This window comes from Mesorhizobium sp. B2-2-3 (genome assembly GCF_006442405.1).
Classification (GTDB): domain Bacteria; phylum Pseudomonadota; class Alphaproteobacteria; order Rhizobiales; family Rhizobiaceae; genus Mesorhizobium.
The window spans coordinates 1-55144 of the sequence record NZ_VFWC01000020.1 but is presented as its reverse complement, the minus strand read 5'-3'; the positions used below and the strand labels follow the sequence as shown (position 1 = coordinate 55144).

55 protein-coding genes (1 of these 55 cut by a window edge) are annotated in these 55144 nt (G+C 64.4%); 20 read left to right on the top strand and 35 right to left on the bottom strand.

Annotated features, from left to right (window positions below; all coding sequences use genetic code 11):
• A protein-coding gene (locus FJ951_RS26795) for a hypothetical protein (RefSeq protein WP_140518099.1) crosses the window boundary here: on the top strand, positions 1 to 152 show its end. The gene continues 211 nt to the left of window position 1, outside the view; the window shows 152 of its 363 coding nt (coding positions 212–363); the start codon falls outside the window, past its left edge; the stop codon is at positions 150 to 152.
• Here the strand turns inward: FJ951_RS26795 and FJ951_RS26790 are convergent.
• Both FJ951_RS26790 and FJ951_RS26785 read right to left on the bottom strand, forming a co-directional pair.
• Complete coding sequence (locus FJ951_RS26790) at positions 136 to 1338, bottom strand: GGDEF domain-containing protein (RefSeq protein WP_140518098.1); 1203 nt, start codon at positions 1336 to 1338, stop codon at positions 136 to 138. The two genes, FJ951_RS26795 and FJ951_RS26790, sit on opposite strands and share 17 nt — an antisense overlap.
• Before the next feature lie 187 nt (positions 1339 to 1525).
• Positions 1526 to 2722 carry a GGDEF domain-containing protein gene (locus FJ951_RS26785; RefSeq protein ID WP_140518097.1) on the bottom strand — a complete coding sequence of 399 codons (1197 nt, stop codon included), beginning with the start codon at positions 2720 to 2722 and terminating at the stop codon, positions 1526 to 1528.
• Between the two features lie 160 nt (positions 2723 to 2882).
• Here FJ951_RS26785 and FJ951_RS26780 point away from each other — a divergent pair, with 160 nt between their 5' ends.
• A complete protein-coding gene (locus FJ951_RS26780) occupies positions 2883 to 3197 on the top strand; it encodes a hypothetical protein (protein WP_140492726.1) in 315 nt (104 codons plus the stop codon).
• Positions 3198 to 3284: 87 nt separating this feature from the next.
• On the opposite strand, the gene leuC is transcribed toward FJ951_RS26780, so the two are convergent.
• The 7 genes from leuC to rplS form a co-directional block, all read right to left on the bottom strand.
• Positions 3285 to 4694, bottom strand: a complete 1410-nt coding sequence (leuC, locus tag FJ951_RS26775; protein ID WP_140518096.1) for a 3-isopropylmalate dehydratase large subunit — start codon at positions 4692 to 4694, stop codon at positions 3285 to 3287.
• Between the two features lie 314 nt (positions 4695 to 5008).
• Positions 5009 to 5644: a class I SAM-dependent methyltransferase gene (locus FJ951_RS26765; RefSeq protein WP_140518095.1), complete on the bottom strand. Its 636-nt coding sequence runs from the start codon at positions 5642 to 5644 to the stop codon at positions 5009 to 5011.
• A 56-nt stretch (positions 5645 to 5700) separates the two neighbouring features.
• Entirely contained in the window at positions 5701 to 6513 is an 813-nt protein-coding gene (locus tag FJ951_RS26760; RefSeq protein WP_140518094.1) for an amino acid ABC transporter permease, read from the bottom strand.
• 260 nt (positions 6514 to 6773) lie between these two features.
• On the bottom strand, positions 6774 to 7571 hold the full coding sequence (locus FJ951_RS26750; RefSeq protein WP_140518093.1) for a transporter substrate-binding domain-containing protein: 798 nt from the start codon (positions 7569 to 7571) through the stop codon (positions 6774 to 6776).
• Between the two features lie 177 nt (positions 7572 to 7748).
• Positions 7749 to 8258, bottom strand: a complete 510-nt coding sequence (locus FJ951_RS26745; RefSeq protein ID WP_140518092.1) for a MarR family transcriptional regulator — start codon at positions 8256 to 8258, stop codon at positions 7749 to 7751.
• Positions 8255 to 8674 carry an organic hydroperoxide resistance protein gene (locus tag FJ951_RS26740; RefSeq protein WP_140518091.1) on the bottom strand — a complete coding sequence of 140 codons (420 nt, stop codon included), beginning with the start codon at positions 8672 to 8674 and terminating at the stop codon, positions 8255 to 8257. Before FJ951_RS26740 ends, FJ951_RS26745 begins: the two co-directional genes overlap by 4 nt.
• Positions 8675 to 8829: 155 nt before the next feature.
• Entirely contained in the window at positions 8830 to 9369 is a 540-nt protein-coding gene (rplS, locus tag FJ951_RS26735) for a 50S ribosomal protein L19 (RefSeq protein WP_140518090.1), read from the bottom strand.
• A gap of 305 nt (positions 9370 to 9674) precedes the next feature.
• Here rplS and FJ951_RS26730 point away from each other — a divergent pair, with 305 nt between their 5' ends.
• On the top strand, positions 9675 to 10427 hold the full coding sequence (locus FJ951_RS26730; RefSeq protein WP_140518089.1) for a sulfite exporter TauE/SafE family protein: 753 nt from the start codon (positions 9675 to 9677) through the stop codon (positions 10425 to 10427).
• Here FJ951_RS26730 and trmD read toward each other — a convergent pair.
• Positions 10409 to 11110, bottom strand: coding sequence for a tRNA (guanosine(37)-N1)-methyltransferase TrmD (gene trmD, locus FJ951_RS26725; protein ID WP_140492755.1), 702 nt, complete (start codon positions 11108 to 11110; stop codon positions 10409 to 10411). The genes FJ951_RS26730 and trmD overlap by 19 nt on opposite strands.
• Positions 11107 to 11706 (bottom strand): ribosome maturation factor RimM, encoded by a 600-nt coding sequence (rimM, locus tag FJ951_RS26720; RefSeq protein ID WP_140518088.1) that lies wholly within the window; start codon positions 11704 to 11706, stop codon positions 11107 to 11109. The genes trmD and rimM overlap by 4 nt, the downstream gene beginning before the upstream one ends.
• A 284-nt stretch (positions 11707 to 11990) precedes the next feature.
• On the opposite strand from rimM, the gene FJ951_RS26715 reads away from it, so the two are divergent.
• The gene (locus tag FJ951_RS26715; RefSeq protein WP_140518087.1) at positions 11991 to 12929 is read left to right on the top strand and encodes a tyrosine recombinase XerC; all 939 of its coding nucleotides are present in this window, start codon (positions 11991 to 11993) and stop codon (positions 12927 to 12929) included.
• A 180-nt stretch (positions 12930 to 13109) separates the two neighbouring features.
• Positions 13110 to 14177, top strand: coding sequence for a TraB/GumN family protein (locus tag FJ951_RS26710; RefSeq protein WP_140518086.1), 1068 nt, complete (start codon positions 13110 to 13112; stop codon positions 14175 to 14177).
• A 556-nt stretch (positions 14178 to 14733) separates the two neighbouring features.
• Here FJ951_RS26710 and lpdA read toward each other — a convergent pair.
• The 12 genes from lpdA to mdh form a co-directional block, all read right to left on the bottom strand.
• Positions 14734 to 16137, bottom strand: a complete 1404-nt coding sequence (lpdA, locus tag FJ951_RS26700) for a dihydrolipoyl dehydrogenase (protein WP_140518085.1) — start codon at positions 16135 to 16137, stop codon at positions 14734 to 14736.
• Positions 16138 to 16163: 26 nt separating this feature from the next.
• A complete protein-coding gene (locus FJ951_RS26695) occupies positions 16164 to 16919 on the bottom strand; it encodes an SDR family oxidoreductase (RefSeq protein WP_140518084.1) in 756 nt (251 codons plus the stop codon).
• Complete coding sequence (locus FJ951_RS26690) at positions 16916 to 17374, bottom strand: hypothetical protein (protein WP_181172289.1); 459 nt, start codon at positions 17372 to 17374, stop codon at positions 16916 to 16918. The genes FJ951_RS26695 and FJ951_RS26690 overlap by 4 nt, the downstream gene beginning before the upstream one ends.
• Positions 17375 to 17460: 86 nt before the next feature.
• Positions 17461 to 18747, bottom strand: coding sequence for a 2-oxoglutarate dehydrogenase complex dihydrolipoyllysine-residue succinyltransferase (gene odhB, locus FJ951_RS26685; RefSeq protein WP_140518082.1), 1287 nt, complete (start codon positions 18745 to 18747; stop codon positions 17461 to 17463).
• A 47-nt stretch (positions 18748 to 18794) separates the two neighbouring features.
• On the bottom strand, positions 18795 to 21779 hold the full coding sequence (locus tag FJ951_RS26680) for a 2-oxoglutarate dehydrogenase E1 component (RefSeq protein WP_140518081.1): 2985 nt from the start codon (positions 21777 to 21779) through the stop codon (positions 18795 to 18797).
• 137 nt (positions 21780 to 21916) lie between these two features.
• Positions 21917 to 22819: a succinate--CoA ligase subunit alpha gene (gene sucD / locus FJ951_RS26675; RefSeq protein WP_140518080.1), complete on the bottom strand. Its 903-nt coding sequence runs from the start codon at positions 22817 to 22819 to the stop codon at positions 21917 to 21919.
• Positions 22820 to 22845: 26 nt separating this feature from the next.
• Positions 22846 to 23262, bottom strand: a complete 417-nt coding sequence (locus FJ951_RS26670; protein ID WP_033838548.1) for a PIN domain-containing protein — start codon at positions 23260 to 23262, stop codon at positions 22846 to 22848.
• Complete coding sequence (locus FJ951_RS26665; RefSeq protein ID WP_140492797.1) at positions 23189 to 23494, bottom strand: hypothetical protein; 306 nt, start codon at positions 23492 to 23494, stop codon at positions 23189 to 23191. The genes FJ951_RS26670 and FJ951_RS26665 overlap by 74 nt, the downstream gene beginning before the upstream one ends.
• Positions 23495 to 23577: 83 nt before the next feature.
• On the bottom strand, positions 23578 to 24075 hold the full coding sequence (locus FJ951_RS26660; protein WP_140518079.1) for a DUF1579 family protein: 498 nt from the start codon (positions 24073 to 24075) through the stop codon (positions 23578 to 23580).
• Positions 24076 to 24079: 4 nt separating this feature from the next.
• Positions 24080 to 24451: a cupin domain-containing protein gene (locus FJ951_RS26655; RefSeq protein ID WP_140518078.1), complete on the bottom strand. Its 372-nt coding sequence runs from the start codon at positions 24449 to 24451 to the stop codon at positions 24080 to 24082.
• A gap of 4 nt (positions 24452 to 24455) precedes the next feature.
• Positions 24456 to 25649 (bottom strand): ADP-forming succinate--CoA ligase subunit beta, encoded by a 1194-nt coding sequence (sucC, locus tag FJ951_RS26650; protein WP_140492804.1) that lies wholly within the window; start codon positions 25647 to 25649, stop codon positions 24456 to 24458.
• 30 nt (positions 25650 to 25679) lie between these two features.
• Complete coding sequence (gene mdh / locus FJ951_RS26645) at positions 25680 to 26648, bottom strand: malate dehydrogenase (RefSeq protein ID WP_140492808.1); 969 nt, start codon at positions 26646 to 26648, stop codon at positions 25680 to 25682.
• Between the two features lie 236 nt (positions 26649 to 26884).
• On the opposite strand from mdh, the gene FJ951_RS26640 reads away from it, so the two are divergent.
• Positions 26885 to 27322 carry a GNAT family N-acetyltransferase gene (locus tag FJ951_RS26640; protein ID WP_246671790.1) on the top strand — a complete coding sequence of 146 codons (438 nt, stop codon included), beginning with the start codon at positions 26885 to 26887 and terminating at the stop codon, positions 27320 to 27322.
• A 45-nt stretch (positions 27323 to 27367) separates the two neighbouring features.
• On the opposite strand, the gene zapE is transcribed toward FJ951_RS26640, so the two are convergent.
• From zapE to FJ951_RS26625, 3 genes are all read right to left on the bottom strand, one after another.
• Positions 27368 to 28567: a cell division protein ZapE gene (gene zapE / locus FJ951_RS26635; protein ID WP_140518077.1), complete on the bottom strand. Its 1200-nt coding sequence runs from the start codon at positions 28565 to 28567 to the stop codon at positions 27368 to 27370.
• A 26-nt stretch (positions 28568 to 28593) separates the two neighbouring features.
• Positions 28594 to 29133 carry a protease inhibitor Inh/omp19 family protein gene (locus tag FJ951_RS26630; protein WP_140492818.1) on the bottom strand — a complete coding sequence of 180 codons (540 nt, stop codon included), beginning with the start codon at positions 29131 to 29133 and terminating at the stop codon, positions 28594 to 28596.
• Between the two features lie 136 nt (positions 29134 to 29269).
• The gene (locus FJ951_RS26625; protein ID WP_140518076.1) at positions 29270 to 29713 is read right to left on the bottom strand and encodes a hypothetical protein; all 444 of its coding nucleotides are present in this window, start codon (positions 29711 to 29713) and stop codon (positions 29270 to 29272) included.
• Positions 29714 to 29842: 129 nt separating this feature from the next.
• On the opposite strand from FJ951_RS26625, the gene FJ951_RS26620 reads away from it, so the two are divergent.
• The 8 genes from FJ951_RS26620 (at position 29843) to FJ951_RS26585 (ending at position 37177) form a co-directional block, all read left to right on the top strand.
• The gene (locus FJ951_RS26620) at positions 29843 to 30862 is read left to right on the top strand and encodes an MBL fold metallo-hydrolase (RefSeq protein WP_140518075.1); all 1020 of its coding nucleotides are present in this window, start codon (positions 29843 to 29845) and stop codon (positions 30860 to 30862) included.
• Between the two features lie 89 nt (positions 30863 to 30951).
• Positions 30952 to 31113: a DUF1328 family protein gene (locus FJ951_RS26615; RefSeq protein ID WP_140518074.1), complete on the top strand. Its 162-nt coding sequence runs from the start codon at positions 30952 to 30954 to the stop codon at positions 31111 to 31113.
• 72 nt (positions 31114 to 31185) lie between these two features.
• Complete coding sequence (dapF, locus tag FJ951_RS26610; RefSeq protein WP_140518073.1) at positions 31186 to 32070, top strand: diaminopimelate epimerase; 885 nt, start codon at positions 31186 to 31188, stop codon at positions 32068 to 32070.
• Entirely contained in the window at positions 32070 to 33395 is a 1326-nt protein-coding gene (gene mtaB / locus FJ951_RS26605; RefSeq protein ID WP_140518072.1) for a tRNA (N(6)-L-threonylcarbamoyladenosine(37)-C(2))-methylthiotransferase MtaB, read from the top strand. Before dapF ends, mtaB begins: the two co-directional genes overlap by 1 nt.
• A gap of 12 nt (positions 33396 to 33407) precedes the next feature.
• Positions 33408 to 35243: a signal recognition particle-docking protein FtsY gene (gene ftsY, locus FJ951_RS26600; protein ID WP_140518071.1), complete on the top strand. Its 1836-nt coding sequence runs from the start codon at positions 33408 to 33410 to the stop codon at positions 35241 to 35243.
• A gap of 53 nt (positions 35244 to 35296) precedes the next feature.
• A complete protein-coding gene (locus FJ951_RS26595; RefSeq protein WP_140492839.1) occupies positions 35297 to 35971 on the top strand; it encodes a septation protein A in 675 nt (224 codons plus the stop codon).
• A gap of 24 nt (positions 35972 to 35995) precedes the next feature.
• Positions 35996 to 36616, top strand: coding sequence for a pyridoxamine 5'-phosphate oxidase family protein (locus tag FJ951_RS26590; RefSeq protein ID WP_140518070.1), 621 nt, complete (start codon positions 35996 to 35998; stop codon positions 36614 to 36616).
• Positions 36617 to 36646: 30 nt separating this feature from the next.
• On the top strand, positions 36647 to 37177 hold the full coding sequence (locus FJ951_RS26585; protein ID WP_140518069.1) for an NADPH-dependent FMN reductase: 531 nt from the start codon (positions 36647 to 36649) through the stop codon (positions 37175 to 37177).
• A gap of 3 nt (positions 37178 to 37180) precedes the next feature.
• Here the strand turns inward: FJ951_RS26585 and FJ951_RS26580 are convergent, their stop codons facing one another.
• Entirely contained in the window at positions 37181 to 37387 is a 207-nt protein-coding gene (locus FJ951_RS26580) for a 4-oxalocrotonate tautomerase family protein (protein WP_013892236.1), read from the bottom strand.
• 23 nt (positions 37388 to 37410) lie between these two features.
• Complete coding sequence (locus FJ951_RS26575; RefSeq protein WP_140518068.1) at positions 37411 to 38328, bottom strand: SMP-30/gluconolactonase/LRE family protein; 918 nt, start codon at positions 38326 to 38328, stop codon at positions 37411 to 37413.
• A 308-nt stretch (positions 38329 to 38636) separates the two neighbouring features.
• Between FJ951_RS26575 and FJ951_RS26570 the strand changes: the two genes are divergently transcribed.
• A complete protein-coding gene (locus tag FJ951_RS26570) occupies positions 38637 to 38804 on the top strand; it encodes a hypothetical protein (RefSeq protein WP_140492852.1) in 168 nt (55 codons plus the stop codon).
• Positions 38805 to 38919: 115 nt separating this feature from the next.
• Here the strand turns inward: FJ951_RS26570 and FJ951_RS26565 are convergent, their stop codons facing one another.
• Positions 38920 to 39513, bottom strand: a complete 594-nt coding sequence (locus FJ951_RS26565) for a hypothetical protein (protein ID WP_140492855.1) — start codon at positions 39511 to 39513, stop codon at positions 38920 to 38922.
• 44 nt (positions 39514 to 39557) lie between these two features.
• Positions 39558 to 40175 carry a TetR/AcrR family transcriptional regulator gene (locus FJ951_RS26560; RefSeq protein ID WP_140492858.1) on the bottom strand — a complete coding sequence of 206 codons (618 nt, stop codon included), beginning with the start codon at positions 40173 to 40175 and terminating at the stop codon, positions 39558 to 39560.
• Between the two features lie 74 nt (positions 40176 to 40249).
• Here FJ951_RS26560 and FJ951_RS26555 point away from each other — a divergent pair, with 74 nt between their 5' ends.
• On the top strand, positions 40250 to 41533 hold the full coding sequence (locus FJ951_RS26555; protein WP_140880322.1) for an MFS transporter: 1284 nt from the start codon (positions 40250 to 40252) through the stop codon (positions 41531 to 41533).
• An 88-nt stretch (positions 41534 to 41621) separates the two neighbouring features.
• Here the strand turns inward: FJ951_RS26555 and FJ951_RS26550 are convergent, their stop codons facing one another.
• Entirely contained in the window at positions 41622 to 41849 is a 228-nt protein-coding gene (locus tag FJ951_RS26550; protein ID WP_246671789.1) for a hypothetical protein, read from the bottom strand.
• A 253-nt stretch (positions 41850 to 42102) separates the two neighbouring features.
• On the opposite strand from FJ951_RS26550, the gene typA reads away from it, so the two are divergent.
• Positions 42103 to 43932, top strand: coding sequence for a translational GTPase TypA (gene typA / locus FJ951_RS26545; RefSeq protein ID WP_140518066.1), 1830 nt, complete (start codon positions 42103 to 42105; stop codon positions 43930 to 43932).
• Between the two features lie 60 nt (positions 43933 to 43992).
• Here typA and FJ951_RS26540 read toward each other — a convergent pair whose 3' ends face one another.
• A complete protein-coding gene (locus FJ951_RS26540) occupies positions 43993 to 44619 on the bottom strand; it encodes a DUF1062 domain-containing protein (RefSeq protein ID WP_140518065.1) in 627 nt (208 codons plus the stop codon).
• Between the two features lie 399 nt (positions 44620 to 45018).
• Here FJ951_RS26540 and FJ951_RS26535 point away from each other — a divergent pair, with 399 nt between their 5' ends.
• Positions 45019 to 45633, top strand: coding sequence for a LysE family translocator (locus FJ951_RS26535; protein WP_140518106.1), 615 nt, complete (start codon positions 45019 to 45021; stop codon positions 45631 to 45633).
• Between the two features lie 3 nt (positions 45634 to 45636).
• Here the strand turns inward: FJ951_RS26535 and FJ951_RS26530 are convergent, their stop codons facing one another.
• The gene (locus FJ951_RS26530; RefSeq protein ID WP_140518064.1) at positions 45637 to 45960 is read right to left on the bottom strand and encodes a YciI family protein; all 324 of its coding nucleotides are present in this window, start codon (positions 45958 to 45960) and stop codon (positions 45637 to 45639) included.
• A 126-nt stretch (positions 45961 to 46086) separates the two neighbouring features.
• Positions 46087 to 46650: a peroxidase-related enzyme gene (locus FJ951_RS26525; protein WP_140518063.1), complete on the bottom strand. Its 564-nt coding sequence runs from the start codon at positions 46648 to 46650 to the stop codon at positions 46087 to 46089.
• A 135-nt stretch (positions 46651 to 46785) separates the two neighbouring features.
• Between FJ951_RS26525 and FJ951_RS26520 the strand changes: the two genes are divergently transcribed.
• Together FJ951_RS26520 and FJ951_RS26515 are read left to right on the top strand one after the other, a co-directional pair.
• A complete protein-coding gene (locus FJ951_RS26520; protein ID WP_140518062.1) occupies positions 46786 to 51618 on the top strand; it encodes an NAD-glutamate dehydrogenase in 4833 nt (1610 codons plus the stop codon).
• Positions 51619 to 51849: 231 nt separating this feature from the next.
• Positions 51850 to 53226, top strand: coding sequence for an MFS transporter (locus FJ951_RS26515; RefSeq protein ID WP_140518061.1), 1377 nt, complete (start codon positions 51850 to 51852; stop codon positions 53224 to 53226).
• Between the two features lie 139 nt (positions 53227 to 53365).
• Here the strand turns inward: FJ951_RS26515 and purH are convergent, their stop codons facing one another.
• Positions 53366 to 54982: a bifunctional phosphoribosylaminoimidazolecarboxamide formyltransferase/IMP cyclohydrolase gene (gene purH / locus FJ951_RS26510; protein WP_140518060.1), complete on the bottom strand. Its 1617-nt coding sequence runs from the start codon at positions 54980 to 54982 to the stop codon at positions 53366 to 53368.
• Positions 54983 to 55144: the final 162 nt, after the last annotated feature.

The window sequence follows — 55144 nt, the reverse complement described above, 5'->3', positions numbered from 1 at the left end:
GCGCCGGCCAGCCCAAGGTGATCTACGAGAACGGGGCTGACGAGATGTCGGGCTATGGCGACTGCTATCGGCCGCCGGTGTTCGTGAAGGGGCGCAGTTATATGTATGGCCTCTCCGACGGCGAAATGCCCGAGCTCAGCCCCTGCCGCTGAACAGCGCCACGGCCTCTGGCCTGGCTGGCCCGGCGGAAACGCGCACGCAGTCGCGCCCGGCATCCTTGGCCTGATAGAGCGCTTCATCGGCACGCCGCATCAGATCGGAAAAATGCTCGCCGGCATGAAGCTCGGCGACGCCGAAGCTTGCCGTGCAGCGATTGTCGGCGGGGAGCCCGTCGATGGGCAGCGTCCCGAAGGCGCTGCGCGCGCCTTCGGCGAACAGCCGCGCGGCGGCAAGGTTGGTGCCTGGCAGGATGATGGCGAACTCCTCGCCGCCTATACGACCGGCGACATGGTGGTCGGCCGCGGCCTCGCGCAGGAAGCGGGCAAAGGCCTCGATGACCCGGTCGCCCGAGGCATGGCCGTAATTGTCGTTGATGGACTTGAAGTGGTCGAGATCGGCGATGACCAGCGCGACTGGGACGCCCCGGCGCGCCGCTTCCCCCAGCGCCCTCTCGGCGTGATGCTCGAAGCCGCCGCGGTTGAGGAGCCGCGACAGCGTGTCCGTTTCCGATTTCGACGTCGCCTCGGCGAGCACGTCGCGCACCAGTATGGCCAGCGCCAGCAAGGCCAGCGCCACGCCGAACACGGTGCCGAGCGATTGCGATACCAGGGCATAGCTGGTCTGCAGATAGGATTGTGGGGCGGCGCCGCGGCCGCCAAGCGCATCGGCGATGAATGGCTTGCTGGCGAACTGCATGGCGCTGGCCGCCAGCACCGCCATCAGCATCCGATCGAGCCGGCCACGCCTTTGCCTGGACGACCAGACAATGCCGAACCCGGTAAGCTGCATGACGGCGTAGGGCAGTTGGTAGGCCATCTTGCTGACTAGGGACTGGCGCGGCAGATCCTGGGCGAAATAGACCGCGACAGACGCAACGGCCAGGATCAGGAGCATCGCCGACCAGGGCGGCGTCACGCCGTATCTATGCGCAAGCCCGCCGTTGAAGGCGATGGTGGCGCCAAGGAAAACGGCAAAGGCTGCGACGACCACCAGCCGCGCATTGTCGAAGGCGGGAATGCTGAACTCAACGACGAAATAGGCCATGCCCAGCACATAGCCGAACGCCAGCCAGCGTGCCGAGACGCGTCCGATGTCATAGACGGCGATCGCCATGAAGGCCGCCGCCAGCAGCCCGGCAACGAACAGATTGATGACAAGGATGAAGTCCGCGCCGCCCATGATTTCCCAAGCCCCTGACGGCAGCAAACCATCGACGGGCGAAAAAGAAGTTAACGTGAGGTCATATCGAGGCTCGCGCACGCCTCGGACATTGGCCGAACGATGTTTGCCATCGCCTTTCAGGGAAGCAAGGAACGAAGCGGTGCGGCGCGGGTCCTGGATGATGAAGGCGTCAGGCCGATCGCCTTCAGCCGGCTTTGAGCGGCTCCGGCACGAACAGCGTTTCCGGCCGCTCATAGGACAGGCGCACGCTGTCACGGCCGTTTTTCTTGGCCTTGTAGAGGGCCTCGTCGGCGCGGCGCATCAACGGCTCCAGCGCTTCGTCGCCGCTGCGCGCCGCCACGCCGAAACTGGCGGTGACCTTGGTGCCGGGCGGAAGTCCGTCGACGCCGCCGGCCGAGTAGGCCACGCGCACGGCCTCTGCGAACAGCCGCGCGGCGGCAAGATCGGTCAAGGGCAGGAGCACCGCGAATTCCTCGCCGCCGATACGTCCAGCCTCACCGCGCGCACCGGCGGCCGCGCGAAGCCTGGCGGCGAAGTCAGCGATCACCCGGTCGCCCGCGGCATGCCCATGCAGGTCGTTGAGCGCCTTGAAGTGGTCGAGATCGGCCAGCACAAGGGCCACCGGCAATTTCGCCGCCGCGCAGCGTTGCAAGAGCAGGGCCGCCCGTTGCTCGAAGCCGCGCCGGTTGAGCAGGCGAGACAGCGGATCGGTGTAGGTTTCGACCTTCAACGCCTTCATCACGTCGAGCGCGGCGGCGGAGAACAGGCAAAGCGCGATCAGCAGCGACAGCAGCGCATGCGACAGCAACGCCGTCGTCCAATAGGATGATGTATAGAGCTCGTCATAAGTCGCGAAAGGCCCGTGCGCGACGATGACGGCAAGCGTGCGCACGAAGAAATTCAGCCCCGCGAGCAACGCCAGGACGAACAGGATCTTTTCCGTCGGGCCATTGCCACGCACCTTGCGCAATTCGGCGGCCGCCACCAGGCTGATGCCGCCGAGCGCGAAATTGATGACGAGGACCCGCCATGTCAGGTCCGGCTGGACGAACAGGAACCAGCAAAAGGCGGCCATGCCGCCGCTCGCCAAGACGCAAAGCCCGGCATAGGGCACTCGCTGGCCATGCCGCGCCACGATCGCGCCGGCCAGGCAGGATCCGGCAACGCAGAAGCATAGGTTGGAGAGCAGCTTCGACGGTGCCAGGCCAACGGGCAGCGTGAAATGCTGGAACAGGAACCCGGCCGCCGCAAGCGAATAGCTTACCGCCAGCACGGCCAGATAGGGACGGTGGCGCTGATAGAACCAAAGCACGAGGAACGCCGCGCCGAGGGCCAGCGCGATCGTCGGGTTTAGCAACGCTATCAGCAGGCCGGTGTCCAAAGGACCGTGACTTCCCCTCGCTTGACGTCGGGAAAGACCTTAGGCTGCAAGCCCAAACAAGCGGTTAAGCGAAAGCGAATATGCGTCACGCTGGTGCGGAGCGTGACGTGGAACCGGCGCGCCGGACCTGCGTTTGTCCAGCGCAGAAGAGGAACCGATAATGGCCGATACAATCACCCTGACCGATCACGAGGCAATCCGTTCATGGGCCGCTTCACGCGCCGGCTTTCCGGCCATTGTCGACGTGTCGCCCGAGGCCGGCACGCAGGCGATGCTGCGGCTGGTGTTCGGCCAGCACGCCTATGAGGACGAAGACCAGCCGGAGCGCCCGATCAATGCCGGAGGTTATGAGTTGGTCGAGTGGGACGAATGGTTCAAACTCTTCGATGAACGCGGGCTGGCCCTGGTGGTTGCCGCCGAAGAACCAGGGCGCCGCGAGCAGTTCCACGAGATCATCCGCCGCGACGACCGGTGAAGCTCCAACATGCTCTGGACGCTCAAGCAGAAGGCCCGGATCGCATCGCGGTCCGGGCCCTTGCGTTTCGATCGAACCAGCCGCGATTTACTTCCAGTCGCGAATATCGACGAAGTGGCCGGCGATCGCCGCCGCCGCAGCCATGGCCGGCGACACCAGATGGGTGCGCCCCTTGAAGCCTTGCCGGCCCTCGAAATTGCGGTTCGAGGTCGAGGCGCAGCGCTCATGCGGCTTCAGCCGGTCGTCGTTCATGGCAAGGCACATCGAGCAACCCGGCTCGCGCCAGTCGAAGCCGGCGGCGAGGAAGATCTTGTCCAGCCCTTCGGCCTCGGCCTGTTCCTTGACCAGGCCGGAGCCCGGCACGATCATGGCGTTGACGCGCGGATTGACTTTTCTGCCCTCGACCACCTTGGCGGCGGCGCGCAGATCCTCGATGCGGCCGTTGGTGCAGGAGCCGATGAAGACACGGTCGAGGGCGATGTCGGTGATCTTCGTTCCCGGCGTCAGGCCCATATAGTCGAGCGCGCGCTGCTTTGAGGTGCGCTTGTTTTCGTCGGTGATGTCTTCCGGGTTCGGCACAATCCCTTGCACCGAGACAACATCCTCCGGGGAAGAGCCCCAGGAGACGATCGGCGGCAGTTTGGCCGCATCGAGCACGATCACCTTGTCGAAATGCGCGCCTTCGTCGGATTGCAGCGTCTTCCAGTAGGCGAGCGCGGCGTCCCAGGCGGCGCCCTTGGGCGCGCGCGGCTTGTCCTTGACATAGGCGAAGGTCGTCTCGTCGGGTGCGATCAGGCCGGCGCGCGCGCCGCCCTCGATCGACATGTTGCAGATCGTCATGCGGCCTTCCATCGACAGCGAGCGGATCGCCTCGCCGGCATATTCGATGACATAGCCGGTGCCTCCGGCGGTGCCGATCTCGCCGATGATGGCGAGGATGATGTCCTTGGCGGTGACGCCTTCCGGCAACTGGCCGTCGACGCGCACCAGCATATTCTTGGCCTTGCGCTGGATCAGCGTCTGCGTCGCCAGCACGTGCTCGACCTCCGACGTGCCGATGCCGTGCGCCAGCGCGCCGAAGGCGCCGTGGGTGGAGGTGTGGCTGTCGCCGCAGACGATGGTCATGCCGGGCAAGGTGAAACCCTGTTCCGGCCCGATGATGTGGACGATGCCCTGGCGGATGTCATTCTCCGAATAATATTCGACGCCGAAATCCTTGGCGTTCTTGGCCAGAGCCTCGACCTGGATGCGGCTTTCCTCGTTCTTGATGCCGAACTTGCGCTCGGGCGAGGTCGAGACGTTGTGGTCGACCACGGCCAGCGTCTTTTCGGGATGACGGACTTTGCGACCACTCATGCGCAGGCCCTCGAAGGCCTGCGGGCTGGTCACCTCATGGACGAGGTGGCGGTCGATATAGAGCAGACAGGTGCCGTCGTCCTGGCGGTCGACGACGTGGTCGTCGAAAATCTTGTCATAGAGGGTGCGCGGTGCGCTCATGTGCGTAAATCCGTCGATATGAGAAAGGGAAGGGCAGACGCCAAGATGTCAGGCGAAACGAGTTGATCAGTCGGCCCGCGTAAGTCGGCTGGTCGGCGCGCCACAGACGCGCGCGGAGAAGCGCGACGGCAGGCGTTTTCTGTCCTGCAGCACGAACCCCTTGTAGGCCGGATCGCCAAAAAGCTCTTCCATGGCGGGGTAGATAGCAATGTTTTGGCTTTTCGGCAATTGGCGGTGGCTGCGCGGGACCTGGGTTCCTCGTCCTCGCGTCCACGCCTCCGGGGGATGCGCACCAAGCTTGGCGGACCCGCGGTTCAAAGCACCTCGAAGACAAACGTCTTCACCAGCGCATCCGGCTCGGCAATCGCATAGCAGCGGAACCACGGGCTTTGCTCGACCAGCCGCCATTTTCCTGTCCGTTCCAGCTCGTCGAAGACGGCCTGGAAACCACCGCTCTCGAACACCTGGTCGCGTACGGTGAAGATGGCGTGGCCGCCTTTCTTCGTGATGCGCACCAGTTCGTGCAGGCCGGAAGCCGGCGCATGGCTGATGGTGAACACGCCGGTCGAGAAGAAGGCGCGGAAATGGCCGTCGGGCCAGGGCAGCGGGCCGCCCAGCATTGCCTGCTTCAGCTCGCCATAGGCGTTGCGGCTGCCGGCGATCTTCAGCATGTCGTCCGACAGGTCGAGCCCGGCGATATCGCCGTAGCCCAGCGCCTTCAGCGACGGCCCCGACAGGCCGGTGCCGCAGCCCGCGTCGAGCAGCGGCCCTTCGCCCGCAGGCACATGGCGCGCCACCCAGGCGGCAATGAGGAACGGCAGGAGATAACCGAGCGAGGCGGTCTCGCTGTCATAGGTCGCGGCCCATGCGGCATAGGCCTGCGCCAGGGTTTCGGGCGTATCGGCCGTATAGACCGAGTCCAGCGCTGCATTGGCCTTGTCGACGTTCATGGGCATGCTCCTCCTCCAGTGCGCAACCGGAGCGTAACGCCGTCCTTGCCGAAACACTATTGCAGATGTTGGCGGCGCAACCGCCGTTCCAGCGCCCGGAGCGCCAAAGACAAGCCGACGGTCAGGATGAGATAGATGTAGGCTGTTATCGAATAGGTCTCGAAGAAGCGGAAGGAACCGGCGGCATAGACCTTGCCCATCTGCGTGATGTCGGCGACACCGAGCACCGAGACCAGCGAGGAATCCTTGACCAGGGCGACGAAGTCATTGCCGAGCGGCGGCAGGATGGTACGGATCGCCTGCGGAAAGACGATGAGCCGGAAACGTTGCGCCCGCGTGAGCCCGAGCGCCTTGGCCGCTTCGATCTGGCCCTTCTCGACCGCCTGGATGCCGGCCCGGAACACTTCGGAGATGAAGGCGGAATAGCCGATGGTCAGCGCCATGACGGCGCGCCACAAGAGCGAGACGTCGCGCACCTGCAACTCGCCGAGATAGCCGGTGCTCTGCAGCGGCGCGGTCAGCGCGTTCCAGGCTGCGACGAAAGCCGGTGCGCCGGCAAACGCGATCCAGAACAAAAGCACCAGGATCGGTACGCCACGGATGATCTCGACATAGAAACGCGCGATCTGCCGCAGCCACTGCGAACCCGACAATCCCATCAGCGCGATGCCGAGGCCGATGATCGAGGCCAGCGCGAAGGCGACAATGGTGACGAAGACGGTGACGCCGATGCCCTTGGCAACAGTGGCGAAGACCTGGGCATAAAGATCGCTGGCGGCGATGGCGAGCGCGGCGGCCAGGGCAAGGACAAGGGCGGCGGCCAGCCACCAGGGGAATTCAGGTTTGGCGGAGGACTGTGGGGGTGCCATCAGGCGTGGCCGGCGAGGTGCATAGTGCGCAAGGCAGGCGCCAAGGCGCCCCCCTCTGTCCTGCCGGACATCTCCCCCTCAAGGGGGGAGATCAGATGTCTCATCGGCCTTCGCCAATCTTCATCGATGCTGCATGTGGAACGAAGGCCAAGCTGCCAATCTCCCCCCTTGAGGGGGAGATGCCCGGCAGGGCAGAGGGGGGCGTTCAAGCGCAAACTCAGCGCGAGTTCCCGCACGCGCACCGCCCGCATCAAGACGAACTACTGCCCCATCTTGTAATCAAGAAACCATTTCTTGTTCAGCGCATCGAACGTGCCGTCGGTCTTGAGCGCGGCGATCGCGGCGTTGACAGGCTTCACCAGGTCGGAGCCCTTGGGAAAGATGAAGCCGAAATCCTCGGTGCCGAGCGGGCCGCCGATCAGCTTCAGCTTGCCCTCGGAAGCGTCGACATAGCCCTTGCCCGCAGTGCCGTCCGTGAGCACCACATCGACGTCGCCAGTCTTCAGCGCCTGCACGGTGGCACCGAACGTCTCGAACAGCTTTATGCGCGGGTTCTGCTCATTGCCGTCCAGCACGCTGTAGACAGCGGTGTAGAAGGGCGTCGTGCCGGCCTGCGCGCCGATCAGCCCGTCCTTGAAGGCGCCGAAGGTCTTGGCGTCGGTGAAGCGGCTCTCATCGCCGCGCACCAGCATGAACTGTTCCGAGCGCATATAGGGGTCGGAGAAATCCACCTTCTCCTTGCGGTCGTCCTTGATGGTGATGCCGGTCATGCCGATGTTGTACTGGTTGTCGGAAACCGCCTGGATCATCGCGTCCCAGGAGGTGTTCTGATACTCGACGGTGAAATTCAGCCGCTTGGCGATCTCGTTCATCGCGTCATATTCCCAGCCGATCTGTTTTCCGGTCTTGGCATCGATGAACTGTAGCGGCGGATAGGCGTTTTCCGTCACCACCACCACTTTCTTGCCGCCGAGATCGGGCAGCGCCTGGGCGAAGGCGGCAACGGGCGCAAGCATGACGGCAAGCAGGCCGGCCAGCAGCAGTTTCGATTTTGTCATGACACACTCCCCGGAAGTGAAAGCGCCCGGACACGGGCCGGGCTTGCAAAGGAATCCGGCGCCGACTTTAGCTCTCCGCAAGCGCCATGCAAGACGCTCCGCTGCGCCACGGCCGGCGAAAAACGCAAATAGATACTTTCGGCCGGGATTTTGGGGAACGATCCTTGCCGTGGCCGATCAGCCGCGCTGCGGCGCTCCGGCATCGGCCTCGCGCAGCCCGGCGACGAAGCGGGTCAGCGTGCCATGCAGCGACTTCAACTCGGCTGGGTCGAGCGGCATGCTGCAGAGCATGGCGGCGGGGATGTCCCTGGCGCGCTCGCGCAAGGCTTGGCCCTTGGCTGTCGGCTCGACCAGCACGCGGCGCTCGTCGGCAGGATCGCGCCGACGCGTAACCAGGCCGCCGGCCTCGAGCCGCTTGAGCAGCGGCGTCAGCGTCGCCGAATCGAGGCCCAGCGCCTCGCCGAGCTCGCCCACCGTGCTCGGCGCGCGCTCCCACAGCGCCAGCATGGCCAGATATTGCGGATAGGTCAGGCCAAGCGGATCGAGCAACGGCCGGTAGAGCTTCGTCATCAATCCGCTCGCCGAATAGAGCGCGAAGCAGAGCTGGTCGCTGAGCCTTGGGACCGCGCTTGTCCCGGCGTCACCCGCCGGGACCTGGTTGGCCGTGTCTTTGGTTTTCGCCGTCATGTCGCCTTTGCCGAAATCGCCACCTCGATATTGCCCCTGGTTGCGTTGGAGTAGGGGCAGATCTGGTGCGCTGCCGATACAAGCGCTTCGGCGGCCGCCTGATCAAGACCTTTCGTCTCGGCCGCCAGGGAAACGCCGAGCAGGAAACCGCCCTGACCGTTGGGATGGAGGCTGACAGTGGCCGTCACCGAGGCATCGCGCAGCGGCAGTTTCTGCTTGCCGGCGAGAAACCGCATGGCGCTTTCGAAGCAAGCGGCATAGCCGGCGGCGAAAAGCTGTTCGGGATTGGTGGCGCCACCCTTGCCGCCAAGCTCCTTCGGCATTGCGAGGTCGACGCTGAGCAGGCCGTCATTGGTCTGGACGTGGCCGGCGCGGCCGCCGACGGCACGAGCCTGGGTCGAATAGAGTGCGGGCATATCAAGTCTCCAAAATTAATTTGTACACGATTAATTAGTATACCGTATTATAGGAGTCAATCCCGCTTTGGAAGCCCGCATGTGGCAAAGGGCGGGCTCCGAAACGAAAAAAAGGCGGCCGAAGCCGCCTTTTTCAGAAGTCTCTGTCGAAAGCCTTATTCGGCGGCAGCGGCTTCCGCAGCCTTGGCGGCTTCGTCGGCGGCCTTCTTCTCGGCGGCTTCCTTGGCGGCCGTCTCGGCGGCCAGCGCCTGCGCGGCGGCAACCTTCTCGGCCTCGATGCGCGCCTTCTCGGCGTTCAGCGCGTCGCGCTCCTCATCATTGAGCTTGCGGGCGCGCACGCCGGTGTTTTCCGAAATACGGGCCGACTTGCCGCGACGGTCGCGCAGATAATAGAGCTTGGCACGACGCACCTTGCCGCGACGCACGATCTCGACGCCTTCGACCATTGGCGAAAACACCGGGAACACGCGCTCGACGCCTTCGCCGTAGGAGATCTTGCGGACGGTGAAATTTTCCTGGAAGCCCGAACCGGCACGGGCGATGACGACGCCTTCATATGCCTGGACGCGGGTGCGGGTGCCTTCGGTCACGCGGACCTGGACGCGCACGGTGTCGCCGGGCTGGAATTCGGGAAGCTTGCGCTTTGCTTCGATCTTGGCGGCCTGTTCGGCCTCGATCTGACGGATGAGATCCATCTCAATAATCCACTTCTTGTTCTTCCGACAGTCAGAGCGCCCGGCGCTCGCCTTGCAGTTCCAATGACCGCTAGGCTATGCCCTTTGTTCGAAAACATCGGGCAGGGGCGACTACACCGCCATTGTTGACGGGTCCGGCAGATTTCTCCCGGTTCGGCGGGCACATACAGCTATTTCGACGCTTTGTCACGTCTTGGCCGCGTCTTTTTTGCTCGCGTGCACCATCGTATCTGTCCACTACCGGGTTGCAAGGGCCCTTCAAGCTGCCTAAGGCGGGGCAACCATAGTTCTCCGGCGGCATCCTCATGTCCTTTTTCGACGCGGTCCTGCTATTCATGGCGGGTTTTCTTTCCGGCGCCGCCAATGCGGTCGCGGGCGGCGGCACCTTCATCACCTTCGGTGCCATGACCTTGGTCGGCCTGCCGCCGATCGTCGCCAACGCGACCTCCTCGGTGACGCAATTTCCCGGCTACATCACCTCGACGCTGGCCTACCGGGACGACATCCGCCATTTCTGGCGTGGCGCCCTGCTGCTCTGCCTGATATCGGCGCTCGGCGCACTGGCCGGCGCACTCATCCTGCTGGCGCTGGACAATCCGTCATTTCGCGTCCTGGTGCCGTGGCTGCTGCTGGCCGCGACGGCGCTGTTCGCCGCCGGGCCGTGGCTGAAGCCCGCACCCAAGCCGGGGCATGAGGCTTCCGTGGGCTCGTTGGCCGGCTCGCTGGCGCAGTTCGTCACCGCCATCTATGGCGGCTTCTTCGGGGCCGGCATGGGCGTGATGATGCTGGCGACGCTCGGCCTGACCCAGGCCGGCGACTACCACCGCCTGAACGCGCTGAAAAACATGCTGGCCATGGTCATCGCAGCGGTCGCCATCGTCGTCTTCGTCTCGGGTGGCGTCGTCGCCTGGCCGCAAGCGATCATCATGATCCCCGGCGGCGCGTTGGGCGGCTATGCCGGCGTGTGGATCGCCAAGCGCGTGCCGCAGAACGTGGTGCGTGGCTTCGTCGTCGCGGTCGGGCTGTTCCTGGCTTTCTACTATTTCGCCAAGGGCTGAGGAGAGCCGAGCAAGTCCGGCCGCCGTTCTCGAGTCAGCTTCTCCGACTGTGCCCGCCGCCACGCCGCGATCTTGCCGTGGTTGCCCGAGGTCAGCACCTCGGGAATAGGCCGGCCCTCGAAATCCTGCGGCCGCGTGTAGTGCGGGTGTTCGAGCAGGCCGTTTTCAAAGCTCTCTTCTTCACCCGACACGGCATTGCCCATGACGCCGGGCAGCAGCCGCACGACCGCGTCGAGCAGCACAAGCGCCGCCGGCTCGCCACCGGACAGAATGAAGTCTCCGACCGAGACTTCCTCCAATCCTCGCGCGTCGATCACCCGCTGGTCGATGCCTTCGAAGCGGCCGCACAGGATGACGGCGCCCGGCCCGGCGGCCAGTTCGCGCACGCGCGCCTGCGTCAGCGGCTTTCCACGCGGGCTCATCAGCAGCCGTGGCCGCAAATCGCCTTCGGGCGAGGCATGGTCGATCGCCCTGGCCAAGACATCGGCGCGCATGACCATGCCGGCGCCGCCGCCGGCCGGCGTGTCGTCGACAGTGCGGTGGCGGTCGGTTGCGAAGTCGCGGATCTGGATCGCCTGCAGCGACCATGTACCGGCCTCCAGCGCCCGCCCGGCCAGCGACAGGCCAAGCAGACCCGGAAACATTTCCGGGTAGAGCGTAAGCACGGAGGCGGAGAAGCTCACCGGTTGCCCCCGGCGTCCCTCGGGCCGCGCGGCCTGCCCTTCGGGTCGAAGCCTTCCTCGCGCGGCGCTTCGCCGTCCTCGTCCTCGACCAGTCCGGCCGCCGCCTGGTTGACGCGCACAAAACCCTCGGCGATGGACACTTCGGGCACCGCGGCCTGCGTGAACGGGATCAACACGCCCTTGCGTCCGGCCAGCGTCACATCGAGGATGTCGCCGCCGCCGAAATTGTGCACGGCGACGACCTTACCAAGGACGGCTCCCGTATCGTCCCGAACCTCCAGACCGATCAGGTCGGCATGATAGAATTCGTCTTCCTCGCCGTCATCGGGCAGCATGGAGCGATCGACGAACAGCTCCGTGCCGGCCAGCGCCTCGGCCGCGTTGCGGTCGCTGACGCCCTTGAAGCGCACCACGACCACGGTGTTGGCGGGCCTTATGTCGATGATCTGGAAGGCGCGGCCGTCCTTCGCATAAAGCGGCCCGTAATCGGCGAGCGCCAGCGGATCGCCGGTGAAGGTTTTGACGCGCAATTCGCCCTTGATGCCGTGGGCGGCGCCGATCACGGCCATCTGGACGGGGTTCTGGGGCTTGCTCATGGCGCGCTTTTACCTTCGTCATCCATGGGCGGAGCAGGCACGAAGCGACTGCGCAGACCCGTGGATCCCTTCCGTTACTGTGATCAAAACCGACGGCAGTTCAGAAAGGCTCACGGGTCTCGTCCCTGCAACTCTCTATTTGCGGATACCCCGTTTGGCCAATCACCACGGTTTTGACTTGCCGCCGGTCGACTCCTAGCCCCACCGGATTGTCATTTCAATGACGCCTCTTCACCGCTTCCTAACCCGGCTGCCGGAAAATGACGGCGAACCGGAACGACGCCATGCAGGAATTCCTTATCCCGGCAAAGCCCGACCTCCAGGCGGCGCGCGAAAGCTGGCTCAAGATGCTCGCGCGAGAACGCCGCTTGTCGCCGCAGACGGTGGAAGCCTATGAGCGCGACACCAGGCAGTTCCTGCATTTCCTGACGGGCCATAATGGCGGCCCGCCCGGCATTGCCGACATCGCCGATCTGCGCCCGGCCGACCTGCGCGGTTTTCTGGCCGCCCGCCGCAATGAAGGCGCAGGCGCCCGCACGCTCGGCCGGGGGCTGGCCGGCATTCGCTCACTCTTGCGCTTTCTGGAACGGCGTGGTCTCGCCAACGCGGCCGGCGCGGCGGCCCTGCGTGCGCCTCGCCAACCCAAGTCGCTGCCGAAACCGCTGACGGCCAGTGATGCAAAACATGTCGTTTCCGTCGAAGGTCAATTGGCGGAGGAACCCTGGATCGCCGCCCGCAACGCCGCCGTGCTGACGCTGCTCTACGGCTCGGGCCTGCGCATTTCCGAGGCGCTCGGCCTTGCCGGCGCCGACCTGACGTCGGAGGCCGATACGGTGCTGCGCGTCACCGGCAAGGGTGGCAAGACGCGGTTGGTGCCGGTGCTGCCGGTGGCGCTCAAGGCGGTTGCCGAATACCGCCGGCTGTGCCCCTACCATCTCGACCCCAAGGGGCTGTTGTTTCGCGGCGCGCGCGGCGGCCCGCTCAACCCGGCCATCGTCCAGCGGGAGATGGCCAAGCTGCGCTCCGCGCTCAACCTGCCGGACACCGCAACGCCGCACGCCCTGCGCCATTCCTTCGCCACGCATCTGCTCGGCCGTGGCGGTGACCTGCGCACCATCCAGGAACTGCTCGGCCACGCCAGCCTGTCGACCACGCAGATCTACACCGGCGTCGATACGGCGAGGCTGTTGGAGATCTATGAATCGGCTCACCCGAGGGCGTGAGTATTGGGGTTGTGCGAGGCTTCCGGACTTCGCCACGGGATGACGATGGGTGGGCGGCTCAACCAACCATCAAGCCGTTCGACCCAGGTAATTCGAGCGATAGTCAAAATTGACTGAACCGGAGACAATTTCATTCTCCCGATTAACCGTTTTGCCGTTTTTCCAGCTTAGGAAAGGACCATGAAACGGGTCATCGTCATCGCCGACCGCGCTGCGCTCTTCTCGCTGAAGCTGCTCGTGGCGCTCCATGTGCTGTTCTTCCTGTCTCTGCTCGCCGTCCTGCTGTTCGCGGCGGACAAGGCGCATGCCGAAATCCCGTCCTGCACCGGCGCCGACATGCTGTCGGCGTTGCAGAAAAGCGACCCGTCCACCTACCGCAAGATCGAGGCGGAAGCCGCCGCAACGCCGAACGGCAAGGGCCTGCTGTGGAAGCTGGAGAAGACGGGCGAACAGCCCTCCTTCCTGTTCGGCACCATGCATATGACCGACCCGCGCGTCACAGCGCTGCCGCCGGCCGCGCAGAAGGCCTATGACGGCGCCGGCACCATCGTCATCGAGACCACCGAAGTGCTCGACCAGCAGAAGATGATGGCGGCCCTGCTCAAGCAGCCGGACCTGATGATGTTCACCGACAGCACCACGCTGTCGTCGCTGCTGTCGCCCGACGACGCCGCGGCGGTCGACAAGGCGCTCGACGAACGCGGCATCCCGCCGGCAACCGTCGCCAAGATGAAGCCGTGGATGCTGTCGGCCATGGTGGCGCTTCCAGCCTGCGAGCTCGCCCGCAAGGCCGGCGGCGTGCCGGTGCTCGACGTCAAGCTTGCCGAGGATGCCAAGGCCTCCGGCAAATCCGTCGAAGGGCTGGAAACCGTCGCCGACCAGCTGCGCGCCATGGCTTCGCTGCCGATGGCGTTCCACATGAAGGGACTGGTCGACACACTGAAGCTCGGCGACAGGATGAACGACGTCAACGAAACCATGATCGTGCTCTACCAGCGCGGCGAGACCGGCATGTTCTGGCCGCTGTTTCGCGCCGTGCTGCCCGGCGAGACGGGCGACGCGACAGGCTATGCGGCGTTCGAGCAGACCATGATCACCAGCCGCAACAAGGCGATGGTCGATCATGCCGGACCATTCCTCGCCAAAGGCAGTGCCTTCATCGCCGTCGGCGCGCTGCATCTGCCCGGTCCCGAGGGCCTGGTCGAGGATTTCCGCAAAGCCGGCTATACTGTCACCGCTGTCGATTGAGTCGCGTGGGCAGCGGAGGAATCAGGCGCCGCGTTTTCGGCGCTTTCCTTCCCTAGCGTGAAACCCCATCAACGGTTGCGCGTTGATGGCTGTTGATTGATCATTTTCATCCACGGAGGACACTTTTATGGCGAATCCATCAAACGACACGCCCAGATCAGGTGGCGGCGGCAGCCCTTGGCTGATTGCATTGGTCGTCGTTATTCTGGCGATTGTCGCGTATTATGTTTTCGGAAGAAGTGGTGAGCATCCGGCGACCGAACCGCCCGCCGCGAGCACACCGGCCCCGGCGCCAGCGCCCGCGGAGCCGATGAAGCCCGCCGAACCGGCTCCTGCCCCTGCCCCAGCACCCGCGCCGGCCCCTGCACCGGCGACACCGGCTCCTGCGCCGGCCCCAGCTCCCGCACCGGCCCAGTAATCGGGCCACGGCTTTCAACGAAGAACGGCCCGCCTTCCGGTGGGCCGTTCTGTTTGGGGCAGGCAAGGAGGCAATTCCCTCAAGGGAAGCGTTACGCGCTTGCCCGGGAAAACCGTTTCATGATTTTCCTGGATCGTTCTAAATATGGATCGGCTTGAAGAACGTCGCCAATGCCGCTTCCTTCACTGCTTCCGACATGGTCGGATGGGCATGACAGGTGCGGGCGAGATCTTCCGACGAGCCGCCGAATTCCATCAGCACCGCCGCCTCGTGGATCATCTCGCCGGCGCCGAAGCCGACGATGTGAACGCCGAGCACGCGGTCGGTGGCCTTGTCGGCCAGGATCTTGACGAAGCCGTCGGTGTGCAGCATGGCGCGCGCCCGGCCATTGGCGGTGAACGGGAATTTCCCGACCTTGTAGTCGATGCCGGCCTTCTTCAATTCTTCCTCGGTCTTGCCGACCGAAGCGATCTCCGGGCTGGTGTAGACGACGCTCGGAATGACGTCATAGTTCACATGGCCGGCCTGGCCGGCAATGGTCTCGGCCACTGCCACGCCCTCATCCTCGGCCTTGTGCGCCAGCATCGGCCCGGCGATGACATCGCCGATGGCATAGATGCCTGGTATGTTGGTCCTGAGGTGCGCGTCGGTTTTGACCCGGCCGCGCTCATCGACCTCGACGCCCGCTTCCTTCAGGCCCAGGCTGTCGGCGAAAGCTCGGCGGCCGGTGGCGATCAGCACCATGTCGGCCTCGATCGTCTCGGCCGCGCCGCCTTTCACAGGCTCGAAAGTGACGCTGGCGCCCTTCTTGGCCTTGGCGACGCCGGTGACCTTGGCGCCGAGCCTGAATTCGAAGCCCTGCTTGGAGAGCAGCCGCTGGAATTGCTTGGAGACCTCACCGTCCATACCGCCGAGGATGGTGTCGAGGAATTCGACCACGGTGACCTTGGCGCCGAGCCGCGCCCAGACCGAGCCGAGCTCGAGCCCGATGACGCCGCCGCCGACCACGACGAGATGGCCGGGCACCTTGTCCAGCGACAGCGCGCCGGTCGAGGACACGATGACTTTTTCGTCGAAGTCGACCGTGACGCCAGGAATGCCGGCGACATCCGAGCCGGTGGCGATGACGATGTTCTTCGTCTCGATTTCCTCGACCTTGCCGTCCTCGCTCGTCACCGACACCTTGCCCGCCGCGACCACCGTGCCGATGCCGCGAAAACTATCGATCTTGTTCTTCTTGAACAGGAAGGCGACGCCGTTGACGTTCGCCGTCACCGTGGCGTCCTTGTGCGCCATCATCTTCTTCAAATTGAGCTTCGGTGTCACTTCGACACCCAGTGTGTCGAAGGAGTGGCCGGCTTCGGCGAACATCTCGGAGGCATGCAGCAACGCCTTGGACGGAATGCAGCCGATGTTGAGGCAGGTGCCGCCGAAGGTCGGGTTCTTCTCGACCACCGCGACCTTCAGCCCGAGCTGCGCCGCCTTGATGGCGCAGACATAGCCGCCCGGTCCCGAGCCGATGATTACGACGTCATAAGCCATGTTTGTTTCCCTTTTTCTTGGGGCGCTCAGCGGCCGCCGCTGACATTCAGGATCGCGCCGGTCGTATAGGACGCGGCATCGGACAACAGGTAGAGAACCGCGCCCGCGACTTCATCCGCGGTGCCGGCTCTTTTCATTGGCAGAAGATCGCGGAACCGCTCTATCCGGTCCGGCTGCCCGCCCGAGGCATGGATTTCGGTATCGATGATGCCCGGCCGCACCGCATTGACGCGGATGCCTTCCAGCGCCACCTCGCGGGCGAGCCCCATGGTGAAGGTGTCGATCGCGCCCTTGGACGCGGCGTAGTCGACATATTCGCCCGGCGAGCCCAGAATTGCCGCAGCCGACGAGATGTTGACGATGGATCCACCCGACCCACCGTGACGGCTCGACATCCGCTTCACCGCTTCGCGGGCGCAGAGGAGCGACCCCACGACGTTGATGCGCATCATGCGCTCCAGCCGTGAAACATCCATCTCATCGACCCGCGCCTTGACGTCGACGATGCCGGCATTGTTGACGAAAGCATCGAGCCGGCCATAGCCGTGGTCGACGGCTTCAAACATGGCAACGATATCGGATTCGACGCCGACATCGCCCCTGACCGCAAAGGCCTCGCCGCCTGCGGCCTTGATTTCGCCGACCAGTGCCTCGGCGGCGGTCTGGTTGGAGGTGTAGTTGACCGCTACGCGATAGCCAGCCTTCGACCCGAGCCGGCAGATCGCGGCGCCGATGCCGCGGCTGCCGCCGGTGACCAGCAGCACCTTTTGCGTCCCGCTCATTCCTGGCACCCCTTCAAGGCGAACACATCCGACGGCACTTTCGAAAATCCGCTGCCGCCATGGGCGGTGGATTGATGCAACACCGGACCGAGATCGGGCAGGATCAGCGTCTTCGGTGCTTCGACGCCTTCGGCCGGCAACAGGCCGATGCTGCCCTTTTCATCCGACGTATAGATGACGCCGTTCCACAAGGTGCAGGCGGCAAGCTTGGTGCCGGTAACGTCGCCTCCCGGGCATTTGTACATCAGCGCCCCGTTCGGCCGCGAAACACCCTCGTTCCATTGGACGATGCCGTTCAGCACCACATTGTTGTCGAGGATCAAGCGGAACGTGTTGGTGACGGTCGCCGACGTGCCGGTCGGCGTAAAATTGATCTCACTGCCGCTCTGGGCATCGCCGTAGACGGCGAGTTCGGCCGGGCATGCGGCATTAGCGTGGACAGCGGCGAATGCCATACCGGCCGCCAGCGCTATCGGTCTGGCAGGCCCAGGGAACAGGGCCATTATTGGCTACTCCGACCGCGAGCCGCCATCCGACCGCCTCACAGATCAAGCACCAGCCGTTCCGGATCCTCCAGGCTTTCCTTGACGCGCACCAGGAAGGTCACCGCTTCCTTGCCGTCGACGATGCGGTGATCGTAGCTCAGCGCCAGATACATCATCGGCCGGATCACGATCTGGCCGCCGACCACCACGGGCCGGTCCTGGATCTTGTGCATGCCCAGAATACCCGACTGCGGCGCGTTGAGGATCGGCGTGGACATCAGCGACCCGTAGACGCCGCCATTGGAAATCGTGAACGTGCCGCCCTGCATGTCGGCGACCGACAGCTTGCCGTCGCGCGCGGCGATGCCGAGCCGGCCGATCTCCTTCTCGATCTCGGCGACAGACATCTGGTCGGCATCGCGCACCACCGGAACGACCAGACCCTTCTCGGTGCCGACGGCGACGCCGATATGGGCGTAGTTCTTGAAGATGATATCGGTGGCATCGATCTCGGCGTTGACCGAGGGGATTTCCTTCAGCGCGTGCGTGACGGCCTTGGTGAAGAAACCCATGAAGCCGAGCTTCACGCCGTGCTTCTTCTCGAACACGTCCTTGTACTTGGTCCTGAGCGCCATCACCGCTGACATGTCCACCTCGTTGAAGGTGGTGAGCATGGCGGCGGTCGACTGCGCTTCCTTGAGCCGGCGCGCGATGGTCTGGCGCAGCTTGGTCATGCGCACGCGCTCCTCGCGCGCCGCGTCGTTGCCTGAGGACGGCGCACGGGCAGCAACCGGCGCTGCCGGGGCCGGGGCCGCCTTCGGCGTCTCGGCCGGCTGCGACGGCGCACCCTTGGAGATGGCGTCGAGCACGTCGCCCTTCAGCACCTGGCCGCGCTTGCCGGAGCCGGAAAGCTGGTCGACCGACAGATTGTTCTCGGCGATCAGTTTCGCCGCTGCCGGCGCCGGCGGCATGGTGCGCGGCTCGACCGGACCGGCGTCGCCGGCGACCTTGGCGGTCTCGGCGGCGGCCTGTTTGGTGGTCTGCGCGGCGTCGGGGCTCGATGCCTGCGCCACGGCTTGCGGCTTGGTCACTGGTGCGGCGGCGCCGCCGGCCGAAATGGAGCCCAGAAGCGCGCCGACCCCGACCGTCTCGCCTTCCTTGGCCGCGATCTCGCCCAAGGTTCCAGCGCCCGGCGAGGGAACCTCGACCGTCACCTTGTCGGTTTCGAGCTCGACCAGCGGCTCGTCGGCGGCAATGGCATCGCCCACCTTCTTGAACCATTTGCCGATGGTTGCCTCGGTGACGGATTCGCCGAGAGTGGGAACGCGGATTTCGGTAGCCATTGTGCCTGTCCGTTTGTTGTCTGTCTGTTCTATTCGCTCAACTCTGCCTACTCGCCGAGCGCGTCTTCGAGCAAGGCGGCGAGCTGGGCGAGATGCTTGGACATAAGCCCGGTCGCCGGCGAGGCGGATGCCGGCCGGCCGGTGTAGCGCACCCGCTGGTGCTTGGCGTCGATATGCGCCAGCACCCATTCCAGATACGGGTCGATGAACGACCAGGCGCCCATGTTCTTGGGTTCCTCCTGGCACCACACCATTTCGGCATTGCGGAAGCGCGACAATTCGGTGATCAACGCCTTGGCCGGGAACGGGTAGAGCTGTTCGACGCGCAGCAGATAGATGTCGTTGATGCCACGCTTCTCACGCTCCTCGTAGAGGTCGTAATAGACCTTGCCCGAGCACAGCACGACACGCCGGATCTTGGAATCCTTGGTCAGCTTGATGGCCTGGTTGGGCAAGAGCTGGGCATCGTCCCACAGCAGCCGGTGGAACGAGCTTTCGCCCGACATTTCCGGCAGCGTCGACACCGCCCGCTTGTGGCGCAGCAGCGACTTCGGCGTCATCAGGATCAGCGGCTTGCGGAAGTCGCGCTTCAACTGCCGGCGCAATATATGGAAGTAGTTGGCCGGCGTCGTGCAGTTGGCCACTTGCATGTTGTCCTCGGCGCAGAGCTGCAGGAAACGCTCGAGCCGGGCAGACGAATGTTCCGGTCCCTGGCCTTCATAACCATGCGGCAGCAGGCAGACGAGGCCCGACATCCGGAGCCACTTGCGCTCTCCGCTGGATATGAACTGGTCGAACACCACCTGGGCGCCGTTGGCGAAGTCGCCGAACTGAGCTTCCCACAACGTCAGCGCCTTAGGCTCGGCCAGGCTGTAGCCATATTCGAAGCCGAGCACGGCTTCTTCGGACAGCATTGAGTTGATGACCTCATAGCCGGCCTGCGCCGCCGACAGATTGTTGAGCGGGATGTAGCGGGTCTCGTCGCGCTGGTCGTAGAGCACGGAATGGCGCTGCGAGAAGGTACCCCGCTCCGAATCCTGCCCGGAGAGGCGGATCGGGTTGCCGTCGAGCAGGATGGCGCCAAAAGCCAGCGCCTCGGCCGTCGACCAGTCGATGCCTTCGCCGGATTCGATGGCCTGGCGGCGGTTTTCGAGGAAGCGGATGATCGTCTTGTGCGCCTCGAAATTCTTCGGCACCTCGGTCAGCTTCTTGCCGATCTCCTTCAGTGTCTTGGCCGGCACCGCGGTCTTGCCGCGCCGCTGTTCATCCTGGTTGTCGGCCGTACGCAGGCCCGACCAGGCGCCATCCAGCCAATCGGCCTTGTTGGGCTTGTAATGCTGGCCGACTTCCCACTCGGATTCCAGATGCTCCCGCCAGTCGGCCTTGAGCTTGTCGAACTCGGCCTGCGTCAAGTGGCCTTCGGCGATCAGCCGGTCGGCATAGATCTGCACCGTTGTCTTATGGTTGCGGATGTTGCGGTACATGATCGGCTGCGTGAAGGCCGGCTCGTCGCCCTCATTGTGGCCGAAGCGGCGGTAGCAGAACATGTCGACCACGACAGGCTTGTGGAATTTCATGCGGAATTCGATCGCCACCTTGGTGGCGTGCACCACGGCTTCCGGATCGTCGCCATTGACGTGGAAGATCGGCGCCTCGATCATCTTGGCGACGTCGGACGGGTAGGGCGACGAGCGCGAGAAGCGCGGATTGGTGGTGAAGCCGATCTGGTTGTTGATGATGAAATGCAATGTGCCGGCAACGCGGTGGCCGCGCAGGCCCGATAGGCCGAGGATTTCGGCAATGACACCCTGGCCGGCAAAGGCTGCGTCGCCATGCAGCAAAAGCGGCAGCACCTTGGCCCGCTCTTCCAGCGGCACGATCTCCTCGCGACCGCGGCCGAACAGATAATCCTGCTTGGCGCGCGCCTTGCCCATCACCACAGGGTCGACGATTTCCAGATGCGAGGGATTGGCGGTCAGCGACAGGTGCACCTTGTTGCCGTCGAACTCGCGGTCCGAGGAGGCGCCAAGATGGTATTTGACATCGCCGGAGCCCTCGACGTCGTCGGGTGCGGCCGAGCCGCCCTTGAATTCGTGAAAGATGGCGCGGTGCGGCTTGGCCATCACCTGGGAGAGTACGTTGAGGCGGCCGCGATGCGCCATGCCGAGCACGATCTCCTTCAGCCCGAGCTGACCGCCGCGCTTGACGATCTGCTCCAGCGCCGGGATCAGCGCTTCGCCGCCGTCGAGGCCGAAGCGCTTGGTGCCTTTGAACTTGACGTCGGCGAACTGCTCGAAGCCCTCGGCCTCGATCAGTTTCTGCAGGATCGCCTTCTTGCCGGTCGCGGTGAAGGAGATCTCCTTGTCGGCGCCCTCGATGCGCGCCTGGATCCACGCTTTCTCTTCCGGATCGGAGATATGCATGAACTCGACGCCCAGCGTCGAGCAATAGGTGCGGGTCAGGATGTCGAGCATCTGGCGGATGGTGCCGAATTCGAGCCCGAGCACATTGTCGAGGAAGATCGGCCGGTCGTAGTCGGCTTCGGTGAAGCCGTAATTCTCTGGCGACAGCTCGTTGTAGTCCTCGAGCGTGGCGATGCCGAGCGGGTCGAGATTGGCGTGCAGATGGCCGCGCATGCGATAGGCGCGGATCATCATGATGGCGCGCACGGAATCGCGCGTCGCCTGGTGCACGTCGGCGTCGGAGGGGACGGCGCCGTTGACGGCTGCCTTCTCCTTGACCTTCTTTTCGATGTGCTTCTCGACCAGGCCCCAATTGCCGTCGAGCGCCGACACCAGCTCGCCATTGGCCTGCAGAGGCCAGGAGGGCTTGGCCCACGAGGCGCCCTTGGCGTTCTTGCGGACATCCCCGGCATCGTCCTTCAGGCCGGCGAAGAACTCCTGCCATTCGGGATTGACCGAGGCTGGATCGTCCTCATACGCCGCATAGAGCGCGTCTATATAATCGGCATTGCCGCCATAGAGGAAAGAGGTGAGCGAAAATTGGTCGTTGGCCTGATCTTGTCGTGCCATTTTGTCTGCGGAGCCTGGCTCCGTCTCCTTTCGAGGGGAATAGTGAGTAGTCAGTAGGGAGTAGGAAAATGAAGACTTTCCCGTTCAGCTGCTACTCACCCGTTCTTCCCTTTTCACTACTCACTATTGACTACTCACTAGCCCTTAATTGCCTCGACCAGCGTCGTGCCCAGCCGGGCCGGCGATGGCGAAACTTTTATCCCGGCCGATTCCATTGCCGCGATCTTGTCTTCGGCGCCGCCCTTGCCGCCCGAGATGACCGCGCCCGCATGGCCCATGGTGCGGCCGGCCGGCGCCGTGCGTCCGGCGATGAAGCCCGCCATCGGCTTGCGGCGGCCGCGTTTGGCCTCGTCCTTGAGAAACTGCGCGGCGTCTTCCTCGGCCGAGCCGCCGATCTCGCCGATCATGATGATCGACTTGGTCTCGTCGTCGGCGAGGAACATTTCGAGCACGTCGATGAATTCGGTGCCTTTGACGGGATCGCCACCGATGCCGACGGCGGTGGTCTGGCCGAGGCCGACATTGGTGGTCTGGAACACGGCTTCATAGGTAAGCGTTCCCGAGCGCGAAACAACACCGACCGAACCCTTGCGGAAGATGTTCCCGGGCATGATGCCGATCTTGCATTCGTCGGGGGTGAGCACGCCGGGACAGTTCGGGCCGATCAGCCGCGACGTCGAACGGTCGAGCCGCGCCTTGACCTTGATCATGTCCATGACGGGAATGCCTTCGGTGATGCAGACGATGAGCGGGATTTCGGCCTCGATGGCCTCGATGATGGCTTCGGCAGCACCCGCCGGCGGCACATAGACGACGGAAGCGTTGGCGCCGGTCTTGGCCTTGCCCTCGGCGACGGTGGCGAAGATCGGCAGGTTCTCGCCCTTGGCGCCGGTCCAGGTCTCGCCGCCCTTCTTGGGATGGATGCCGCCGACCATCTTGGTCCCGTGATAGGCCAGCGCCTGTTCGGTGTGGAAGGTGCCGGTCTTGCCGGTCAGGCCCTGCACGAGCACCTTGGTGTTCTTGTCGACGAGAATGGACATGGTGAGAACGCCTCTGAATTCAGCGATTACAAGAAAGGATTGACGGCTCGCACCGAGCCATAAACCTGGTTGTGGTTGAGATCTTCGGTGTAGAAAATCGGCGCGCCGAGATATCCGGCTGCGGCAAGAAGCGCGGCGTCGTAGTAGTGAATTCCGTAGCGGCGTGCGAGGTCCAGTCCTGCGCGAACATAGCTTTCGTCGACAGGCACCAGCGGACAAGTGCCGAGGAGGACCAGCCATTGGTCGAGCAGATCATCCCCCAGAAGGGATTTTCCTCGCGCCACCGCTGTGAATTCGGCCAAGGTTTGCCCCGACACGCCAAAGACAGTGCTCGATACCAGGTCTTCTGCGATTGGCGCGCGACGTGGGTCACGATTCTTCTCCGAAGCCGCGTAGATCAGGACGTTCGTGTCGAGAAAGCAGTCGATCTTCCCGGTCGGCATAGGCGTCCCTTCGATCCCACTTATAGGGGGTGTCGGCGCTGTCGCTCCGTTTCGCAGCCTCGTCCATAAGCCGCTTCATTCCCGCCTTGGCCCAGGCAATCCGATCTTCCTGCTCGACTTCATGCGCAAGCAGTGAACGAATGAGGGCGTTGAGCGTCGTCTTGCGACGTCCGGCAAGGCCTCGCGCCTTCTCGAGCAGGGCCTCGTCCATGGCCAGGGTGACGTTCTTCATCGCTCGTCTCCACATAAACACACAGCCAATATATGTGTGATTATGTGTCTTTCTTCAACCGCTTTGCCCAGGATTTCCATCGCTCAGCCATCCCCCAAAACGGAAGGCGGGACGCGCCGGTAAAGGCCGCTCATCATGTCTTGCCAGCCGTCGCTGCCGACGGGCTGGAATTGCAGTCGCATGCGATAGCTGTCGCTGCCGTCGAAAGCGTAGGTCACGCGTGCGGCCCCGCGCGGCGACGAGCGCAACAGCGTCAGTGTGTTGCCCTCCCACGTGCCGGAGGCCGGCGAGGCCGGCACAAAGCCCATCGAATCGAACTGATGCATGGTGACAAGGCTGTTTTGCCGGTCGAAGCCGAACACGCTGTGCGCGCCGAACGAAATCGTCCCGTCGCGGCGCTGGCGATAGCGTTGCACTACGAACAGGCCGCCGAACTGTGCCTCTGCCAGTACTTCCGAAGTCGCTGAGCCCCCATCGGCCCATTGTGTGTCCGCGACCTCTTCCTCGCCGCGCCACGCGCCGACCAGAGCCTGCAGGCGCTGGTGATCGGCCGAGAGCGAGGAGAAAGGCGCAGCGTTCATGGGTTCACAGCCGCTTCAGGTCGGTGACGGTGAGAGCGCTCTTGGCATTGCCGGTGTTGAGCGTCGTTGCCGGTTCGAACATCAGCACCACAGGTTCCGGTGTCAGCGAACGCGGCCGGTGTTCGACGCCGCGCGGCACGACGATGAAGTCGCCTTCGCCGAGTTCGACCGGACCGTCGCGGAAATCGATGGCGATGCGACCGCGCAGCACGAGGAAGGCTTCGTCTTCGTTGTCATGGGCGTGCCAGTCGAAAACCGCGCCGAACTTGGCGACCTTCGCCTGGCTGTCATTGACGTCGCCGGCGATATGCGGATCGAAGACCTCCGCGATCTTCGCATCCGCCGCCTCGACGAGGTTTATCTTGCGCGGAGGCACTTGATCAGCCCTTCACCGCCGCCACGATCTTCTTGGCCGCGTCGTCAAGATCGTCGGCTGACACGACGTTGAGGCCGCTGTCGTTGATGATCTTCTTGCCGAGTTCGGCATTGGTGCCTTCCAGGCGCACGACCAGCGGCACTTTCAGGCCGACTTCCTTGACCGCGGCGATGACGCCCTCGGCGATGATGTCGCATTTCATGATGCCGCCGAAGATGTTGATCAGGATGCCCTTGACCGCCGGATCCCTGGTGATGATCTTGAAGGCCGCCGTCACCTTTTCTTTCGACGCGCCGCCGCCGACGTCGAGGAAGTTGGCCGGCTCGGCGCCGTAGAGCTTGATGATGTCCATCGTCGCCATGGCGAGGCCGGCGCCATTGACCATGCAGCCGATATTGCCGTCGAGCGCGACATAGGCGAGGTCGTATTTCGACGCCTCGATCTCCTTCTCGTCCTCTTCGGTGGTGTCGCGCAGCTCGAGCACATCCGGATGGCGAAACAGCGCGTTGTTGTCGAACGACACCTTGGCGTCGAGGACGCGCAGCCGGCCGTTCTTCATGACGATCAGGGGATTGACCTCGAGCAGGCTCATGTCCTTCTCGACGAAGGCCTTGTAGAGGATCGGGAACAGCGTGCCGCCGTCCCTGGCAGCATCGCCGTCGAGCTTCAGCGCGCCATTGAGTTTCTTCACGTCATCCGCGGTAACGCCCTTTTCCGGATCGATGGCGACGGTGATGATCTTTTCCGGCGTGTCGTGGGCGACCGCCTCGATGTCCATGCCGCCTTCGGTCGAGACGACGAAGGCGATGCGGCCGACCGAACGGTCGACCAGAACAGACAGATAGAGCTCGCGCTCGATATCGGCGCCATCCTCGATATAGAGCCGGTTGACCTGCTTGCCGGCCGGGCCGGTCTGCTTGGTCACCAGCGTGTGGCCGAGCATCTCGTTGGCGTTGGCGACGACGTCGGCGACCGACTTGGCCAGCCGCACGCCGCCCTTGGCGTCGGGCCCGAGCTCCTTGAACTTGCCCTTGCCGCGGCCGCCGGCATGGATCTGGCTCTTCACCACATAGAGCGGGCCGGGCAGCGCCTTGGCGGCGGCTTCCGCCTCATCAGCCTTGAACACCGGCACGCCTTGGGCCACCGGCGCGCCAAAGCCCTTCAGCAGCGCCTTGCCCTGATATTCATGGATGTTCATCTGGATCGTCTCCGGATCAGCTGCTGGGGTTCACTTCGAGGCGAGTTGCGGCGCGATCTTGACGCAGGCCTCGGTCAGGCCTTGCACCGCCGCTACCGAGCTATCGAACATCTTCTGCTCTGGCTTGGAAAGCTCGATCTCGATGACGCGCTCGACGCCACCGGCGCCGATCACCACGGGAACGCCGACATAGGTGTTCTTCACGCCATACTGGCCGGAAAGGTGGGCCGCGCAAGGCAGCACACGCTTCTTGTCCTTGAGATAGGCTTCGGCCATCGAGATCGCCGATGCGGCCGGCGCATAATAGGCCGAGCCGGTCTTCAACAGGCCGACGATTTCGGCGCCGCCATCGCGGGTGCGCTGCACGATCTGGTCGAGCTTCTCCTTCGAGGTCCAGCCCATCTTGACGAGATCGGGCAGAGGAATGCCTGCAACCGTCGAATAGCGGATCATCGGCACCATGGAATCGCCATGGCCGCCGAGCACGAAGGCGGTAACGTCCTCGACCGAGACCTTGAACTCCTCGGCCAGGAAATAGCGGAAGCGAGCGCTGTCGAGCACGCCGGCCATGCCCACGACATGGGTGTTGGGCAGGCCGGAAAACTTCTGCAGCGCCCAGACCATCGCATCCAGCGGATTGGTGATGCAGATGACGAAGGCCTTCGGCGCGTACTTCTTCAGGCCGGCGCCGACCTGTTCCATGACCTTGAGGTTGATGCCGAGCAGATCGTCGCGGCTCATGCCCGGCTTGCGCGGCACGCCGGCGGTGACGATGCAGACGTCCGCCCCTTCGATCCCGGCATAGTCGTTGACGCCGGTCAGCCTGGAATCGAACCCGTCGACCGGCGACGATTGCGCGATATCGAGCCCCTTGCCCTGCGGGATGCCTTCGGCAATATCGAACAGAACCACGTCGCCGAGGTCCTTGAGGCCGATCATGTGAGCGAGCGTGCCGCCGATCATGCCAGAGCCGATAAGCGCTATCTTGTTGCGTGCCATGTCAGGATAGTTTCCCTTTGTTCGTGATGTCGCTCAAATCGCTGACGATCTGATGACGGCGTCGAGGAAGAGACCGGAATGCTGCGGGGATCCCGCGAGATTTCGCCGCACCCAATAGCCCCGGCGCCGCGTAAATTCAAACGATTATTTTGGAGCGAGCGTTTTCAATCGGTTAGAGTGACCGGGAATTACGTAAACGTAAAAGTTTGAAAACTCGACTGGGGAAAATCTACACGATGAAGATAGAGATCGTAAGACTTGATGCCGGCAATGACGCCCTTGTGATGCGGGTCGCCGAGGATGTGTTCGACGAACCGGTCAGGCCAGATCGATTGGCAGCCTATCTCAGGGAACCCGGCCACTTCATGGTCGTGGCGCTCGCCGACGGCGTGACCGTCGGTCAATGCGCCGCCATCATCCACCGTCATCCCGACAAGGCGACGGAGCTCTACATCGACGAGGTCGGCGTATCGCCGGCCTTCCAGCGCCAGGGCATCGCGCGAAAGATGCTCGACGCGATGTTTGCGATCGGCAGGGAGAATGGCTGCGAAGAAGCCTGGGTCGGCACCGAGCCGGACAACCGTGCCGCCCGCGCTTTACGAGTCGCGCAAGGAGACGCACGGTCCAGCGGAAGATTTTGTGATGTATGTATACGACTTGTAGGGCTCTCATAGCAGGAGCCGTACGGATCAGCCTTTGAAGGCCCCCGTCGGCTGGTTCTAGGCTTGCGCCTGCGCTTCGGTCGGCGTCGCCTTCGCCTTCCGCCGCTCCGCCCAATCCTCCAGCCAGTCGCGGCTCTGCATCTCGATCAGCCGCGACGCCGTGCGCTCGAACTCGAACACCTCGACGCCGCGCTTGGCCACATAGAGTTGCTGCGGCGGCGCTTCCGCGCTTACCACCAGCCTGATGTGATGGTCGTAGAGCGTGTCGACCAGCAGGATGAAGCGCTTGGCCTCGTTGCGCCGGCCTTCACCCAGCACCGGAATGTGGTCGATAAAGATGGTCGAGAAGCGGTCGGCAAGGGCCAGATAGTCGCGCGCGCCGAGCGGTTTCTCGCACAGATCGGCGAAGGAAAAACGCGCCGCGTCGCCGGCGGCGCGCGGAACGGCCAACTGCCGGCCCTTGACGGCAAGCGACGCCTCGGCCGTCGGCGCGCCGCGCGTCATCGTTTGCCAAGCCGCGTCCAGCGCCTCATCGGCCGCCGCATCGGCGGGCGTCACATAGACTGGCGTACGGGCAAGCTTCTCCAGCCGATAGTCCTTGTCGGCATCGAGCGAGAGCACCTGCGCATGCCGTTCCAATATGCCGATGAAGGGCAGGAAAAGCTGACGGTTCAGCCCGTCGCGATAGAGGTTCTCCGGCGCTACGTTCGACGTCGCCACCAGCACCACGCCGCTGGCGAACAGCGCCGAAAACAGCCGGGACAGGATCATCGCATCGGCGATGTCGGTGACCGAGAACTCGTCGAAACACAGTACCCAGGCCTGTTCGGCAAGCGCCCGCGCCACCGGCGGAATCGGATCGTCTTCCCTCACCGTGCCGTCCTTGCGCTCCTGCCGGTGCTTCTGGATGCGGTCCTGCACCTCGGCCATGAAGTCGTTGAAATGCACGCGGCGCTTGCGCCGCACCGGCAGCAGCTCGAAGAACAAGTCCATCAACATGGTCTTGCCGCGGCCGACGCCGCCATGGATGTAGAGGCCCTTGACCGCCTCGTGCGTCTCGCGCCTTCGGGCGAAGAGCCAGCCAAGCGCGCTCGATTTGTGCGCCAGCCGCTTCACCGAAATCTCTGATATCAGCCAGTCGAGAGCGGTGACGATCCGCTCCTGCGCCGGATCGCGCTCGATGGCACCGGTGTCGACCAGATGGTCGTAACGCTGCCTGACGGTCACATGGGTCTGGAGGCCGTCACGCAGATGCATAGGTCACGTCGTTGTCGAGGGATTGGCTACCTTGTAAGCGAGATCGGCAGGCCATTGGAAGTCTGGCCGTCGAATTTCGAGCCGCCCGAGGAATAGAGCCGTGCCAGCGTGCCGCCATTCTCATCATAAAGCGTCAACTGCTTGCCGGCGACGTTCCATGACTTGATGCCGTCGATCGGCGCCGGGCAATGCAGCGGTCCGGCGCGGAAACCGGCGCCGAATTTGGTCTGCGGCGTCGCCACCTTGCAGCTCTGGCCGGAAACGCTGGCGTTCCATACGCCGGCGACACTGGCCGCGGTCAGGTCCGGCGCACCCGCCGGCGCCGAACCGTCCGGCGGCAAGGAGGCGACCTGGCTGTTCTGCGGGGCGGTCGGGAATTGCGACGGATCCGTGGTGCCGGGGGAGGCCGGGGGCGGCAACTGGTTGGCCGTCACCTGACCGGACGGTGCTGGCTGCAGCGGCGCCGGCTGCTGGTCGTCCATCGAGGAAAACCGTGACGTTGAGCAGCCGCTCGCAACGAGCGCCGCCAGCGATACGGCCACCAGGGCTGTTTTCGAAAAAGTCATTCCAACCTCCGTCGGATCCGGCGGGGCTGCCGTCCGCACAATGTCGCCCTCCACCAAGATGGAGAAGGTGGCGAAATTTCAACCCGATATGGTTAAAATAGGGTTTGCGCCAAGAATTGTTGCAAATTTGTCGCTATCATCCGGCCAGCGGAGCGCTCGGCACGAATATATAGCCGTCCGGTCCGACGACATAGCTCTCGCGCAGGCCGTGCGGCTTGTCGATCGCTCCAGCCAGCACGATGTGGCCATGATCGCGCGCGGCGGCCTCGACCGCATCCGGGTTGGCGCCGTAAAGACGCAGCTCGACGCCGGCGCCGCGTGTCTCGGCGCCGGCGATCGTCCCTGTCATGGCATTGTCAAGATAGGAATGGTCGGCGTGCAGCATGAACACCGAGCCCAGCAGCTCGATTGCCGCGAAATCCTCGTCGGCATAGATGATATCGGCGCCGAGCACGTCGCGGCAGAAGGCTTCCATGGCCGCCATGTCGCTCACCAGCAGGTTGACGCCGATGCCGCGCGCCAGCGAGCGGCCGAAATCCCCGGCCTTCATCCATGGTGTCCTGGTCCGCTTCATCGCCATGGCATCGTCCTCCCCAATCCGATCCTACTCAAGCCGGCCGCCCGGGCCGTTGGCATTCGGCCGGCAAACGCTTGCGCCAGCCGGCACAAGGGCTATGTCTATCAAGACGAAATTCGCTGGAGCCGCAAATTGGCTGCGAGACCGAAAGCCGCCAATCGCTACTATAACGGCCCGCCCAGCGATCATTTCGACGGAACCTTGTTCTTCAATCCCGGCGGCCAGCCGCCGGCGCGTTTCGCCGATCTGCTGAAATGGCAGTTCAATGGCCAACGCTCGAAATGGCCGGCCACCAATCCGAGCCCCTTTCCGCAGGCAAAGCCGCCTGCACGTGTCGAGGGCGCCGGCCTGACCGTGACCATGGTCGGTCATTCCACGCTGCTGGTCCAGACCGCGGGCCTGAACATCCTCACCGATCCGGTATGGTCGCTGCGGGCCTCGCCGTTCTCCTTCGTCGGGCCGAAACGCGTCAACGCGCCGGGCATCGCCCTGGCCGACCTGCCGCCGATCGATCTCGTGCTGGTCAGCCACAATCACTACGACCATCTCGACATCGCGACGCTGAAGCAGCTCAAGGCCAGGCACGACCCGCTGGTGGTGACCCCGTTCGGCAATGACGTCCTGATTGGCGGGGCGGTTCCCGGCATGCGGCTCTCGGCGCATGACTGGGGCGACAGGGTCGACATCGGCGATGGCGTGGCCGTCCATGTCGAGCCGGCGCATCACTGGTCGGCGCGCGGCACACGCGACCGGCGCATGGCGCTATGGGCCGGCTTCGTCATCGAGACGCCGGCCGGCCGGATCTATTTCGCGGGCGATACCGGCTTCCATGACGGCATCAACTACCGGCTCATGGCTCACAAGCACGGCGGCTTCCGCTTCGCCATCCTGCCGATCGGCGCCTATGAGCCGCGCTGGTTCATGGCCTCGCAGCATCAAAACCCGGAGGAGGCGGTGCAAGGCATGACATTGTGCAACGCCGCCTATGCGGCCGGCTGCCATTGGGGCACGTTCCAGCTCACCGACGAACCGATCGACGAGCCGGCACGCAAGCTCGACGAGGCGCTGGAGGCCGAGGGCCTGCCGCGCGAACGTTTTCGCGCCTTGCGGCCAGGTGAGGTCTGGGACGTGCCGCAGGAAGCGGCGCTTTGACCGGGGCCGGCCGCGGCCGGCGGAACCCGAGCGCCACCGGCGCGTTTGTTGAAGGGGCTTCGATTTCTATCGCTTTGCGAGGCATTTCCATGCTTAAATGGATCATCATTCTCCTGATTATCGCCGCCGCTGCGAGCCTGCTCGGCATGCCGGCATTAGCAGGTGCGGCCGCCACCGGCGCGCGCATCCTGATCGGTATCGTGCTGATCATATTCCTGCTGATCGTGCTCGGCGTCTTCGCCGTCACCTGAAGGCGCGATGCACTGGTAATTCCCGCCCTTTTCCGCCATATAGCGGCAAACAGTACGGAATGACCGGAAGAAATGGCAGGCACCGCCCCTTTCGCCAAGATGAACGGCATCGGCAACGAGATCATCGTTGCCGACATGCGCGGCCGTGCCGACCGGGTGACGCCGACAGCTGCGATCGCGCTCAACGCCGATGCCTCGACGCGGTTCGACCAGATCATGGCGATCCATGAGGCGCGGACGCCGGGTACGGCCTATTTCATCGACATATTGAATTCGGACGGCTCGGGCGCGCAGGCCTGCGGCAACGGCATGCGCTGCGTCGTCCAGGCGCTGGCGGCCGAGACCGGACAAAAGACATTCACCTTCGAGACCGTCGCCGGAATCCTCAACGCGCAGGAACATGCCGACGGCTCGATCTCGGTCGACATGGGCACGCCGCGCTTCGGCTGGCGGGACATTCCGCTCGCTGAGGAGTTTCGCGATACCCGCATGATCGAATTGCAGGTCGGCCCGATCGACGCCCCGGTGCTGCATTCGCCCTCGGTCGTCTCCATGGGCAATCCGCATGCCATCTTCTGGGTCGACCGCGACGTCTGGTCCTACGAACTCGACCGCTTCGGACCGCTGCTCGAAAACCATCCGATCTTCCCCGAGCGCGCCAACATCACCATCGCGCAGGTGACCTCGCCCGACAGCATGATCATCCGCACCTGGGAACGCGGCGCCGGCCTGACCAAGGCTTGCGGCACGGCATCCTGCGCCGCCGTCGTGGCTGCGGCCCGCACCCGGCGCACCGGGCGCAGCGTCAATCTACTGACCCCCGGCGGCGGCTCGCTGCACGTCGAATGGCTTGAAAACGACCATGTCATCCTGACCGGTGCGGCCGAATGGGAGTTTTCCGGCAGCTTCGATCCCTCGAGCGGCGCCTGGGCGCGCGACACCGAAAGCGCGGCCTGATGCCCGCTCCTTTCAAGGATGGCGATGTGGGGAAGGGCCCCAATCGCATCGAACTGGTGACCTTCGGCTGCCGGCTGAACACTTATGAATCCGAGGTGATGCGGCGCGAGGCCGAAACTGCGGGCCTCGGTGGGCTGGCTGGGGGCGCCGTCATCTTCAACACCTGCGCCGTCACCGGCGAAGCGGTCCGCCAGGCCAAACAGGCGATCCGCAAGGCGCGCCGCGACAACCCCGAAGCTCGCATCATCGTCACCGGCTGCGCGGCGCAGACCGAGCCGCAGAATTTCGCGGCCATGGACGAGGTCGATCTCGTCCTTGGCAATGAGGAGAAGCTGAAGGCCAATTCCTATCGCGCGCTGCCGGATTTCGGCGTCAACGACAGCGAGAAGGCGCGCGTCAACGACATCTTCTCCGTACGCGAGACCGCCGGCCATATGGTCGATGCCATCGAGGGCAGGGCACGCGCCTTCGTGCAGGTGCAGAATGGCTGCGACCACCGCTGCACCTTCTGCATCATCCCCTATGGCCGCGGCAATTCACGCTCGGTGCCGATGGGCGCCGTGGTCGAACAGGTCAAGCGGCTCACCGGCAACGGCTATGCCGAGATCGTGCTGACCGGCGTCGACATGACCAGTTTCGGCGCCGACCTGCCGGGTGCGCCGAAACTCGGCAGGCTGGTGAAGACGATCCTGCGCCAGGTGCCGGACGTGAAGCGCCTGCGCCTCTCCTCCATCGATTCCATCGAGGCCGACGACGATTTGCTCGACGCCATCGCCACCGAGCCGCGGCTGATGCCGCATCTGCATCTGTCGCTGCAATCGGGCGACGACATGATTTTGAAGCGCATGAAGCGTCGGCATCTGCGCGATCAGTCGATCCGCTTCTGCGAAGACGTGCGCAAGCTGCGCCCCGACGTCGTCTTCGGCGCCGACATCATCGCCGGCTTCCCGACCGAGACGGAGGCGATGTTCGAAAATTCGGCAAAGATCGTCGAGGAATGCGGGCTGACCCACCTGCACGTCTTTCCGTTTTCGCCGCGCGAAGGCACGCCCGCCGCGCGCATGCCGCAGGTCCGCCGCGAAGTGATCAAGCAGCGGGCAGCCCGCCTGCGCGACGCCGGCGAGACGGCATATCGCCGCCATCTGTCGTCGCTCTCCGGAACGCGTCAGTCGATCCTGATCGAGCGCGACGGGCTCGGCCGCACCGAAGGGTTCACGCTCGCCGCGCTCGCCACCGGCGCGCCGGGCGAGATCGTCGAAGCAACAGTCACCGGCCATGACGGCGCCCGGCTGATCGCGGTTCCGCTTGCCGCCCGCGCCGCCTGAGAAACGCAAGAGATGGCCGGGTTCTTCAAGAAGATATTTTCGTTCGGCAAGAAGGAGGTCGTCGAGGAGCGCGTCGACGAGACCGCCCCGCTGCCGCCGATCAAATGGGATCAGCTCGACACGCTGAAGCCGGCGGCCGAGCAGGCCGTTCCGGAATTCCTGAAGCGGGAGGAGAGCCAGGCTCAGCCTCCCGTCGAGCCCGCGCCGCCCGAGGAGCCGACACCCGAGCCTGCCCCGGCCATTCCGCCGGTGCCGGAGCCGATCGTTCCGCCCGAGCCGGAACCCCTGCCGGAGCCGCGGCCGGAGGAGGAACCGGCACCGGCGCCAGAGCGCCCGGAGCCGCCGGCCCCTGAGAAAATTCCGACACCCCCGGCCATTCCGGAGCCTGCGCCCGAACCGCGGCCGCAGGAGGTACCGCAACCAGCGCCCGCCGAGCCGGAAATTGTCCCGTCGCGCCCGGAGCAGCTGCCGGAACCGGCACCCGCCGAAGTGCCGACGCCCGCCGAAGCTCCGGTCGAGACGCCGGCGCCAATCGAGATTCCTGCGACACCGTCTTCGGCGCAGCCTTCACAGGCCGGCGCCGCCCCTCATCCGCCTGCCGGCACCTTCTCCCCCTATAGTGACGGGGAGAAGGAAGAAGTTCCATCGCCAACGCCTCCCTCTCTCCGTCCTTCACGGGGAGAGGGCAAAGGTGAGGGGCAGCGCCGACCTGTCGAGAACCTGGCCCCCAGTGCCGAAACCGCCGCCGAAATCTCGCCGCCAATTCGCCAGCCTGCGCCGATCGAGCCGCGGCCTGTACGCGCCGAAATCGCACCGGAACCTGAGGCAGTTCCCGCGCCGCCGAAGCCCACGCCCGCTCCCGTCAAGGTGACGGTCGCCAAAAAAGTGGAGCAGAAGGCCGAGCCGCAGAAGGCGCCGGCGCCGGCGCCGCGGCGCTCCTGGTTCCAGCGCATGCGGGACGGGCTTGCCCGCTCCTCGCGCGAATTGTCGGGCAACATTGCCGGCGTCTTCACCAAGCGCAAGCTCGACGACGACACGCTGCAGGATCTGGAGGACGTGCTGATCCGCGCCGATCTCGGGCTGGAGACGGCCTTGCGCGTCACCGATTCGCTAGCCGCCAGCCGCTACGGCAAGGATGTCTCCGACGCCGAGGTCCGCACCGTGATGGCGCAGGAGGTCGAGAAGGTGCTGACCCCCGTCGCCCTGCCGCTGGAACTCGATCTCAGCCACAAGCCGCATGTCATCCTGGTGGTCGGCGTCAACGGTACCGGCAAGACCACGACCATCGGCAAGCTGGCGGCCAAACTGACCGATGGCGGCCTGTCGGTGATGCTCGCCGCCGGCGACACGTTCCGCGCCGCCGCCATCGAGCAGCTCAAGATCTGGGGCGAGCGGACGAAATCGCCGGTCATCGCCTCCAAGCTCGGCGCCGATGCCGCCGGCCTCGCCTACGATGCCTTCGAGAAGGCGAAGGAAGCGGGTTCCGACGTGCTGATCATCGACACCGCCGGCCGATTGCAAAACAAGGCCGAGCTGATGGCGGAGCTCGAGAAGATCGTGCGCGTGCTGGGCAAGCTCGATCCGGAAGCGCCGCACACCGTGCTGCAGACGGTCGACGCCACCACCGGCCAGAACGCGCTCAACCAGGTGGAGATCTTCCGCAACATCGCCGGCGTCAACGGCCTGGTGATGACCAAGCTGGACGGCACGGCGCGTGGCGGTATTCTGGTGGCGATCGCGGCAAAACACAGATTGCCGGTCTATTTCATCGGCGTCGGCGAACAGGTCGACGACCTCGAACCGTTCTCGGCAAGCGAATTCGCCAGGGCGATCGCTGGCGTTGCGTAACAGCATGATCCCGGGAAGATTGCTTCAACCGGATCGTGCGTAAGAAGGAAGATATGAACCCACCCATTCTCGAACGCGATCCGTCCGACCCGCAGAAAGAGAAGAAGGAAGGCGTCAACCCGCTGCTCAAGCTCGTTCTCGAGCTAGGGCCGCTGCTGGTGTTCTTTTTCGCCAATGCGCGCGGCGAATGGCTGACGCAGAAATTCCCGGCGCTGGCTGAATTCGGCGGCCCGATCTTCGTCGCCACCGGCCTGTTCATGGCCGCCACTGCGATCGCGCTGGTCGCGTCGTGGCTGCTCACCCGCACCCTGCCGATCATGCCAATGGTATCAGGCGTCGTCGTCTTCATCTTCGGCGCGTTGACGCTCTACCTGCAGGACGACATTTTCATCAAGATGAAGCCGACCATCGTCAACACGCTGTTCGGCGGCGTGCTGCTCGGAGGGTTGTTCTTCGGCAGATCTCTGCTTGGCTACGTCTTCGATTCCGCCTTCAGGCTCGATGCCGAGGGCTGGAGAAAACTCACCTTCCGCTGGGGTCTGTTCTTCCTGTTCCTGGCCCTCGTCAACGAGGTGGTGTGGCGGAATTTTTCGACCGATGCCTGGGTTACCTTCAAGGTCTGGGGCATCATGCCGATCACGCTTCTGTTCACCTTCAGCCAGATGCCGCTGATCCTGCGCCATTCGCTGGACGACAAGACCGGCGGCGAAGAGAAGGCCGGCAAGTAAGGCCTGCAAATTGGGGGGAGTGCCATGGAATTCGTCACCACGCGCGAAGAGCTGCGGACGATCTACAAGACGCCGCGTCCGACGGATGGTTCGATCCGCAAAGAATTGAAGGCGCTGGACGGCCATTGCCGCTCCTTCATCGGCAAGAGCCCCTTCGTGCTGATCGGCTCCTCCGACGGCGAAGGCAATGCCGATGTGACGCCCAAAGGCGACAAGCCAGGATTCGCCGCCGTGCTTGACGACAGGACCATCGCCATCCCCGACCGGCCCGGCAACAACCGGCTGGATACGCTGGAGAACATCCTGCTCAACCCGTCGGTCGGGCTGCTGTTCCTCATTCCCGGCATGAACGAGACGCTGCGCGTCAACGGCGACGCCCGCATCACCGTCGACGCGGGTTTGCGCGAACGGCTGGCCGTCGACGGCAAGGAGCCGCAGAGCGTCGTCGTGGTCGCCGTCAAGGCCGCCTACATGCATTGCGCCAAGGCCTTCATGCGCTCCGAGCTTTGGAAGCCGGAGAGCTGGCACGATCGCGCCACGCTGCCGACGCTCGGCCAGATCCTGCGCGACCAGCTGGCGCTCGCCGATTCGGCCGAGGCGACCGACCGCTGGCTGGACGACGAATACAAGCAGACGATGTGGTAGCCTGCGCGGAAGATTCGTCCGAGCGTCGCCTTGCTGAACCTCCTTGCCATTTCCGGCAGCCTGCGGGCGGCCTCCACCAATTCGGGCCTGGTCGCGGCACTGGCGTGGAACGCGCCAGAGGGCTGCCGCGTCGCCATCCATGAAGGACTCGGCCTGCTGCCGATCTTCAACCCCGACGACGAGGGTGAGCGGACGCCGTCCGAAGCGTCCAGGCTGATCGATGCCGTCACCGCCGCCGACGGCGTCATCATCTCATGCCCGGAATATGCGCATGGCGTGCCGGGCGGCCTGAAGAATGCGCTCGACTGGCTGGTGTCGCGCGATGCCGCCGTCGACAAGCCGGCCATGCTGGTGCACGCCTCGCCGCGCTCGCTCTATGCCCGCGCCGCATTGGCGGAGATCATGCGCACCATGTCCTTCGCGCTTTATGACGGCGGGCTGGAGATCGGGCTGCTCGGCAAGAAGCCAGCTGAGGTGGAGGCCGCCCTGGGGGAGCAGGCGAACGCGTTGGCAATGCGCGATGCGTTGTCCGCTTTCGCGGATTTCATTCGCGCGCGTTAGCGCCTACCCTTTTCTCAGCGTCTCGACATCGGTCTTGCCGACGTACCAGTCGCGGGCGTTGACCTCCTCGAAGACCACCCAGACATCGTCATTGCCGAGCCCGGTGGCGTCCATGATCGCCGCCGTGACTTTTTTGGCGATGTCGGCTTTCTTGCCGGCCGGATCGGCGGCGATCACTTCCTTGACGATGCGGATGTTGACGAATGGCATGACGTCCTCCCCTTTAATTCAGCTCAGTAGGTCTTGGCGCCGTTCACCATCAGCCGGACCATGTAGAGCGAGGTGGTGCCGGCAATGTAGAGACAGTTCAGCTTGGCGCCGCCGAACACGCAATTGGCCGTCACCTCGGGCACCTTGACCTTGCCGATCAGCGTTCCGTCCGGATCGTAGCAATGGATGCCATCGGCGGCGCTGGTCCAGATGCGCCCGGCATCGTCGAGCCTGAAGCCGTCGAACAGGCCTGCGGTGCAGTCGGCGAAGACTTTTTCACCCGAGACCTTCTTGCCGCCCTCGCCGACATTGAATACCCGCATATGCGCCGGGTTCTGCGCGCCATGCGTGCGGCCGGTGTCGACGACATAGAGCTTGCTCTCGTCGAGCGAGAAAGCCAGCCCGTTCGGCCTGACCATGTCGGTGATGACAGCCTCGACATCGCCGGTACCGGGATCGACCCGGTAGACATGGCAGGCGCCGATCTCGCTCTCGGCCCTGTCGCCCTCGTAGTCGGTGTCGATGCCGTAGGTTGGATCGGTGAACCAGATCGAGCCGTCCGACTTGACCACCACGTCATTGGGCGAATTCAGCCGCTTGCCCTTCCATTTGGCGGCAATGGTGGTGACCGAACCGTCGAACTCGGTGCGGCTGACGCGGCGCCCCGAATGCTCGCAGGTCACCAGCCGGCCCTGCCGGTCGACGGTGTTGCCGTTGGAATTGCCGCATGGCTGCCGAAACACGCTGACGCTGCCGTCGGTCTCGTCGTAACGCATCATGCGGTTGTTCGGGATGTCGGACCAGACGACATAGCGGCCGGCGGCGAACCAGGCCGGCCCTTCCGCCCATCGGCAGCCGGTGAAGAGCTTATCCACTTGCGCATTGCCGTTGAACAGCCGCGCAAAACGCGGATCGAGAATTTCGTAGTCGGCGGCGGCCATTCTTTCCTCCCGGTAACGTTGGCAATCCGGCGGCGATCAAGCCAGCAGGAGATCGATATGGCAAGGTCGGCGGCGATGACATTTCCGCAATTTGTAAGACAAAACGACAGGAACCGGCATTCCCATCACGGAAGGGCAATGCGCCGGCGCCGGGGGTGGCGTTCAGGCGCCATTAACCGGCTATGCACATAGCGCAATGGTGCATTGCAACATCTTCTTTTTGCGATGCACTATTCCTATGTCATGCTCCGTATCGATCAAGGGAGGAAGAAACCGGCCGCCAAATGCGGCCCAGAAGGAAACTCGCTATGATCCTCGACAGCCTCTTGACCCGCGCCCGCAGCAGCATTGCCAAGCGCAAGAACTACAACCGCCTCGTCGCTGAAATCGACAGCTTCTCCAGCCGCGATCTGGCCGACATGCGCGCCGACCGCTCGGAAATGCTTTATCAGGTCCACAAGCAGATCTACGGCTGAGCCCGCAACAAGCAGACCAGCGCGCTCCGAGACATTGCTGTTCCTCAACGGTGATGACGAGGGCGCGTGAAAACAGAAGCATTTGACGCGTCGGCGAGCGGCGAACGCTTGTCCTTCAATTGTCGACGCGCCCGAAAGCCGGCACCTCGCCGATGACGGTGCGCCGGTCCTTGCCGCAGGCGAAGGACCGTGCTTTCTCGTCGGCAAGCTTGCGCGCCTGATCGTTGGCGGCAGGATTTCCTGTAGCCAGCACCAGTGCGACCGTGCAGCCGTCGCGCGCATCCATTTGCGCGACCTTGGAGACGAGCAGCACGTCGGTGGGTTTCTTCTCGTCTTCCGGATTGCTGATTGAGCGGCGGTGAATGACCGCGAACGGCACCGCCTTGTCGCCGTCGGTCTCGATGCGCCACTCGATCCTGGCGCCTGAGGAATTGAAGCCGGAGAAACTTTCCCAGACCGATGTCATGTCGCCGCCGGGCGGGAAACCATAAAACAGCGATTCGCGCGCATCGTCATAGGCGATCAGCACCGGATAGCCACGATAGCCCGAACAGGCGAGGTCGGCCCAGTCGCCATCACCGTCCCCGGCCTGCGCATAGGTGACGCAGTCGTTCTTCCAGTCGAGATCGGTGTAGGCGCTCGATATCTCGCCGGCATGCGCTGCCCGGCAGACGCTGGCGAGAACGAGCGGAAGAACCAGGCTGCGCATCGCGGACATCTCCGTTGAAGGTCGCAGCAGCCTATCGCCAAACACTATTTCTTCAAGCTCGCCTCGATCAGCAGATCGGCGTTGATCGCCACCGACGCCGCCGGGCCACCGGCGCCGAACAACTGGCCGCTGATATAGGCGCCTTCGATCAGAAGCAGCAGACCGTCGCCCAGCGTGTCGGCGTCGGCGGCATTCATCGCGGCGGCCATGGCGCGCAGGCGGCGGCGCAGTTCCTGCTTGTTGTCCTCGCTCACCACGCGCGCCGGATGGCCGCGCTCGGGATATTCTACGGCCGCATTGGTCATGCCGCAGCCGCGATAGTCAGGCTTCTGCGTGCGCTTGCCGACGCGGGTCAGGAAGGCTCGGATTTGCGCGCGCGGATCGCTGGGATGGGCGTTCACCGCCTCGTCGAAGCGTTCCCAGAATTCGAGGTCGTATCGGCGCAGATAAGAGGCGGCCAATTCGTCCTTGGAGGGAAAGCTGCGATAGAGGCTGGGCTTGGTGACCCCTGCGCGCCTGACGATCTCATCGACGCCAATTGCCCTGATGCCTTGCCGGTAAAACAGATCGCGCGCCACGCCGAGTATCTTTTCCGCCGCCTTTGGCGGAGCCGACGCGTGAGCGCTGCTGATGGACGGTTCAATTTTATTGTCTGGTGGCATTCGCGGTCTCGGTTGACACTGTTACCGATCGGTACGTATACATGTTTCCATCCTGCAACGTACCGGTCAGTAACATGCTAGCTCAATCCCGTCCATTTGGCCAGCGCTACGCTTTCGTCGTGGTCGCCGTCATCTTTCTCTGCCTGCTGATCGCGGCCGGCCTGCGCTCCGCGCCAGCCGTCATGATGCTGCCGCTGGAGGAAAGTTTCGGCTGGCGGCGCGACGTGGTGTCGCTGGCTGCCGCGGTTGGCATCTTCCTCTACGGCCTGACCGGGCCGTTTGCCGCCGCGCTGATGGAGCGGATCGGGCTGCGGCGCACACTGCTTGCCGCGCTTGTGGTGATGTCGGCCTCCACCGCGCTCAGCCTGCTGATGACCAAGCCATGGCATCTGCTGATCACCTGGGGCGTGTTTTCCGGCGTCGGCTCCGGCGCGGTCGCCACCGTGCTCGGCGCCACCATCGTCAACCGCTGGTTCAAGACCAACCGCGGTCTCGTCATGGGCTTGATGTCGGCCTCCAGCGCCACCGGTCTGCTGGTCTTCCTGCCGCTGCTGGCCTCGCTGGCGCAGTCAGGCGGCTGGAAGCCGGTCGTCACCGCCATCTCCGTCGCAACGGCCTGTCTGGTGCCGCTGGTGCTGCTGCTGGTGCCGGAACGCCCGGCATCGATCGGCATGGTGCGCTATGGCGCGGAAGCCGACGACGTGCCGCCGGTACCGCCGGCGGCACAAGGCAATTTCCTGACCCACACGCTGACCACGCTGCGTCGCGCCGCCGGCACGCGCGTCTTCTGGTACCTGTTCGCCACCTTCTTCGTCTGCGGTTTCACCACCAACGGGCTGGTCGGCACGCATCTCATCGCATTTTGCGGCGATATGGGCATCAACGAGGTGCAGGCGGCTGGCCTGTTGTCGATGATGGGCATTTTCGACCTGATCGGCACCACGCTGTCGGGCTGGCTCACCGACCGTTTCGATCCGCGCAAGCTGCTCGGCGTCTATTATGCGATCCGCGGCCTTTCGCTGATCTATCTGCCCTATTCCGGCTTTTCGGCGACCAGTCTGATCATCTTCGCCGTGCTTTACGGTCTCGACTGGATCGCCACCGTGCCGCCGACGCTGCGGCTCGCCAATGAAGCCTTCGGCGACCGCAGCGGCCCGATCGTGTTCGGCTGGATCGTCGCGGGCCATCAGGTGGGCGCGGCAACCGCCGCCTTCTTCGGCGGCACCATGCGCGAACTGCAGGGCAATTACGAACTGGCCTTCCTGATCGCCGGCATGACCGCGATTGCCGCCGCCTGTATCTCGCTGCTGATCAACACCAGCCGGCCGGCGTTCGACCCGGAGCCGCAAGCGGCATAGTGCGCCTTCGAACGAGTGTGCCGTCGGTCAGATTGGCGATCTTTTCGATAAAGGGGAGATCGGCAGTTCGCCGACGGCGCGCAGCCGATCAGTCGGGATAGCAGACCAACGGGACGTTGGGCCAAACCGCGCTATCGCAATTGGCGCTTTGCTGCCTTTGCTTGAACGCCGCGCTGACCGGCCCCGTCACCACCGGATCGACGCCATCGGGCGCATCCGCAAAGACCTGTTCGGCGCTCGGGACATCGTTCGGCAGAGCGGGCCGCGCTTCCTTGAGCGTCGCCGCGGATTGAGCGGCGCCGGCGGCCAGCAGCACGGCGAGGGCCGCAGTTGCGAGAATCGGCCGAAATTTGACGACTGCGTTGGTCATGGTGTTCGAACTGCCCGGGCCCGCAAAAGGTTCCCGCCTTGGTTAACAAAACCATTTCACATGGCGATGCTTAAGATTTGATGATTATTTGGTGGCGCGCTTCCTCTTTCGCAAATGCGAAAAACCCTGTATGAGCCGCGCAACACGAAAGAGGCGGCGCCTTTTGGCCTGCTGCCTGCAACGCTCCCGAGACCAGATCATGAACCTCCGCAATATCGCGATCATCGCGCACGTCGACCATGGAAAGACCACCCTTGTCGACCAGCTTCTGAAACAATCCGGCGCCTTCCGCGACAATCAGCGCGTCGCCGAACGCGCCATGGATTCCAACGACCTCGAAAAGGAACGCGGCATCACCATCCTGGCCAAGGCGACCTCGGTCGACTGGAAGGGCACCCGCGTCAACATCGTCGACACCCCCGGCCACGCCGATTTCGGCGGTGAGGTCGAGCGCATCCTGTCGATGGTGGATTCGGCGATCGTGCTGGTCGACGCCGCCGAAGGCCCGATGCCGCAGACCAAGTTCGTCGTCGGCAAGGCGCTCAAGGTCGGCTTGAAGCCCATCGTCGTCATCAACAAGATCGACCGGCCGGACGCCCGCCATGTCGAGGTGGTCAACGAGGTGTTCGACCTGTTTGCCGCGCTCGACGCCACCGACGAGCAGCTCGACTTCCCGATCCTTTATGGTTCGGGGCGCGACGGCTGGGTCTCGGAAAATCCGGAAGGTCCCAAGGACCAGGGCCTGTCGCCGCTGTTCGACCTCGTCCTCAAGCATGTGCCCGCGCCGACCGTGCATCCCGGCCCGTTCCGCATGATCGGCACTATCCTGGAAGCCAATCCGTTCCTCGGCCGTATCATCACCGGCCGCATCGAGAGCGGAACGCTGAAGGCCAACCAGGCGGTCAAGGTGCTGCATCATGACGGTACCCAGATCGAAACCGGCCGCATTTCCAAGATACTGGCCTTCCGCGGCCTCGAGCGCCAGCCGATCGAAGAAGCGCAGGCGGGCGACATCGTGGCCATTGCCGGCCTGTCCAAAGGCACCGTCGCCGACACGTTCTGCGACCTGAACGTGAGCGAGCCGCTGCACGCGCAGCCGATCGATCCGCCGACCGTGACCATGTCTTTCCTCGTCAACGATTCGCCGCTGGCCGGCACGGAAGGCGACAAGGTGACCAGCCGCGTCATCCGCGACCGCCTGCTGCGCGAAGCCGAGGGCAATGTCGCGCTCAAGATCGAGGAATCGCCTGACAAGGATTCCTTCTTCGTGTCGGGCCGTGGCGAATTGCAGCTTGCCGTGCTGATCGAGACCATGCGCCGCGAGGGCTTTGAAATCGCCGTGTCGCGGCCGCGCGTGGTCATGCAGAAGGGCGAGAACGGCGAATTGCTGGAGCCGGTCGAGGAAGTCGTCATCGACGTCGACGAGGAGCATGCCGGCGTCGTCGTGCAGAAAATGTCCGAGCGCAAGGCCGAGATGGTCGAATTGCGCCCCTCCGGCGGCAACCGCCAGCGCCTCGTCTTCCACGCGCCGACGCGCGGCCTGATCGGCTACCAGTCGGAACTCTTGACCGATACGCGCGGCACCGCCGTGATGAACCGGCTGTTCCATGCCTATGAGCCCTATAAGGGCGAACTGCCCGGCCGCACCAACGGCGTGCTGATCTCCAACGAGCAGGGCGAGTCCGTCGCCTACGCCATGTGGAACCTGGAGGATCGTGGCCCGATGGTCATCGATCCGGGCGTCAAGGTCTATCAGGGCATGATCATCGGCATCCACTCCCGCGACAACGACCTGGAAGTGAACGTGCTGAAGGGCAAGAAGCTGACCAACATCCGCGCCGCCGGCAAGGACGAGGCGGTCAAGCTGACACCGCCGATCCGCATGACGTTGGAGCGCGCGCTGGCCTGGATCCAGGACGACGAGCTGGTCGAGGTGACACCGAAGACCATCCGCCTGCGCAAGCTTTATCTGGATCCCAACGAGCGCAAGCGCTTCGAGAAATCGTCCAAGGCCGTCGGCGCCGCGTAATTTCTGCTTTCTGATCGTATCCGGGAGGGGCGGAGCACCAGGTGCTTCGCCCTCTGCCGTTCATCCCCTGGCGGCAGATATGATGGCCTGCCGGTCGGGTTCGCCGGCCAGATCGACGCGGACCGTCGTCCCGTCGCGTGCCGGCTTGCGCAAAGCCTTGGCCCCGTCGCAATCGACAACCAACAGGCCTTTCTCCTCCAGGGCTTGAAGTCGCGACCGTGAGATGCCGAGTTCGTTGGCGAGCAAACGATCGAGCCGCAGCGATATCGGGATTTCGAGCCCGAGCCGGAGCTCCAGCACGCTTGCAGCTTCGCTTGTCCCGCCAAGCGCCGTCTTGTGCACGTCGACGTCGGGAAACTCCTCGACACGCCACACCTGGCCGCGCAGTGCGGTCACATCGAATGCATGGCGCCGGGCAAGTGCTGCATCGTTGCTCTCCAGCGCCCGCAGCAGCGCCGGCTCGATGTCGCGGCGGTTGCGGCGCTCAAAAATGCCGAAATTCCAGGAATTGTCGCAGTTGATACAACGATAGATCAGCCAGGCGTCAATGCGCTTCCCGTTGGCGTTGACGCGGAACTTTCCGCTGCTGCGATAGGCTTTGACGCCGCCGCAGCGATTGCAGGTGATCAGGGGACGTGGTGCGGTTTGAGGCGCGACCGTCCAGCGGATGCGCAGAATAGAAGACATGCCGATATGCCCTTCCCGTCGGGAAGTTCATCAGGTCGGCAATGTCGAGATGCCCAGGCGGGCGCGGCGTGGCGGTAGGCTGCGGTTCTTGGGATCAGGCGTCGCGGCGCATGCGACAGCGGTTCAGCAGTGCCAAACCGGTCTCGAACCGCCGCCCAGAGGAACACATGAAATGGAAAAAGGCACCGTTGTGGCGGCGCCATGCATTGTGTCGGGGGAGTTGACGAGACCGGCGGTTACGTAGGCAAAGTGAAGCTCGAAATTGTTTCGCGGCGATCTATCTAGCCGCGAGATGCCGGGCCGGCAAGCATGTTGATGCTACCGAAGCTCGATCGCTTGCGCTAATGTCTGGCATTGCTAATGTCTGGCATTGAAGGTTTTCAAGCCGAGATCCTCGCCATGCACCTCACCTCGCTCCTGATCTTCGCCGCCGCGCTCTTCGTGGCCGCCGGTTCGCCGGGTCCTTCGATCGCGGCACTCGTCGCCCGCGTCATCGCCAAGGGATTTCGCGACGTGTTCCCGTTCCTGCTCGCCATGTGGATCGGCGAGGGCATCTGGCTGTCCCTGGCGGTGTTCGGGCTGGCGGTGGTGGCGCAGACTTTCCATTTCGCTTTCGTCATCGTCAAATGGGTCGGCGTCGCCTATCTCGCTTACCTCGCCTGGAAGATGTGGACCGCGCCTGTCGAAGCCAAAGAAGGCGAGATGCCGCGCGAGGACTCGCCCGGCAAACTGTTCTTCGCCGGCATGGCCGTGACGCTCGGCAACCCCAAGATCATGATGTTCTACCTGGCCTTGCTGCCGACCATCATCGACCTTGCTTCGGTGACGGTGGTTGGCTGGCTCGAGCTGACGGCGACCATGGCGGTGGTGCTTGTTATCATCGACCTTGCCTGGGTGCTTGCCGCCGCCCAGGCGCGCAAGCTCCTGAAGAGCAAGCGCGCCATGAGAATCGCCAACCGCGTCAGCGCCACCACCATGGCCGGTGCAGCCGCGGCGATCGCGGCGCGCTCGTGACCGTCACATCATTTCGATGATCGGCGCGATCTCGACGCTGAAGGCCGGGTTCATCAGGATCGGGCAATCCCTGGCCTTGGCGACGGCATCGTCGATATCCCTGGCTTCCACGATCGTGTAGCCGGCGGTCGGGTTGCTGCCGCCATTGTTCTCGACCTTGCCGTCGGGCAGCACCGTCTTCGACATGCCGACCGGATTGCCGCCGTCGACCACGGCCGAGCCGAGCTTGCCGTACCAGCCGTTCCAGGCATCCATCGCGGCTTTGCGTTCGGCCTCCTCGGTCGGCATCTTGCCGGAGCCGTGATAGACATAGAGAAATTTCGCCATGTTCTCCTCCCTTGTCGGCGGCATCGAACCGGCATGCGGTCATGCCGCCCGGCGATCATCGGACCAAACCGGCAAACAAGCAATGAGAATGAGAGGTGGCTAATATATGAGCAGGTAGCCTGCTCGTCACCTTGCCATGGCGTGGTACTCGGGGTTCGGGCGCATATCGATTGCCGCCGCCACCCGGTTCGACATGTTGAAGAAGGCGGCCGTGGAGGCGATGTCCCAGATGTCGCGGTCGGTGAAGCCGGCCATACGCAGGGCCGCGCGGTCGGCTTCGACGATCTTGGCCGGCTCCTCTGTCAGCTTGACCGCGAATTCCAGCATCGCGACCTGCTTCGATGAAAGATCGGCGGCGCGGAAATTCATTACCATCATCTCGCCGAGCGAAGGGTCGCCCGACAGCTGCCGCACGGCGGCGCCATGCGCCGTCAGGCAGTAGTAGCAATGGTTGATGGAGGAGACAGCGACCGCGATCATCTCGCGCTCCAGCTTCGACAGGCCTGAATCGCCCAGCATCAGATCGTTGTACATGTCGGTGAACGCACGCAGCTTCTTGTCGTCGAAGGCATAGGCGCGCAACACGTTGGGGACCAGGCCGAGTTTCTCCTCGCATTTGGCGAAATAGGTCCTGGTCGCATCGCTCAGCTCAGCAGCGGCGAGATCGAGCGCGGTGATCTTGTCGGTCATGGGCATTCCTCCTCGTTTGTCGCCGGCTGCCGCCGAATTGCGATAATTCTTGGCACGCCGTCAAACCTTTGTCGCCAAATAGCGGTCATCTGCTACATAGTCCGCAAAAGCATACGACGGGAGGAAAGAAGCGTCATGGCCAGCGTGAAATCGGCGAGTAGGTCGAAGAAGAAAGCCACGGCGATGCCGAAGACGCAGGAAAGGCCGGCCAGGCTTGCCGACTACCTGCTCGCCCGCGCGCCGGCGGAAGACATTGCCGCCTATGAGGTGGCCGACCTCGAACGCGCCGCGGATCTCGCCGGCCGCGCGGTCGCCGGTCACAAGAAGGGCGCGTGCGCCGTCGCCGTCGACACCGATTCCGGCGTCGTTCGCGAGGGCCGACCCGTCACGATCGTCACCGTCGTCAACGACAATATGCCTTTCCTGTTCGATTCCATACTCGGCGAGATCACCGAGAGTGCCGGCGAGCCGACCCTGGTCACCCACCCCGTCATCACCGTCCGCCATGGCAAGGACGGCGTCGAGGAAATTCTCGGCGACGGCAATTTTGCCAGGGACGACGGCAGCCACGACCGGCTGAGCGTCATTCACGTCCATATTCCCCGGCTGACCCCGGAGCAGGCGAACGGCTTGGCAGAGCGGCTGCGCAAGATCCTCGGCCAGGTCCATTCAGCCGTCAGCGACTGGAAGCCGATGCTGGCCCGCCTCGACCAGGCGATCTCGGAATTCCGCTATTCGGCGGTACCCCTGGACAAGAAGAGCGTGGCCGAGGCGATCGCCTTCCTGGAGTGGCTGCGCGACGACAATTTCACTTTCCTCGGCATGCGCGAATTCACATATGTCGGCGGCGAGGAAAGCGGCACGCTGGAGCGTGCCGACAAGCCTGGCCTGGGCATATTGTCCGACCTGGACGTGCTGGTGCTGCGGCGCGGCACCGAAGCGGTGACGACAACGCCGGAGATTCGAGCCTTCCTGCATGGGCCGGAGCCGCTGATCGTCACCAAGGCCAATGCCAAGTCTTCCGTGCACCGGCGCATCTATCTCGATTATATCGGCATCAAGACCTACACCGCCAAGGGCGCGCTGGCGGGCGAACTGCGCATTGTCGGCCTGTTCACGTCGACCGCCTACACGCGCTCGGTGATGAAGATCCCCTATCTCAGGTCGAAGGCCGAAACCGTCATCGCCAAATCCGGTTTCGACCGGCACGACCACTCCGGCAAGGCGCTGATCAACGTGCTGGAGAGCTATCCGCGCGACGAGCTGTTCCAGGTACCGGTGCCGATCCTGAGGAAGCATGCCGCGGCCATTCTGGGCCTCGTCGAGAGGCCGCGCGTGCGGGCACTTGTGCGCGCCGACCAGTTCGACCGCTTCGTCTCCATCCTCGTCTTCGTGCCGCGCGACCGTTACGACAGCGTCGTGCGCGAGAAGGTCGGCACCTACCTCAAGACGGTGTTCGAAGGCCGGCTGTCGGCCTACTACCCGGCCTTCCCGGAAGGCGGGCTGGCGCGTGTGCATTTCATCATCGGCCGCTCCGGCGGCAAGACGCCGAAGGTCGAACAGGCGACGATCGAGGCGGCGATCCGCGACATCGTGCGCACCTGGGAGGATGCCCTTTCCGAGGCGGCGGAAACCAGCGGCAGCGACCCGGCGCTGAAGAGGATCGCGGCACGATTTCCGGAAAGCTACCGGGACTCCTTCAGCGCCGGTGTGGCGCTGGTCGATGCCGGGCGTATCGCCAAGATCAGCGCCAGCAATCCGATCGCCATCGATTACTATCGCCATGCCGAGCAGAAGCCGCACCAGGCGGCGCTGAAAATCTATCACCATGGCAGCCCGGTGGCGCTGTCGCGGCGCGTGCCGGTGCTGGAAAACATCGGTTTCCGCGTCATCAGCGAGCGCACCTTCGAGGTCGGCGACGACAAGGCCGGGAATAGCGGCCAGCCCGGCATGATCGATAGTGATCAGCCCGGCACCGTGTTCATCCACGACATGGAGCTGGAGAACGGCTACGGAAAGCCGATCGACCTCAGCAATGGCGGCGCGCTGTTCGAGGACGCATTCCTGTCGGTGTGGCGCGGCGACGTCGACAATGACGGCTACAACGGCCTTGCCCAGACCGCAGGCCTGTGGTCGGGCGAAATCACCATCCTGCGCGCCTATGGTCGCTATTTGCAGCAGGCCGGAATCCCGCAGAGCCAGGATTTCATCGCCGCGGCCCTCAACCGCTATCCCGAGATCGCACGCGGCCTGCACGCGCTGTTCATCGCCCGGCTCGGGCCGACGGCCGAGACGGAAGGCGTGGTGGCGGCAAAGCATCTCAAGGCCAAGATCAGGGACGCACTGGAAGACGTTCCCAACATCGATGACGACGCCATCATCCGCCGCTACCTCAATCTCATCGAAGCCTCGCTGCGCACCAATCATTTCGTTGCCGATACAAAAGCCAAGGGCCAGTCGCTGGCGATCAAACTCGATTCGCGTTCGGTCGACGGATTGCCCGAGCCGCGACCGTGGCGGGAAATCTTCGTCTACGGCTCTGAGGTCGAGGGCGTGCATCTGCGCTTCGGTCCGGTGGCGCGCGGCGGCCTGCGCTGGTCGGACCGCGCCCAGGATTACCGCACCGAGGTGCTCGGCCTGGTCAAGGCACAGCAGGTCAAGAACGCGGTCATCGTGCCGGTCGGCGCCAAGGGCGGGTTCTATCCGAAGAAGCTGCCGATGAGCGCCGGCCGCGACGCCATCTTCGAAGCAGGCACCTCGGCCTACAAGAACTTCGTTTCCAGCCTTTTGTCGATCACCGACAATATCGGCCTCGACGGCGTCATCCCGCCGGCCGGCGTTGTCAGGCGCGACCAGGACGATCCCTATTTCGTCGTTGCCGCCGACAAGGGCACGGCAACTTTCTCGGACACCGCCAACGCCATCAGTGAAAGCCATGGCTTCTGGCTTGACGATGCCTTCGCCAGCGGCGGTTCGGCCGGGTACGACCATAAGAAGATGGGCATCACCGCCAAGGGCGCGTGGGAGGCGGTCAAGCGGCATTTCCGCGAGATGAACCGCGACATCCAGACCACGCCCTTCTCCGTCGTCGGGGTGGGCGACATGTCGGGCGACGTGTTCGGCAACGGCATGCTGTTGTCGCCGAAGACAAGGCTGATCGCAGCCTTCGACCACCGCGACATCTTCATCGATCCCGATCCCGACATGGCGGCATCGATGGCCGAGCGCCAGCGCATGTTCGCTCTTCCCCGTTCGAGCTGGCAGGACTACGACAAGAGCAAGCTCTCCGAGGGCGGCGTCATCGTCTCGCGCGGCCAGAAATCGATCACCTTGCCGGCCGCTGCTGCTGCTGCGATCGGCCTCAACAAGACGACCGCCACGCCGGTCGAGATCATGAGCGCCATCCTCAAGGCGCCGGTCGACCTCTTGTGGTTCGGCGGCATCGGCACGTATTTGCGGGCCTCGACCGAGACCAACGCCGAGGTCGGTGATCGCGCCAACGACGCCGTCCGCATCACCGCGCTCGACGTGCGCGCCAAGGTGATCGGCGAGGGCGCCAATCTCGGGGTGACGCAGCGCGCGCGCATCGAATTCGGCATGAATGGCGGGCGTTGCAATTCCGACGCCATCGACAATTCGGGCGGGGTCAACTGTTCCGACGTCGAGGTCAATATCAAGATCGCGCTGGCGTCCGCCATGCGCAAAGGGTCGTTGACCCGGCCTGCGCGCGACAAGCTTCTCGCCGAGATGACCGGTGAGGTCGGCGAGCTGGTCCTGTCCAACAACTATCAGCAGACGCTGGCGCTCTCCATCGCCCGCAAGCGCGGCCTCGCCGACATCGCCCACCAGGCCCGCTTCATGTCGGCGCTAGAAGCGCGCGGCCTGCTCGACCGCACGGTCGAGACGTTGCCTTCGCCGGCGGCCCTTGCCGAGCGCGAGGCGCGCGGCGAGCCGCTGACCAGGGCCGAACTCGGCGTGCTACTCGCCTATGCCAAGATCGTGCTGTTTTCCGACATCGTCGCAAGCGACGTGCCTGACGAGCCGCATTTCGACCGCGACCTGATGGGTTATTTCCCCGACCGGATGGCGAAGCAATATGCCGCCGAGATCCACGGCCATCGCCTGCGCCGCGAGATCATCGCCCGCGTCGTCGCCAATGAGCTGGTCAACCGGGGCGGTCCATCCTTCGTCAACCGGTTGCGGGAAGCGACGGGGCGCACCGCCGCCGACGTGGTGCGCACCTTCGCCGTGGTGCGCGACGGCTTTGCCTTGCCGGCGCTTTACCGCGAGATCGACGCGCTCGACAATCAGATCGACGGCCAGATGCAGCTCGATCTCTACCAGGCGGTCAGCCGGCTGATCTACGTGACCAGCGGCTGGTACTTGAAGAACGATGCCGGCACGGCGCCGCTTGCCCAGCGCATCGCCGAATTGCAGGAAGCGCGCAAGGCGCTGGAGCCGAAACTCGTTTCGCTGCTCCCCGATTATTCGCGCGAACGGATCGACGAGAAGCGGCATGGACTGTTCAAGGCCGGGGCGCCGGACAGGCTGGCAGCGCAGCTGGCGCTGACCGATGTGGCGGAGCTGATCCCCGACATCGCGCTGGCGGCGCGAACGGCAGGCGCCGACATCGTCGCCGCGGCGAAGGCCTTCTTCGCGGTCAGCGACGCCTTCCGTATCCCGCGCGTCGAGGAGGCGGCCCGCTCCATCACACCGGCGGACTATTACGACCAGCTCGCCCTGTCGCGCGCTACCGACACGATCGGGACCGCGCGGCGCGGCATCGCGGTGGCGGCACTCGTGAACCACGCCGGGGCAGCCGACCCGGTGGCGGCGTGGCTGGAGGCCGGCGGGGAGAGGATCGGCCGCACCCGCGAACGGCTGCAGGCGCTGACCGAGGGCGGCGACATCACCGTGTCGCGGCTGTCGGTGGCATCGGGCCTGATGAGCGATCTGACGGGGATGTGAGCCATCGCCTGACTTACCCTCGCCTAGGCGGGGAGGCGGCGCCGGCCCTCACCCGGACCTTCGGTCCGACCGTCGCACAAGGGGCATAGGGGTGGCGCCCTTGCTCCGTTGATCTGAATGAAGGCGGGTAGGCCAAAGAACGGCGGCGCGGCGCGTGTTCGTTTGCATGACCCGCGGAAAACATGCAGACATGGGTGAACCGCCAACGAAACGAAGGCGACCGGAGGGGACATGGCCGAAGTAGCAGTGCAGCGGGCGTCCGGGCGCGGCATCTGGGGGTGGATGTTGTTCGACTGGGCGGCGCAGCCCTTCTTCACGGTCGTCACCACCTTCATCTTCGGCCCCTATTTCGTTTCGCGCATGGCCAGCGATCCGACCACCGGCCAGGCCGTCTGGGGCTACGGCATCGCCGCGGCCGGACTGGTCATCGCCGTGCTATCGCCGATCCTCGGTTCGATCGCCGACCAGACCGGGCCGCGCAAGCCGTGGATCGCCTTCTTCGCGGCGATCAAGATCGCCAGCCTGGCGCTGCTGTGGCTCGCCGCGCCCGGCTCGAACCTGTTCCTGATCGTGGCATTGTTCTCGCTGGCCTCGGTGGCGGCTGAATTCTCCACCGTCTTCAATGATTCCATGATGCCGCGCCTGGTGCCGAAGAGCGAGATCGGCCGCATCTCCAACATGGCCTGGGGGCTTGGCTATCTCGGCGGTATGATCGCGCTGATCTTCGTCGTGCTGTTCCTGGCCGGATCGCAGGAGACCGGCAAGACCATCATCGGCCTCGACCCGCTGTTCGGGCTGGACCCGAAGCTCGGCGAGGATGCCCGCGCCACCGGGCCGCTGTCGGCCGGCTGGTATTTCCTGTTCATCCTGCCGATGTTCCTCTTCACTCCCGATGCCATCAAAGGCATCCCGATCAAGCCTGCGGTGCGCGAAGGCCTGTCGGAGCTGAAGTCGACCTTGGTCGAGGTGCGCAGGCGCGGCGGCATCTTCCGCTTCCTCGTCGCCCGCATGATCTATCAGGACGGCGTCAATGCGCTGCTGGCGCTCGGCGGCACCTTCGCGGCCGGCATGTTCCAGTGGTCGATCACCGAGATCGGCATGTTCGGCATCATCCTCAACGTCGTCGCCATCTTCGGCTGCTGGATCGCTGCGCGGCTCGACACCGCGCTCGGCTCCAAGGCGGTGGTGATGATCGCGCTGGTCATGCTTTCGGTCGCCACCATCGGCGTCGTCTCGACCGGCCCCGGCTTCACGCTGCTCGGGCTTATCCAGCTCTCGACCACCGATTCCGGGGGCCTGTTCGGCACCGCCGCGGAAAAGGCCTACATCCTCTATGGATTGCTGATCGGGCTCGCCTTCGGGCCGGTGCAGGCGTCATCGCGGTCCTATATGGCGCGCAGCGTTACGGCGTCGGAATCCGGCCGCTATTTCGGCATCTATGCGCTGGCCGGGCGCGCGACCAGTTTCCTGGCGCCGTTCCTGGTGGCGACCATCACGGCGGTGAGCGATTCGGCGCGGCTCGGCATGGCGGTTATCATCCTGTTCCTGGCCATAGGCATGGCGATCCTGATCAGGACGCCGTATCCGGCGGACCGGGCGGCGGAGTGATTTACCCTCCCCCTTGTGGGGAGGGTCGATCCGCGAAGCGGAGCGGGGTGGGGGACGGCGCTGGCCCCACCCCGTCTCACGAGCTTTGCTTCGCAAACATCGCTCGCCGACCCTCCCCACAAGGGGGAGGGTGAGGCGCTCAATGTCTGAAGTGTCTCACGCCCGTGAACACCATGGCGATGCCATGCTCGTCGGCGGCGGCAACCACATCGTCGTCGCGCATCGAGCCGCCGGGCTGGATCACCGCCGTGGCGCCGGCCTCGATGGCCGACAGCAGGCCGTCGGCGAAGGGGAAGAAGGCGTCGGAGGCGACGACAGAGCCTTTGGTCAGCGGCTCGGCCCAGCCCGCCGCTTCCGCAGCGTCGAGTGCCTTGCGGGCAGCGATGCGCGAGGAATCGACGCGGCTCATCTGCCCGGCGCCGATGCCTACCGTGGCGCTGTCCCTTGCGTAGACGATGGCGTTCGACTTGACGTGCTTGGCGACGCGGAAGGCGAATTTCAGGTCGGCCAGTTCGGCCGGCGTCGGCGCCCGTTTCGTCACCACCTTCAGTTCGAGGTCGTCGACGACGGCGTTGTCCCTGCCCTGCACCAGCAGGCCGCCGGCGACGGATTTGACGGTTGTGCCGATCGCGCGCGGATCCGGCAGGCCGCCCGCGACCAGCAGGCGCAGGTTCTTCTTCGCGGCCACGATCGCTGCCGCCTCGTCGGTGGCGCCGGGCGCGATAATGACCTCGGTGAAGGTCTTCACGATCTCTTCGGCCGCCTCGGCGTCAAGGATGCGATTGACAGCGACAATGCCGCCATAGGCCGAGACCGGGTCGCAGGCCAGCGCCCTGGCGTAGGCCGCCTTCAGCGTCGAACCCTCGGCGACGCCGCACGGGTTGGCATGCTTGATGATGGCGACGGCGGCCGAGCGCGCCGGGTCGAACTCGCCGGCCAGCTCGAAGGCGGCGTCGGTATCGTTGATGTTGTTGTAGGAAAGCTGCTTGCCCTGGAGCTGGCGCGCGGTGGCCACGCCCGGCCGCTTGTCGCCATTGACATAGAAGCCGGCGCCCTGGTGCGGGTTCTCGCCATAGCGCATCACGGTTTCCAGCCTGCCGCCGAAGGCGCGCCAGGTCGGGTGCTCGATCTCCAGCGCCTCGGCGAACCAGCCCGAGATTGCCGCGTCGTAGCTGGCGGTGCGGGCAAAAGCCTTGGCCGCGAGCTTCTTGCGGAAATCCAGCGAAAGCGAGCCGATATTCATCTCCAGCGCATTGAGAACGGAGGCATAGTCGCCGGGATCGGTGACGATGGCGACATAGGCGTGGTTCTTGGCGGAGGCGCGGATCATCGCCGGGCCGCCAATGTCAATGTTCTCGACGATCGCCGCGTAGTCGGCGCCGGAGCGGCGGACTTCCTCGAACGGATAGAGATTGGAGACGACCAGGTCGATCGGCTCGATGCCATATTTGTGCATCGCCGCGGCGTGATCGGGATCATCGCGCACGCCGAGCAGGGCGCCATGCACCGACGGGTGCAGGGTCTTGACGCGTCCATCCATGATCTCGGGAAAGCCGGTGAGCTCGGAGACGTCGCGAACCGCCAGGCCGGCATCGGCGATCGCTTTTGCCGTGCCGCCGGTCGACACCAGCTCGACGCCGGAAGCGGCGAGCGCCCTGGCGAGATCGATGAGGCCGGTCTTGTCGAAGACGGAGAGCAGCGCACGACGCACGGGAACGAGGTCGGGAGCGGGAATGTTCTTGGCGGCGACGGCCATGGGCGTGCTTTCACGGCTGGAGGGGCAGGCCCGCGCCGTATCATATGAGATCAGGAAATCAAGGCGCAAGCTCGGTCAGCGCCGGCTGTCGTAAGCAGATGAGTTGTCCGGATTAGGTAGCACGTGAGTTGTCCGGTTTTATCGCCAGCGGATGGAGGCTGG

What these genes read in the sequence shown, in the direction of transcription:
- FJ951_RS26790 (WP_140518098.1), bottom strand. Translation starts at nt 1,338, where the DNA reads ATGGGCGGCGCGGACTTCATCCTTGTCATCAATCTGTTCGTTGCCGGG.
- FJ951_RS26780 (WP_140492726.1), top strand. Translation starts at nt 2,883, where the DNA reads ATGGCCGATACAATCACCCTGACCGATCACGAGGCAATCCGTTCATGG.
- leuC (WP_140518096.1), bottom strand. Translation starts at nt 4,694, where the DNA reads ATGAGCGCACCGCGCACCCTCTATGACAAGATTTTCGACGACCACGTC.
- FJ951_RS26765 (WP_140518095.1), bottom strand. Translation starts at nt 5,644, where the DNA reads ATGAACGTCGACAAGGCCAATGCAGCGCTGGACTCGGTCTATACGGCC.
- FJ951_RS26760 (WP_140518094.1), bottom strand. Translation starts at nt 6,513, where the DNA reads ATGGCACCCCCACAGTCCTCCGCCAAACCTGAATTCCCCTGGTGGCTG.
- FJ951_RS26750 (WP_140518093.1), bottom strand. Translation starts at nt 7,571, where the DNA reads ATGACAAAATCGAAACTGCTGCTGGCCGGCCTGCTTGCCGTCATGCTT.
- FJ951_RS26745 (WP_140518092.1), bottom strand. Translation starts at nt 8,258, where the DNA reads ATGACGGCGAAAACCAAAGACACGGCCAACCAGGTCCCGGCGGGTGAC.
- FJ951_RS26740 (WP_140518091.1), bottom strand. Translation starts at nt 8,674, where the DNA reads ATGCCCGCACTCTATTCGACCCAGGCTCGTGCCGTCGGCGGCCGCGCC.
- rplS (WP_140518090.1), bottom strand. Translation starts at nt 9,369, where the DNA reads ATGGATCTCATCCGTCAGATCGAGGCCGAACAGGCCGCCAAGATCGAA.
- FJ951_RS26730 (WP_140518089.1), top strand. Translation starts at nt 9,675, where the DNA reads ATGTCCTTTTTCGACGCGGTCCTGCTATTCATGGCGGGTTTTCTTTCC.
- rimM (WP_140518088.1), bottom strand. Translation starts at nt 11,706, where the DNA reads ATGAGCAAGCCCCAGAACCCCGTCCAGATGGCCGTGATCGGCGCCGCC.
- FJ951_RS26715 (WP_140518087.1), top strand. Translation starts at nt 11,991, where the DNA reads ATGCAGGAATTCCTTATCCCGGCAAAGCCCGACCTCCAGGCGGCGCGC.
- FJ951_RS26710 (WP_140518086.1), top strand. Translation starts at nt 13,110, where the DNA reads ATGAAACGGGTCATCGTCATCGCCGACCGCGCTGCGCTCTTCTCGCTG.
- lpdA (WP_140518085.1), bottom strand. Translation starts at nt 16,137, where the DNA reads ATGGCTTATGACGTCGTAATCATCGGCTCGGGACCGGGCGGCTATGTC.
- FJ951_RS26695 (WP_140518084.1), bottom strand. Translation starts at nt 16,919, where the DNA reads ATGAGCGGGACGCAAAAGGTGCTGCTGGTCACCGGCGGCAGCCGCGGC.
- FJ951_RS26690 (WP_181172289.1), bottom strand. Translation starts at nt 17,374, where the DNA reads ATGGCATTCGCCGCTGTCCACGCTAATGCCGCATGCCCGGCCGAACTC.
- odhB (WP_140518082.1), bottom strand. Translation starts at nt 18,747, where the DNA reads ATGGCTACCGAAATCCGCGTTCCCACTCTCGGCGAATCCGTCACCGAG.
- FJ951_RS26680 (WP_140518081.1), bottom strand. Translation starts at nt 21,779, where the DNA reads ATGGCACGACAAGATCAGGCCAACGACCAATTTTCGCTCACCTCTTTC.
- sucD (WP_140518080.1), bottom strand. Translation starts at nt 22,819, where the DNA reads ATGTCCATTCTCGTCGACAAGAACACCAAGGTGCTCGTGCAGGGCCTG.
- FJ951_RS26670 (WP_033838548.1), bottom strand. Translation starts at nt 23,262, where the DNA reads ATGCCGACCGGGAAGATCGACTGCTTTCTCGACACGAACGTCCTGATC.
- FJ951_RS26665 (WP_140492797.1), bottom strand. Translation starts at nt 23,494, where the DNA reads ATGAAGAACGTCACCCTGGCCATGGACGAGGCCCTGCTCGAGAAGGCG.
- FJ951_RS26660 (WP_140518079.1), bottom strand. Translation starts at nt 24,075, where the DNA reads ATGAACGCTGCGCCTTTCTCCTCGCTCTCGGCCGATCACCAGCGCCTG.
- sucC (WP_140492804.1), bottom strand. Translation starts at nt 25,649, where the DNA reads ATGAACATCCATGAATATCAGGGCAAGGCGCTGCTGAAGGGCTTTGGC.
- mdh (WP_140492808.1), bottom strand. Translation starts at nt 26,648, where the DNA reads ATGGCACGCAACAAGATAGCGCTTATCGGCTCTGGCATGATCGGCGGC.
- FJ951_RS26640 (WP_246671790.1), top strand. Translation starts at nt 26,885, where the DNA reads ATGAAGATAGAGATCGTAAGACTTGATGCCGGCAATGACGCCCTTGTG.
- zapE (WP_140518077.1), bottom strand. Translation starts at nt 28,567, where the DNA reads ATGCATCTGCGTGACGGCCTCCAGACCCATGTGACCGTCAGGCAGCGT.
- FJ951_RS26630 (WP_140492818.1), bottom strand. Translation starts at nt 29,133, where the DNA reads ATGACTTTTTCGAAAACAGCCCTGGTGGCCGTATCGCTGGCGGCGCTC.
- FJ951_RS26625 (WP_140518076.1), bottom strand. Translation starts at nt 29,713, where the DNA reads ATGGCGATGAAGCGGACCAGGACACCATGGATGAAGGCCGGGGATTTC.
- FJ951_RS26615 (WP_140518074.1), top strand. Translation starts at nt 30,952, where the DNA reads ATGCTTAAATGGATCATCATTCTCCTGATTATCGCCGCCGCTGCGAGC.
- dapF (WP_140518073.1), top strand. Translation starts at nt 31,186, where the DNA reads ATGGCAGGCACCGCCCCTTTCGCCAAGATGAACGGCATCGGCAACGAG.
- mtaB (WP_140518072.1), top strand. Translation starts at nt 32,070, where the DNA reads ATGCCCGCTCCTTTCAAGGATGGCGATGTGGGGAAGGGCCCCAATCGC.
- ftsY (WP_140518071.1), top strand. Translation starts at nt 33,408, where the DNA reads ATGGCCGGGTTCTTCAAGAAGATATTTTCGTTCGGCAAGAAGGAGGTC.
- FJ951_RS26595 (WP_140492839.1), top strand. Translation starts at nt 35,297, where the DNA reads ATGAACCCACCCATTCTCGAACGCGATCCGTCCGACCCGCAGAAAGAG.
- FJ951_RS26590 (WP_140518070.1), top strand. Translation starts at nt 35,996, where the DNA reads ATGGAATTCGTCACCACGCGCGAAGAGCTGCGGACGATCTACAAGACG.
- FJ951_RS26580 (WP_013892236.1), bottom strand. Translation starts at nt 37,387, where the DNA reads ATGCCATTCGTCAACATCCGCATCGTCAAGGAAGTGATCGCCGCCGAT.
- FJ951_RS26575 (WP_140518068.1), bottom strand. Translation starts at nt 38,328, where the DNA reads ATGGCCGCCGCCGACTACGAAATTCTCGATCCGCGTTTTGCGCGGCTG.
- FJ951_RS26570 (WP_140492852.1), top strand. Translation starts at nt 38,637, where the DNA reads ATGATCCTCGACAGCCTCTTGACCCGCGCCCGCAGCAGCATTGCCAAG.
- FJ951_RS26565 (WP_140492855.1), bottom strand. Translation starts at nt 39,513, where the DNA reads ATGCGCAGCCTGGTTCTTCCGCTCGTTCTCGCCAGCGTCTGCCGGGCA.
- FJ951_RS26560 (WP_140492858.1), bottom strand. Translation starts at nt 40,175, where the DNA reads ATGCCACCAGACAATAAAATTGAACCGTCCATCAGCAGCGCTCACGCG.
- FJ951_RS26555 (WP_140880322.1), top strand. Translation starts at nt 40,250, where the DNA reads ATGCTAGCTCAATCCCGTCCATTTGGCCAGCGCTACGCTTTCGTCGTG.
- typA (WP_140518066.1), top strand. Translation starts at nt 42,103, where the DNA reads ATGAACCTCCGCAATATCGCGATCATCGCGCACGTCGACCATGGAAAG.
- FJ951_RS26540 (WP_140518065.1), bottom strand. Translation starts at nt 44,619, where the DNA reads ATGTCTTCTATTCTGCGCATCCGCTGGACGGTCGCGCCTCAAACCGCA.
- FJ951_RS26535 (WP_140518106.1), top strand. Translation starts at nt 45,019, where the DNA reads ATGCACCTCACCTCGCTCCTGATCTTCGCCGCCGCGCTCTTCGTGGCC.
- FJ951_RS26530 (WP_140518064.1), bottom strand. Translation starts at nt 45,960, where the DNA reads ATGGCGAAATTTCTCTATGTCTATCACGGCTCCGGCAAGATGCCGACC.
- FJ951_RS26525 (WP_140518063.1), bottom strand. Translation starts at nt 46,650, where the DNA reads ATGACCGACAAGATCACCGCGCTCGATCTCGCCGCTGCTGAGCTGAGC.
- FJ951_RS26520 (WP_140518062.1), top strand. Translation starts at nt 46,786, where the DNA reads ATGGCCAGCGTGAAATCGGCGAGTAGGTCGAAGAAGAAAGCCACGGCG.
- FJ951_RS26515 (WP_140518061.1), top strand. Translation starts at nt 51,850, where the DNA reads ATGGCCGAAGTAGCAGTGCAGCGGGCGTCCGGGCGCGGCATCTGGGGG.
- purH (WP_140518060.1), bottom strand. Translation starts at nt 54,982, where the DNA reads ATGGCCGTCGCCGCCAAGAACATTCCCGCTCCCGACCTCGTTCCCGTG.